40 protein-coding genes (1 of these 40 only partly in view) are annotated in these 57,671 nt (G+C 48.3%); 16 read left to right on the plus strand and 24 right to left on the minus strand.

The window, feature by feature from the left end:
• Positions 1-252: 252 nt before the first annotated feature.
• Positions 253-1,401, plus strand: a complete 1,149-nt coding sequence (locus ACW9SV_RS04475) for an HNH endonuclease (protein WP_479555536.1) — start codon at positions 253-255, stop codon at positions 1,399-1,401.
• 420 nt (positions 1,402-1,821) lie between these two features.
• Here ACW9SV_RS04475 and ACW9SV_RS04480 read toward each other — a convergent pair whose 3' ends face one another.
• Both ACW9SV_RS04480 and ACW9SV_RS04485 read right to left on the minus strand, forming a co-directional pair.
• Positions 1,822-2,565 (minus strand): hypothetical protein, encoded by a 744-nt coding sequence (locus ACW9SV_RS04480; protein WP_479555537.1) that lies wholly within the window; start codon positions 2,563-2,565, stop codon positions 1,822-1,824.
• Positions 2,566-2,838: 273 nt separating this feature from the next.
• Positions 2,839-4,068, minus strand: coding sequence for a phage integrase SAM-like domain-containing protein (locus ACW9SV_RS04485; protein WP_479555538.1), 1,230 nt, complete (start codon positions 4,066-4,068; stop codon positions 2,839-2,841).
• Positions 4,069-4,552: 484 nt separating this feature from the next.
• Here ACW9SV_RS04485 and ACW9SV_RS04490 point away from each other — a divergent pair, with 484 nt between their 5' ends.
• The 3 genes from ACW9SV_RS04490 to ACW9SV_RS04500 all read left to right on the plus strand — a co-directional run bounded on the left by ACW9SV_RS04490 (position 4,553) and on the right by ACW9SV_RS04500 (position 9,554).
• Complete coding sequence (locus ACW9SV_RS04490) at positions 4,553-6,976, plus strand: TonB-dependent receptor (protein WP_479555539.1); 2,424 nt, start codon at positions 4,553-4,555, stop codon at positions 6,974-6,976.
• A gap of 24 nt (positions 6,977-7,000) precedes the next feature.
• Positions 7,001-8,245 (plus strand): DUF4374 domain-containing protein, encoded by a 1,245-nt coding sequence (locus ACW9SV_RS04495; protein ID WP_479555540.1) that lies wholly within the window; start codon positions 7,001-7,003, stop codon positions 8,243-8,245.
• Between the two features lie 73 nt (positions 8,246-8,318).
• Positions 8,319-9,554, plus strand: coding sequence for a PepSY-associated TM helix domain-containing protein (locus tag ACW9SV_RS04500; RefSeq protein WP_479555541.1), 1,236 nt, complete (start codon positions 8,319-8,321; stop codon positions 9,552-9,554).
• A 209-nt stretch (positions 9,555-9,763) separates the two neighbouring features.
• Here the strand turns inward: ACW9SV_RS04500 and ACW9SV_RS04505 are convergent, their stop codons facing one another.
• Together ACW9SV_RS04505 and ACW9SV_RS04510 are read right to left on the minus strand one after the other, a co-directional pair.
• Positions 9,764-10,174 carry a nuclease A inhibitor family protein gene (locus tag ACW9SV_RS04505; protein ID WP_479555542.1) on the minus strand — a complete coding sequence of 137 codons (411 nt, stop codon included), beginning with the start codon at positions 10,172-10,174 and terminating at the stop codon, positions 9,764-9,766.
• Between the two features lie 49 nt (positions 10,175-10,223).
• Positions 10,224-11,093 (minus strand): DNA/RNA non-specific endonuclease, encoded by an 870-nt coding sequence (locus ACW9SV_RS04510; protein ID WP_479555543.1) that lies wholly within the window; start codon positions 11,091-11,093, stop codon positions 10,224-10,226.
• Between the two features lie 325 nt (positions 11,094-11,418).
• On the opposite strand from ACW9SV_RS04510, the gene ACW9SV_RS04515 reads away from it, so the two are divergent.
• The gene (locus tag ACW9SV_RS04515; protein WP_479555544.1) at positions 11,419-12,111 is read left to right on the plus strand and encodes a response regulator transcription factor; all 693 of its coding nucleotides are present in this window, start codon (positions 11,419-11,421) and stop codon (positions 12,109-12,111) included.
• A 24-nt stretch (positions 12,112-12,135) separates the two neighbouring features.
• Here the strand turns inward: ACW9SV_RS04515 and ACW9SV_RS04520 are convergent, their stop codons facing one another.
• From ACW9SV_RS04520 to ACW9SV_RS04570, 11 genes are all read right to left on the minus strand, one after another.
• Entirely contained in the window at positions 12,136-12,624 is a 489-nt protein-coding gene (locus ACW9SV_RS04520; RefSeq protein WP_479555545.1) for a DUF421 domain-containing protein, read from the minus strand.
• Positions 12,625-12,642: 18 nt separating this feature from the next.
• Positions 12,643-13,116, minus strand: a complete 474-nt coding sequence (locus ACW9SV_RS04525) for a hypothetical protein (RefSeq protein ID WP_479555546.1) — start codon at positions 13,114-13,116, stop codon at positions 12,643-12,645.
• 259 nt (positions 13,117-13,375) lie between these two features.
• Complete coding sequence (locus tag ACW9SV_RS04530; RefSeq protein ID WP_479555547.1) at positions 13,376-14,989, minus strand: family 43 glycosylhydrolase; 1,614 nt, start codon at positions 14,987-14,989, stop codon at positions 13,376-13,378.
• Between the two features lie 63 nt (positions 14,990-15,052).
• Positions 15,053-16,144 carry a glycoside hydrolase family 43 protein gene (locus ACW9SV_RS04535; protein ID WP_479555548.1) on the minus strand — a complete coding sequence of 364 codons (1,092 nt, stop codon included), beginning with the start codon at positions 16,142-16,144 and terminating at the stop codon, positions 15,053-15,055.
• A gap of 135 nt (positions 16,145-16,279) precedes the next feature.
• Positions 16,280-17,458 (minus strand): cellulase family glycosylhydrolase, encoded by a 1,179-nt coding sequence (locus ACW9SV_RS04540; RefSeq protein ID WP_479555549.1) that lies wholly within the window; start codon positions 17,456-17,458, stop codon positions 16,280-16,282.
• A 103-nt stretch (positions 17,459-17,561) separates the two neighbouring features.
• A complete protein-coding gene (locus ACW9SV_RS04545; RefSeq protein WP_479555550.1) occupies positions 17,562-18,713 on the minus strand; it encodes a glycoside hydrolase family 172 protein in 1,152 nt (383 codons plus the stop codon).
• 135 nt (positions 18,714-18,848) lie between these two features.
• A complete protein-coding gene (locus ACW9SV_RS04550; RefSeq protein WP_479555551.1) occupies positions 18,849-19,931 on the minus strand; it encodes a glycoside hydrolase family 43 protein in 1,083 nt (360 codons plus the stop codon).
• A 68-nt stretch (positions 19,932-19,999) separates the two neighbouring features.
• Positions 20,000-21,220 carry a sialidase family protein gene (locus tag ACW9SV_RS04555; protein ID WP_479555552.1) on the minus strand — a complete coding sequence of 407 codons (1,221 nt, stop codon included), beginning with the start codon at positions 21,218-21,220 and terminating at the stop codon, positions 20,000-20,002.
• Positions 21,221-21,574: 354 nt separating this feature from the next.
• On the minus strand, positions 21,575-23,380 hold the full coding sequence (locus ACW9SV_RS04560) for a T9SS type A sorting domain-containing protein (RefSeq protein ID WP_479555553.1): 1,806 nt from the start codon (positions 23,378-23,380) through the stop codon (positions 21,575-21,577).
• A 77-nt stretch (positions 23,381-23,457) separates the two neighbouring features.
• Positions 23,458-25,002 (minus strand): RagB/SusD family nutrient uptake outer membrane protein, encoded by a 1,545-nt coding sequence (locus tag ACW9SV_RS04565; RefSeq protein ID WP_479555554.1) that lies wholly within the window; start codon positions 25,000-25,002, stop codon positions 23,458-23,460.
• Between the two features lie 21 nt (positions 25,003-25,023).
• A complete protein-coding gene (locus ACW9SV_RS04570; RefSeq protein ID WP_479555555.1) occupies positions 25,024-28,167 on the minus strand; it encodes a SusC/RagA family TonB-linked outer membrane protein in 3,144 nt (1,047 codons plus the stop codon).
• A 345-nt stretch (positions 28,168-28,512) separates the two neighbouring features.
• Between ACW9SV_RS04570 and ACW9SV_RS04575 the strand changes: the two genes are divergently transcribed.
• The 5 genes from ACW9SV_RS04575 to ACW9SV_RS04595 all read left to right on the plus strand — a co-directional run bounded on the left by ACW9SV_RS04575 (position 28,513) and on the right by ACW9SV_RS04595 (position 35,513).
• Positions 28,513-29,556, plus strand: coding sequence for a LacI family DNA-binding transcriptional regulator (locus tag ACW9SV_RS04575; protein ID WP_479555556.1), 1,044 nt, complete (start codon positions 28,513-28,515; stop codon positions 29,554-29,556).
• 103 nt (positions 29,557-29,659) lie between these two features.
• Positions 29,660-31,297, plus strand: a complete 1,638-nt coding sequence (locus ACW9SV_RS04580) for a sodium/sugar symporter (protein WP_479555557.1) — start codon at positions 29,660-29,662, stop codon at positions 31,295-31,297.
• Between the two features lie 94 nt (positions 31,298-31,391).
• Complete coding sequence (locus tag ACW9SV_RS04585) at positions 31,392-32,564, plus strand: galactokinase (protein ID WP_479555558.1); 1,173 nt, start codon at positions 31,392-31,394, stop codon at positions 32,562-32,564.
• Between the two features lie 82 nt (positions 32,565-32,646).
• A complete protein-coding gene (locus ACW9SV_RS04590; RefSeq protein ID WP_479555559.1) occupies positions 32,647-33,669 on the plus strand; it encodes a UDP-glucose--hexose-1-phosphate uridylyltransferase in 1,023 nt (340 codons plus the stop codon).
• A gap of 476 nt (positions 33,670-34,145) precedes the next feature.
• A complete protein-coding gene (locus tag ACW9SV_RS04595) occupies positions 34,146-35,513 on the plus strand; it encodes an MBL fold metallo-hydrolase (RefSeq protein ID WP_479555560.1) in 1,368 nt (455 codons plus the stop codon).
• A gap of 169 nt (positions 35,514-35,682) precedes the next feature.
• Here the strand turns inward: ACW9SV_RS04595 and ACW9SV_RS04600 are convergent, their stop codons facing one another.
• The 4 genes from ACW9SV_RS04600 to ACW9SV_RS04615 form a co-directional block, all read right to left on the minus strand.
• Positions 35,683-37,224, minus strand: coding sequence for a SulP family inorganic anion transporter (locus ACW9SV_RS04600; protein WP_479555561.1), 1,542 nt, complete (start codon positions 37,222-37,224; stop codon positions 35,683-35,685).
• A gap of 425 nt (positions 37,225-37,649) precedes the next feature.
• Positions 37,650-40,070, minus strand: coding sequence for a YDG domain-containing protein (locus tag ACW9SV_RS04605; RefSeq protein WP_479555562.1), 2,421 nt, complete (start codon positions 40,068-40,070; stop codon positions 37,650-37,652).
• Between the two features lie 709 nt (positions 40,071-40,779).
• Entirely contained in the window at positions 40,780-42,789 is a 2,010-nt protein-coding gene (locus ACW9SV_RS04610) for a T9SS type A sorting domain-containing protein (protein WP_479555563.1), read from the minus strand.
• A 998-nt stretch (positions 42,790-43,787) separates the two neighbouring features.
• Complete coding sequence (locus ACW9SV_RS04615) at positions 43,788-46,637, minus strand: YDG domain-containing protein (protein ID WP_479555564.1); 2,850 nt, start codon at positions 46,635-46,637, stop codon at positions 43,788-43,790.
• Between the two features lie 1,224 nt (positions 46,638-47,861).
• Between ACW9SV_RS04615 and ACW9SV_RS04620 the strand changes: the two genes are divergently transcribed.
• Positions 47,862-49,031, plus strand: a complete 1,170-nt coding sequence (locus ACW9SV_RS04620; protein ID WP_479555565.1) for a S8 family serine peptidase — start codon at positions 47,862-47,864, stop codon at positions 49,029-49,031.
• Positions 49,032-49,496: 465 nt separating this feature from the next.
• Positions 49,497-49,685 (plus strand): hypothetical protein, encoded by a 189-nt coding sequence (locus tag ACW9SV_RS04625; protein ID WP_479555566.1) that lies wholly within the window; start codon positions 49,497-49,499, stop codon positions 49,683-49,685.
• A gap of 79 nt (positions 49,686-49,764) precedes the next feature.
• Here the strand turns inward: ACW9SV_RS04625 and ACW9SV_RS04630 are convergent, their stop codons facing one another.
• From ACW9SV_RS04630 to ACW9SV_RS04645, 4 genes are all read right to left on the minus strand, one after another.
• The gene (locus ACW9SV_RS04630) at positions 49,765-50,376 is read right to left on the minus strand and encodes a sterol desaturase family protein (protein ID WP_479555567.1); all 612 of its coding nucleotides are present in this window, start codon (positions 50,374-50,376) and stop codon (positions 49,765-49,767) included.
• A gap of 58 nt (positions 50,377-50,434) precedes the next feature.
• A complete protein-coding gene (locus ACW9SV_RS04635; RefSeq protein WP_479555568.1) occupies positions 50,435-51,010 on the minus strand; it encodes a shikimate kinase in 576 nt (191 codons plus the stop codon).
• 120 nt (positions 51,011-51,130) lie between these two features.
• Positions 51,131-52,246: a BT_3928 family protein gene (locus ACW9SV_RS04640; RefSeq protein WP_479555569.1), complete on the minus strand. Its 1,116-nt coding sequence runs from the start codon at positions 52,244-52,246 to the stop codon at positions 51,131-51,133.
• Positions 52,227-52,796 carry a DUF1599 domain-containing protein gene (locus tag ACW9SV_RS04645; protein WP_479555570.1) on the minus strand — a complete coding sequence of 190 codons (570 nt, stop codon included), beginning with the start codon at positions 52,794-52,796 and terminating at the stop codon, positions 52,227-52,229. Before ACW9SV_RS04645 ends, ACW9SV_RS04640 begins: the two co-directional genes overlap by 20 nt.
• Positions 52,797-52,893: 97 nt before the next feature.
• Between ACW9SV_RS04645 and folP the strand changes: the two genes are divergently transcribed.
• The 3 genes from folP (at position 52,894) to ACW9SV_RS04660 (ending at position 55,621) form a co-directional block, all read left to right on the plus strand.
• Complete coding sequence (gene folP / locus ACW9SV_RS04650) at positions 52,894-53,700, plus strand: dihydropteroate synthase (RefSeq protein ID WP_479555571.1); 807 nt, start codon at positions 52,894-52,896, stop codon at positions 53,698-53,700.
• Complete coding sequence (cdaA, locus tag ACW9SV_RS04655; protein ID WP_479555572.1) at positions 53,697-54,527, plus strand: diadenylate cyclase CdaA; 831 nt, start codon at positions 53,697-53,699, stop codon at positions 54,525-54,527. The genes folP and cdaA overlap by 4 nt, the downstream gene beginning before the upstream one ends.
• A gap of 161 nt (positions 54,528-54,688) precedes the next feature.
• A complete protein-coding gene (locus tag ACW9SV_RS04660) occupies positions 54,689-55,621 on the plus strand; it encodes a serine hydrolase (protein ID WP_479555573.1) in 933 nt (310 codons plus the stop codon).
• A gap of 274 nt (positions 55,622-55,895) precedes the next feature.
• Here the strand turns inward: ACW9SV_RS04660 and ACW9SV_RS04665 are convergent, their stop codons facing one another.
• Positions 55,896-57,341, minus strand: coding sequence for a phytoene desaturase family protein (locus ACW9SV_RS04665; RefSeq protein ID WP_479555574.1), 1,446 nt, complete (start codon positions 57,339-57,341; stop codon positions 55,896-55,898).
• Positions 57,342-57,479: 138 nt separating this feature from the next.
• Here ACW9SV_RS04665 and ACW9SV_RS04670 point away from each other — a divergent pair, with 138 nt between their 5' ends.
• On the plus strand, positions 57,480-57,671 hold the 5' end (the start) of the coding sequence (locus ACW9SV_RS04670) for a 3'-5' exonuclease (protein WP_479555575.1). Its footprint extends 486 nt past the window's final position; the window shows 192 of its 678 coding nt (coding positions 1-192); it begins with the start codon at positions 57,480-57,482; its stop codon lies beyond the right edge, outside the window.

Raw genomic sequence — 57,671 nt, forward strand, 5'->3', positions numbered from 1 at the left:
TTAAGCCTCTTTTACAAGATTAGGAAAACATGAAAATTAGGCCAAGCAAGCATTCAATCCCAGCTCTCAATCAATATTGCAGGTTAAGTTAGGCCATCCTGTTGTAAGTCATCGGAAGGCGGCAGTAGTAAGTACCCTTTTTTAAAAGACCGTTTATGTAAGTGAACATTTTTGAAATATCATAATATATATATTTATTATACCACCAGTATTGTGCCACCAACCTTCTCATAGCTCACCATTAAAACTGATATGAATACCTGCCTGTATTGTAATAAGGAAAAAAATGATAAGGACTTTTCAAAAGAGCATGTAATTCCAAAGTCCGCGGGTGGAGCTATTGAGCCCAAAAATCCATTTGCCCTATATGATGTGTGCCGTGGATGCAATAACCTTTTAGGTCGTGTTGTTGATGGGCCATTTATTAAGAATTATTTTTTAAAGGCTTTGAAAGGGTATAAAACAAATAAGTTTATAAGGTTTAAAAGTGACACTGCTATACCCTTTGAAGCTATAGGGATATTAAGAGATATAGCAATAGGTGATAAGGAGTGTGATTTTTTGATTGGGCCTAATCATAGCACTATATACCACTTTCATGAGCCATATCCAGCTCAGGAGATGCCTCCATTAGGTCCAAGGCAAAAGGATATAGTATTTATTTTTATCAGGACTAATAATCCTATATGGGAGGCTGTTGTTGTTAATTCTCTAAAGTTAGCTTTTAAAAACTCTCATTTTTATTTAGGGAATAGAACCCCTCCAAAGGGTAGTATATTTGAAAGGGTTCCCAAATCCTTATATAAGGTACATAAAGAGTTAGTAGAGATACAAAACAAAAGACACCGTTACTCAATTAAGATCTCACCGGAGTATTATTTTCCAGACCGATTTTATGCTAAGATTGCACTAGGAATAGGCTCTATTATACTCGGTTCTCAATACAAGGCGAGCAATTCTGCTGATAACTTAAGAAACTATATGTGGACACGGGATTTCTATGAGAGAAGAAAAACTCCCATAGTAAAGAGCCACGTTTATAATATTGGTGGAGCAGAGAACCATTTTCAGCTATGGCTCGAAAGGAAAGAGCGTTACAAATGGGAGGGTGGTCATGTAATAATTGTACAGCCAGAAGGTGACAGGCTCTTTCTCTATCTTAATTTTTATGAAGAAAGTAGTGGTACAGTGTTGTTGTGTGATGAAAACAAATATTGGGAAGGTATATTAACAGAAGGGATATGCTATGTTATTGTGCCCGGATTACAGGCAGCTGTTGGACCTATCTTGTTGCAGGATTTCCTAGAACATAAACACGGAGGTCCTCGAAAAAATGAGGAGTTAAGTGAGCTGGAGGCTTTGATGGACAAGTACAGTAAACTTCCTCCTTTTAAATTGTAATAAGAAGGCTCTTATATACTTTTGTCTTTATTGTTTTTGGGCTCGTGTCACTCTTTATGGGGTGTCTCTAATGAGACTCTAATAAAATGAGGTGTTTTTACTGGCTTTCTCTGTGTGTAGGGGTGGGTTTATACCTCGATTAGACTAGAATTTTGAATTATGAAAATTAATGCCACAATTAGGCTATAATTAACCAAACCTCTTTTTCTTATTAGTGGCTTATTAAACCTTTTTCCGCTCCCTATGCTTAGCGCTCTTACTGTAACCACTGTCAGTTCTGCCATATTGATACAGTTTCCACCAGCTCCTTTTTTTGGCTCCTCCACTTCCGGTCCTGGCGCAAAGGGGAGCTTGATACGTCCATTTTAAATCCTTTAGTATACTCCTCATGGCTTCCCTTATAGTAACCTTGAGGAGTTATCATAGCTTTACAAGAGTTGTCGTTTCAACTAGACCTTTATTTTTGTCATACACCTCAATAAAGCTTGCATTCTCGTTGAAAGTTATGCACCCACCTGTATTAGTGTTCTTGTACTGGAGTTTATTAGCAGCCTTTTTATCTAGAGGATATTTGTCAATATGATACTTTTTGCGAGACAGCTTATTGCGATAAAGACTAACCATTAAAAGGTTATTATCTACTTGGTAATAAACGGTTTTACGTTCTAGCACATCGTCAATGTAGCCCCCTAGATATATCTTACTCGGGATACTATCAAATGTTAATGCCTTCAAACTGTCGGCACCTGCTTTAGATAAGCCAATTCTTTTAAACTTTACTGCTTTGCCTTTAGAATCAGTATCTGTCTTACATTCTGGGCATCTTGGAAGATAGGACACAGAAGCCCACGCGGCAGGACTACTTTCTGAATCTTTTATTCGGAAAAAGCAAATAAACTTACCCCAAGCATCTCGCTCTGTCTTTTCTCTAAGCGCAATAGCAATAACTGAATCTTTCTCCATCCTTTCATTTAGGAGGATATCTAGTTTAGTATAGCCACCTGTTTTTTCCACTTTATTTACTTTATAAGGAATAGAGGCAGCATTTATAGAGTCTGAGCTGCACCCTAAAAACAGAGTTAATATTAAAATATTGAATAATTGAAAAGTAATATTTTTTAGCATGTAATGGTATTTAAATAACATAAAACTTACAATAATCATAATGATAAATTTTTGAATTTAAAAATGCCACCGCCTTTTCTTTTTTACTGGTTCTGACAGCTTCTGTTCCGCTATTCAATCTGCCATCACTGGCCTTTGTCTAGCTCAGGAGATTCTCTACCAAACCTTTACTGCCTTTATCCTACATAACTTTCTTAGTGTGAGTCTCTGGCAGGTAGCCCATCAAGGCATTATGTATATAAATATCATATAAGGGAAAGCTCTAAACATAGAGATTATGCTGGATAAGCGTGGCAGTCCTTCTGGTATAAATTATTTCTTTTTTGAGAAAGCTGTGAGAGCAGAAACATAATCCCGTTTTGCGTCATCTTCAAAGCTATCTAGGTAGCTTCTAGTAGTACGAATGTCGGTATGCCCCAGAGACTCACTTATAAATTCTATAGGGGCACCAGAGCGCTTTAATACGGTAGAGTAAGAGTGGCGTGCAGTATAAGTGGTAACCTCTTTCTCTATGCTCAGAGAGGAGGCTATGCGCTTCATGTAAGTATTGATAGACTTTGTGGCTTGCTTGATTTTGGCCAACTCCTTTTCTGGTGTAAGTCCTTCAGAAAGTATTGGAAAAACATAGCCGTTTGGCATAATTGGCTTTGTACCCCACCTTTTAATAATCTGCTCAGCGTCTGGCAATAGTGGTACAATTATAGTCTTAGTATTTTGGCGAGTAGTCTTTGCGGTCTTTGCTCGCACAAAGGTAATGGTAGCGGAGTCTATGTTCTTGTATTTGAGCAGTGCTATGTCTTTTACATTTATACCACTACACAAGTAGGAAAACAGCCATAAATCCCTAGCCCTCTCCTCAGTAGCGCTTAAGGGAGCATAAGTAAAAATTTTCTCAATATCTGCTAGAGTAAGTGCCTTTTTCACATTACGTCCAGCTGGTATCTGGTACTTTCTTTTACCAAAAGGATATTGCTCCTTCTCTACATCTCCAGTTTCTATTGCCTCATTAAACAATGCCCTTAGATAGCGCAGGTAAATACCCACTGTTGTAAGAGACTTGTTCTTACTGAGCATCCACTGCTCATAGCTTTTAAGATAATCAGGAGTTACGTTTACAAAAGGCAGTGTAGTTTTCCCACTGAAAGCCTTTAAGGAGCTTAGGGCAGACGTATAGCTTTCCGCTGTAGTTATGCTAGCCTCCTTTTTTAATTTATCTATATGCTGGGTGAAAGCTATATATACATCCCCTTTAGGAGAGGCATCTGCAAACTTATTCTCAAACAGTTCAAAGGTAAATACAGCCATATCCTTTATAACTGCTCTAGCCCTCCGCTCTATTTCCTGTAGCTCAATCTGGGCATTTTTATAAGCTCCTTTAGGTTTTGGGAGTATTACTTTCTGGTAATCCTCTTCTGTAAAGCTGTATGCTGTGGGGTAATACTTCTGCTTGCGGTTATGAGTTAGCCTTAGTTTGACAGGATAAGACCCATCTTTTAATGGCCTCCTAGTGTCAAGTATAATTTGGGTCAATACGTTAGCCACGCTGGTATAGAGTTTTAATTTGCATACAATTTGCATACATTTTATCAAAAAAACCAACTAATACCTATAACCAGACATAACTTCAAAAGGCCTTTATAGCCCATTTAGGCACTATTTACAACTATTCACAACCAACTATAACTACTATTAACATGACTGTTAATCATGGGGTCCTTGGTTCGAGCCCAAGAGGGGGAGCAAAAACAAAAAAGCCACTCACACGAGTGGCTTTTTTGTTTTAAGGCATTTCAAAGTCTTTTCCTCTGCCATTGACTCATGTCGGTATAAGGCTTAAAACGCCCCTTATGCTGGTATCAGAAACGTTTTAGGTTACTTATCTCCATCGTTTAGACCACTTCTTGCTCCTAGGTCCTACTTACTCTAGAATCATTCTAAATAAATTGGCTTTCTAAGATCTATGACTTAGTTTTGAGCATTATTTAGATTTAGTCTAGTTAACAAGTCTTAGGCTTGTTTAGAAAATATGAGAGCACTATTCCCATGGCCATCTGCAAAACTTGACACCTCCTTTATAAAAGGACTCCTACTCTTCTTTTTCTTACTTCTTGTCGGTCCTTTGACGGTGAAAGCACAGAATACAGGAACTGTTTCGGGGAAAGTGATGGACGGAAGTAGCAAGGCAATAGAATTCGCGAACGTCTCTATCCAAGGCACTGATGCTGTGGCGCAGACCAATGCCGACGGCTTCTTTTCCCTATCTGCTGCTGAGGGCGGCTATGACTTGATTATCTCGTTTGTGGGCTATTCTACCAAAACGAACAGAATACGCATTACGGCTGGTCGTACTACCAATTTGGGGCCCATCGTTTTATCGGGCAATCTGAACGTGGACGAGGTACTGGTCACCGGAAAAACGCAGAACACCGCCATCAAAGAAGAAGGCTTCAACGTGACGGTGCTGGATGCCAAGAAACTGTACAGCACCTCCGCCGATTTGAACCAGGCCTTGAACAGAACCACTGGGATCCGTATCCGGGAAGAAGGGGGCGTTGGTTCTAACTTCAGTTTCTCTTTGAACGGCTTTTCCGGAAAACAGGTCAAATTTTTCTTGGACGGTATTCCCATGGACAACTTCGGTTCTTCTTTAACGCTCAATAACCTGCCCGTGACCATGGCCGAACGGGTGGAAGTGTACAAGGGGGTGCTACCCAACCATCTGGGAGCCGACGCTTTGGGAGGTGCGGTGAACATCGTAACTCGGGCCGACCCAAACTTCCTGGATTTTTCTTACGGTTTTGGATCGTTTAACACGCACAAAGCCTCTGTGAACGGGGCCTTTACCAATCTTAAAAACGGCCTTACCTTCCGGGCCAACGCGTTCTACAACTACTCAGACAACAACTACAAGGTGGAGGTGCGCCCTATCAATCTCTCCACCGGACAAAGGGAAGAAGCCCGGGAAGTAGAGCGTTTCCATGACGCTTACAAATCCGGGACACTCCAATTGGAGACTGGCGTTACCGGAAAAAAGTATGCTGATCTTTTCTTAGTAGGATTGATTGCCTCGGGCAATGACAAAGAAATCCAGACGGGCGTGACCATGGAACAGGTATTTGGTGCCAGAACCACCCGCTCCTCTTCTGTAATCCCGACGGTGAAGTACCGCAAAGCAAACCTCTTTGTCCAAGGACTAGACCTCAGTTTGTACAGCGCCTATAACATGACGCAGAACCGGTTTGTGGATACCACCCGCCTGCAATACAACTGGAACCAGGAAACAAAAGAAACCAGCACGGCAGAATTTAACCGGACGCAGTTAAAGAACCGCGACCATGAAGGTTTGGTAACCGCTAACCTCAACTACGCGATTTTTCCTGACCACTCTCTTTCCTTTAACTATGTTTTGTCTGATTTCGGCAGGAAATCAAGCGACGTGGAAGATCCGCAAAACGTGACGTTCCAGTACCCCCAAACCTTGAACAAACAGGTAATGGGTCTTGCCTGGCAAGTAAACAAAAAACGGTTTAATGCTACGGCCTTCTCTAAGCTTTATCTGTTAGATGCTAGCTCTTTTGAACAGGTGTCAGATGGTACGGGTGAGCCTACCTATCAGCCCATCCAGACTAAAACCGATAACATTGGTTACGGAACCGCTATCGCTGGTTTCATTTTACCCCGGCTTCAGCTGAAAGCCTCCTATGAGCATACCTACCGGCTGCCTGAGGCAATTGAGTTATTGGGAGACGGCCTGTTTGTACGGAGGAACTCTGCTCTAAAGCCTGAGAACAGCGACAACGTGAACGCAGGGGCAATGTATTCCTTTAAACCCCACAAAGACCATCAATTCGCTCTGGAGGCAAACTATATCTACCGCAATTCAGATGACTACATCCGGCTGGACCAAAGGCAAGCCCAGCCAATTGACCGGCAGTACATCAATATGGGGAATGTGGTGACCCACGGTGTAGAAGGCGATGTCAGATACTCTTGGAAAAACAGGCTGCAAATGGGATTAAACCTCACCTACCAAAACATTGTGGACAAAGAGGAATTCCTGACCAGCACGAACCTCACAGGCACTACCGTCTACAAGAACTTTGGCTACAATTATCGCATCCCTAACATGCCGTATCTGTTCGGTAACGCAGAGGTAGGGTACTCCTTCAATGATTTAGGCACAAAAGACAACGTGCTTACCCTTAATTACAACCTTAACTACGTGGAGGAATACTACTTCACGCCGCAGCACCTGGGATCAAACAACAACGATGTCATCCCACGCCAAGTAGCCCACAATGCCATGATCAATTACACGCTGCACAGTGGGAAATACGGCATCTCCCTAGAGTGCCGGAACCTGACCGACAGCAACCTTTTTGACAACTATCTGCTTCAGAAACCAGGTCGTTCCTTCTTCTTAAGAGCCAGATACTTTATCAGTAAATAATATCACCAACCAATACCTATCTACATGAAGTCCACGATTAAACAACTCGCCAAATTCAGCTTTCTAGCAGGGGTAGTTTTTACCTCTTTTTCCTGCAGCGATAACGATAATAACGATCCCACTCCAGTTTCTGAGTCAGATAAAGTGTTTGCCCTAGGCGTGGGGGTTACCACTTCCACCGCTACTACCAACTACGTTGTGCAATCCAGCAACCTTATGAGCGGCACCATCTCCCTGACCGGAAACGGGCTTCTGCAGGAAGGCTACCGTGATTACGCGTTCGGTGGGGGCAATTTCTACAGCATCGGTGGGTTGGGCATTACGGATGTCAATACTATCAGCTTGAACTCTTCTAACCAGCTGACGACTAAGACCGGCCTTACGTTTGAGCAAGCCAATAATGACTTCATTGACCCTACGGGTGCCGGCACCACCATGGTAGGAGTTTCCATGCCTGCCAGCCCCACCGCCAGCCTGAACGCGAACTTCTATACGGTTGACATTGCTTCCAATAGCATTACCAACAGAGCGAATGTGCCTATGAACAACATTCACCCGAGCAACAGAGACTGGTTATTCCACACCGGTATGCAGGTGAGAGGCAACCAGCTGTTCCAGACATTCTATCCGGTAAACTATACCACCTACGCCACCGCCAACACAGATACTTGCTATGTGGCCATTTACAGCTACCCAGGCTTTGGGTTGCAGAAAGTAATCAAAGACACCCGTACTGGTCCGGCTGGGGCGTTTAACAACCGGTCAGGTATTTTCAAGACCGAGAACGGCGACATTTACACTGTTTCCAACAGCAGCTACTCCAATGGCTACAGCCAGTCTACCAAGCCCGCCGGTATCCTGCGTATCGCGGCTGGTTCTACAGAGTTTGACCAAAACTACTTCTTCAACACTGACACTGCCCCTAACGGCGGAAAAATCGCGCACGCCATTTATATAGGCAACAACAAGTTGTTTGCGGCCATCACGGTAGTGCCTCCTACCTTGGCAGACAGATGGTCTGACAAGAACCTTCGCCTGGCTATTGTAGACCTTTCCGCTAAAACCATCACCCGGGTAGCCAATGCACCCCAGTTCACGGGCAATGGCGGCAGAAGCTTCGCAGCGTTGCTGGATGAAGGAAAAGTATACACCGCCATTTCTACAGACGGCGTAGTAAATATATACCAAACCGATGTTGCTACCGCTACCGCTACCAAAGGCGCTGTGATTGAAGGCTCCTTCTTAGGCGGAATCGCAAGACTGAAATAACCTACTTACCGCCCGCCTCAGCGATACCCGTTGAGGCGGGCACTCCTTTTCATACTCATATTTCTAGTACAACATGAAAAGCAAGAAATCAAACAACCCAAGTATCCTCCGACGCGTGAACGATTGGCTCCACCTTTGGCTAGGCCTGGTTTCTGGCATTGTGGTGTTTATTGTGAGCATAACGGGTTGCTTTTACGCTTTTCAGCAGGAAATTAAGGATGCCCTGGAGCCCTGGCGTTTTGTGGAAGCCCAGGACAAAGCCTTTGTGCCACCCAGCCAATTGTTGGATACCGCTGTGGCGTACATGCCTGGCGTAAAGCCCACCGGCCTTACGTACAGCAACCGCGAGGAAGCTGCCGCCGTGGGTTTCAGCAGCTTTGAGAACGGGGAACGCAGCTTTACGGCCATTTTCATGAACCCGTACACCGGCGAGTTCCTGCAGAAACAAAAATCCATTGGAAAGGGCGAGTTCGACTTTTTCCGGTTCATTATTGACGGGCACCGGGCCCTATGGCTGCCGTACAACATTGGTCGCCCTATTGTGGGCGTGTGCACGCTCATCTTTCTGGTGCTGCTAGTTACCGGTTTGGTGATGTGGTGGCCCAAGCGCTGGAATAAATCTAACCGCGACAAAAGCTTTAAGATCAAATGGAACGGCAGCTTTAAGCGGGTCAATTACGATTTGCACAACGTGCTGGGCTTCTACAGCTTGCTTTTGGCTTTGGCCCTAGGAATTACGGGATTGGTGTGGAGTTTTAAATGGTTTGAAGAAGGCCTCTACTACGTCACTTCCGGCGGAAAAGAATTGCCGGAGCACCACCATCCACATTCCGATACCACTAAAGTCGGGTTGCTGGCCAATAACCCTGTTTCAGCACTAGACCAAGCTTGGTACAAAACCATTGCCGTTGAACCAAACGCGCAGGGCTTTTACATGACGCCCATTCTGGAAGACAAAGATGACGCCCTTGAGGTCATCGCCTACCAAGACCACGGCTCCTGGTACAACCGCAACGAGTACTACTATGACCAATACACGCTAGAGCTCTTCCGGGTACAAGGCGACCGCTACGAGGAAGCAAGCTTCGCCGATAAACTGTCCTTGCTCAACTACGATCTCCACATAGGAGCTGTCTGGGGTTTGCCTGGCAAGGTACTGGCATTCTGCATCAGCTTGATCTGCGCCAGCTTACCTATCACTGGGTTTCTGGTGTGGTGGAATAAAAAGAAGAAAGGCAAGAAGAAAAGTAGTGTTGCCAAAAGCCCTGAGAACATCAAGGCCAGGAATCCTGACGTGGCAAGGGTTTGATAGACTTTGATGGATAGCACTTCTAGTCGCTAAGTAATCAATCAGGATACAGAAATGCTTTTATAGTCTTTCAGACTTAGTAGTAGGCTGAAAGACGGGAAAGCAGACAGATTACTTATTCACTGCAAGCAGTTCCAGATTCAGATAGCAGCCCTACCTAAAGCAAGAGGCACTCCATGGAGTGCCTCTTGCTTTAGGTAGGGCTGCTATTAGGTTTCCACTAGAAAGGTTTTCAATCCGGTGTATTCACCCTCCGGCGTTTTGCCTAGAATAAGCGCATCTATACTTCTTTCTCCTACGCGGTAGACTTTAACCTCGGCAAGGCGCTGCTCCAGAAAAGCTTTCAACTCTTTGAAACGGCTCACCTGCTTCTTTTGCTCCTCACCAGCTTCCTCAGGTTCCTTGACTAGGTTACGGAAAAACCAGTCCAGTTCTGCCACTTCTACTTTTGCATCGGCGGGTTTTCCGGCCCAGGAAGCTACCTCTTGCGGAATAGGTGCGTTTTGGGTATTTGGGAAAGAAACTACCTCAAAAGGAGCATCGGTTTCGCTTTGGTACAAGAGGCCTTCAGAAAGGCTTCGCAGTGCATCCCGCACCTCTTGGTTGGGGTTGATATCCATGTTGTTTGTTGTCTACTTGATGAAAATGGCCAGAAAATGCCCAAAGGTTTTATTTTGGAAGGGCTCTACTGTCTTTCCGGGATTCCAATACCTGTTGTAGCTGCTTGGGTAAAGCCGAAAGCAGGTCATAGCCGGTGGATTGCTCAATAGCGTCTACCGTGGTCAGGTAGGTTTCCCAGTTGGTACTTACAGTGTTTTTGTTTGGCGTGTCAACGGCAATCACCCGGGTACTGGAGGAAATACGGGTTAGGTCATCCTCTCCCTGCGGCAAGACTACTATGACTTTCCAGATGCGGGCCGGAACGGAGACTCTTCCGTTGTCTATGGTTTTGAGGGTTCCGTTACTGCCGGTGCCTCCTTCTCCGTAGCTGCCCATGATCACGTAGGCTTCCATCCCTTCCTGCACCAACTCCCGGGTGTAGTCCTCCAGGTTGCCCCAGGTTTCCTGGTTATTTTTTGGCGCCTGCGGAATCATGTTGCTCATCAGAAAGGTGGCGGAGTTGTCTTGGGCGGTCTTGGTCCTGTCTGCCGAGGGAACATTGTGCCCCCGGTCAAAGCCACTGCCTGAGTAGCTGGAGGCCGTAACCCGGTACCAACCTTCGGGGAGGCTGGCGTCTGCCCTGAAATCATCTTGCCGGGGAGCGGTTCCTAGCCAATCCGGACTCACGTGCCAGCTTACCCAATTAGGGGTAGCCCGGGCCCGGCTGTAGGATAGCACATACTGAGATCGCGAAATAAGATAGTTATTCTCGTTGTTGGCATCTGCCGTGGCGCCGCTGGGGTTACCCAGAAGCAATTGTTCCTGATCCAGGGTGAGAGATCTTTTAGGTGCTACCACGGTCTCCTGGCAACTCATGACCACCAAGGAAAGCAATACAAAAGAGAGATAGCGCAACTTAGAAAGCAGGGAAATTGACATTGGAAAAAACTTGGTTGTACTTCCGAAACGAAGCCTAGTTGCTTAAACTTGTAGGCAGCATTTTTGTTTCAGCCCAACCTCTCTCCTCTTCAAACTCCTGTCTCCCCAAATATCTCTTAAATACAAAGTTCTTACAGGGTTGTCGTATGATAGAGGATCAACCCCTCCCTTTTGTCATGTTCTTTGCTTCTATAGCTTTCCTCGCACTCTACTTGATACTGTTCTTGATCAATTTTCTGCTTTTTCAGCCAAATAAAGCAGAAAAAGGCCTAAAAATTCCTTAAAAAATATAGTTTTACAGAAGGCTTTCACTTACAACTCAACCATGAACGTTACGTCTACCCCATACCTTAGGCAAGAGATAGAGGAGAGAATCTCAGAGGTTGCGTCTTTTGCCCATTTGATTCCAGGAGTGGTGGTCATCCACAACATCCAGAACAACCTGGCAGTGGAGTACATGTCACCCAGAGGCTTACAGCAGATTGGGGCCACGCTGGAGGAGTTGCAGCAAATGGGGCCAGAATTCCATACGCGGTTTTTCAACCCGGTAGAGTCTGCCGAGTACGTTCCCAAACTGATCAAAGGCCTGTTTGAGCGGAACGATGAACAGGAAGTCATCTCTTTTTTTCAGCAGGTACGGTTCCATGACACCGATGATTGGATGCTGCACCTGAGCGCCGTCAAGATCTTGATGAAAGACAATAAAGGCCTGCCATTACTAGCCATCACCACGGCTATCTGCGTGGATCCTACCCACCACATTACGGCCAAGGTCAAACGGATTATGGAGGAAAACACCTTCCTGCGTCAGCACTTTCACCAATACGCGCAGTTGGGCCCTCGTGAAAAGGAAGTCTTGAAACAGGTAGCCTTAGGCAAAAGCTCGCTTGAAATCTCACAGGATATGTGCATCTCAGAGAAAACAGTCAACACCCACCGCCGCAACATCAAATTGAAGCTGAACACCCACTCTTCCTTTGACATCTCGCAGTACGCCCGGGCTTTTGACCTGATTTAATTAAAAGCCTCCATTCCAGGTGAGTTAGGTTTCTTTAATGATGTCTGGTTTAATACCATTTTCATTTAAATGGAAGGGAATGATACTGATAGACCCATCTTTCTCCAGGACGGCGTACTTTATCTGGTCCATGTTTTCCAGACCCTGCGTTTTACGGGCGGCTTCCAGAATATCGTCTTCCTGCAGCCGGGCCTTGTTCATCCGGTCTAGCAAAGGTTTGCCGTTCTCCAGGATAATGAGCGGAATGCCGTTGACTAAGCTATCCAGAAACCTGAATTTGTTTGTGGCCAGCGAGACGATGACATCGGCAAACACCATGGTGAGGATGACCAGCATACTACCGGTGATGGATTTATCGTCGTCTACCAGGGCGTTCTGCACCGCCTCACTGATAATTAAAAGCAGCACCAGATCAAAAGCAGTCATCTCGCCCAGGGTACGTTTTCCTGCCATCCGGAGGATGAGGAACACTAACATGTAGACGATCAAGGCCCGTAAAATAATGGATTCCATAGCAGCAGGTTTAAGCTTTTAAAAATAAACGTATTGGTTAACGGTCATCCGCGCCTTGCCAACGGTGACTTCTAAGCGCTGAGCACCTGTTTTATAAGGCACCAGGTAAAAGGCAATAAGCCCGTTCTGGATGGAGCTGAAAGTGTAAATCAACTGATTGTCCTTTACCTCTACCGAGGCCGGCTCTGGAATAATCTGGTCAATCCGTACTTTTCTGATATAGTCATTGTTGAAACTGATTTTGGCAGAGGGCTCTAACCGGGCAACATGCACCAGCAGCTCGGTGCCTTTCTCTACCCGCATGAACTTGTTGTACTCCATCTGCACCCCATGGGCCTTAAAGGTTTTGTCACTGAGCAGCCCCTTTCCGAAAAGCCCCAAGGCAGCCGCCAGCAAAATCAGCCCCATCAGAATCCAGAAGACCCGGGCAACCCTCCATTCGTTTTTCTGGAACTCATAAAAGTCTTCGGTCAGTTTTATGTCCTTGTCCATACCTCAAAAAAGTAAGCAGCGCCAATCTTAAGTAGTACCCTGAACCTGACTTTTAGTTGCTTCTGCCTTGTTACCCTAAAACCAAACAACTTTAGGCTTTCAAGCCACTTTCAGGAAAACTGCTTTAGAACAGAGAAGCTGCTGTGCTAGCGCGACTAAAGAAAAAGAGCCGCTTCGGGCCTGTTTTCGTGTAAACAGGCCCGAAGCGGCTCTAAACTAGAGGTACTTATAGATTGCCCCTGGGTGGGTCTGATGAGCTTTAATGTACCAAGCGGTACCACTCATATACGGCGGTTGCGCCAACCGGGCCTTTTGCCGTCAAGCCTATGCGCACGCCCCGGTCCCAGGGTGGCAGGAAGTCTCCGTTGAGGGCTTTCCCTTCGTTCAAGTTATTCCAGCTGGTACCATCGGTGCTCCAGGCGAATTGCAGCTGGTCGCCTTTGGTGGCGGTAAGCTTGAACTGGAGCAGGTCTGCCTGCGGAGCGGCCACTTTTGCGTGTACGTCTTCCTTGTTTTCCTTCAACGTCCACAGCGAGATTTGCCCATTTTGCACCGAAACGCCAATAGCGTTCTGTGGATCACCTACCGCGGCCAACCCCGCTGATACCCCTGCCGCTAACTGACGCAGGTTGATGGCGGTAGTGGCGGTATAATCTGCTTCCACGGTTCGTTTGCTCAACACGCTGCCTACTTTTTCTGGGGAGGCTTGCAGCACCAGGCGGCCACCTTTTCCTGCCTGCACGGTGAACTTTGGTGTTTGCTCTACAAACCACTGCCAGGTGGGCGCTAATCTGGCGGCGGTGAACTCCTCCTGCACATCCACTACCTCCTTGGCGTTGGTGTTGTAAGGCGCCGCAGCCGTTAAAGACGGCGAACTGTTTTTGAAGGAAGGCCAGCCATCTGTACCCCAGATGATTTCATCCAGCAATCCTTGGCGGCCCGGGTACACCGTGCTGTTGGCGCTGTAGGCATGATACATGAAATAATCGCGGCCTTTTCCGTCAGAAACCACGGTACCATGGCCCGGGCAGGTCCAAGCCTCATTTTTCTTCATGATGGGGTTCCCGGCGTATTTCTCCCAAGGCCCCTGCAATCTTTTAGACCGGGCTACGCCCACGCCGTAGGTACACGCCCGACCACAGCAGGCATCACCGGCATAGAAGAGGTAATAGTAATCGTTTCGCTTGATCAGGGCCGGACCTTCTACCAGACCTCCCTCCCAGGTGCCTTTCTCGTTCCGGAACAGCTCAAACTTCTCTCCGGTGAGGGCGGTTCTTTCCTCGTTCATGCGCTGGCCCCAGAGCGGGGTGGGTTTGCCTACGCTGTTAGCGTCTTCCTTCCAGATCAAGTACAGCTCGCCTTTTTCGTCGCGCATAGGGAACCCGTCAATAGAGCCCACTTCCTGGCAGACCAATGGCCCTAAATCGGTGTACGGGCCGGTGGCTTTGGTGGCGCTGGCCACGCCTACGCACAGGTTGCCGCCTTTCTTTTTAGCGGTGTAATAGATGTAGTACTTGCCTTTGTCATAGGTAATCTCGGGGGCCCAAAAATGCGCCTCGGCCCAATCTGGCAGCTTATTAGGGAAGACGTGCCCCACGGTTTCCCAATCTACCAGGTTCTTTGAGTGCAAAATGGGGTACAAGGGAGCCCACTCAGAAGAAGTAGCAGTAGCCCAGTAGTCATCGCCTACGCGCACCACCGAGGGGTCTGCGTAGTCGCCGGGCAGTACGGGATTGCTATAAGTAACCGCCTGGGTGGTAGCCACCGGAGCTTTGGCGGTGCTTTTGGCATCTGGGCCCTGATTCACGTTGCAGGAAAAAGTCAGAAGACCCATTACCGCGGCTGACAAGGAGAGTATATGTTTATTCATCATAGAAAAAGAGAGTTGCTTCATCGTTAATTTTATCTGCACCCAAGGTTTGAAAGGGCTGAGTTCCTACTTCTCGCCGGAAGGCACCCGCAGAGGCACACCCGAAGAGACCGGTGCGCCGAAGACCGGATATCCATCAGAAGTCCAGGTGAATTTCTGCATCCGGATGTCGCGCTGCCACCCCGGCTTTTCAGATTTCTTCGCGTGGTACAGAATCCAATCTTCGGTGTTGTCTGGCGAGGTGGTGAAACTGCAGTGTCCTACCCCTAACACATCAGCTGTGCTCTGGAAAACCGGTCCGCTGGACTTTACCCAATTACTGGCCTGCATGGGATCGGCTAACGTATCGACTAAAGTCAACTGCCCCAGCCTATAGTCTTTCAACCAGGATTCGCGGCAGGAATAGATCAGGAAAGCCTTTTCGTTTTTCTTCAGCAGCTCGGGGCCTTCGTTCAGGTCCAGTTCCCCACCCGTTTCCCACGGTTCCGTGGGCGAAGAAATCTTAGACCGGTTAGAGGAAATAGTCCAAGGGTTGCTCATCTTGGCGATGTACAGATGCTGCTTGGTTCTATCAGTGGTGGCGTTCTGCTCCCAGCCCGACCAAACGGCGTACAGCTGCCCGTTCAGGTAAAACGGCGATACATCTATGGCCCACCTCACCGAGGCCGGATGCTGCAGGCTGTCTCCGGTGTACAGCATGCCTTTGTCTACGTACGGTCCAAACGGACTATCGGTGGTGGACTCAAGCACCCCCGATTTCTGGTGGATGAACGGCCCACCGGGCTCTTTTCCGGCCGCGTAATAAATGTACCATTTGCCTTGCAGGTGATGAATCTCAGGGGCCCAGATGTTGTGTGCATTCCAGCCAGTGGCAGGTGCTTTCCAGACCGGCACCCGTTCGCCCAGCTTGGTCAATTTCGAGGATTGCGAGACGTAGATAGTGCCAGAACCAGATGCACAGGAATAATAAATCCCGTCTTTTTTGATCACCCACGGGTCTGCCCCATCCCTTACCGGGTTGGTAAAGTACAGCGCGGCCTCTGCCGTACCGGTCTGGGTTTCTGCCGGCTTATCTAAGACGCCACTGGGTTTACACCCCAGCAACCATAGGGCCTGGCAGATTAAAAAAACGCTTATTCTACTCCAATACTGCTTCATTCTTCCATCAAAACGAGGTATCCTTACTGTATAGCCGAGAGCACCTGGCTTCTGGTTATGGCTTAAGTGCCCAGAGGTTAGCTCCTGTTTAAGGCCCGTTTTCTTTAAGACTGCCCTAAAACGGAACCCTCCTCTTTACTGCGTTGCGGTGTCTTTGGTCTTTGCTTTGGTCATGCTTTTAATTAGGTCTACTTCTTCTTGCCGGTAAGGGGTGCCGTCTGGCCTGAAAATGTCATGAAACCACAGGCTAGGTTCGGCGGTGTAGGTCTTTTCCCAGGAATCCCAAGGGTAGATGGTCTGCGTTTTTCCGGCCACGAAGCCCCAATTAATCATGCCTACGTTGTATTTCTTGGCAATGGGCAGAGAACTCTGAAAGGTACTGCCATTAGGACGGGCCATGTACTCGGTGCAGATCATCGGTTTGCCGTAGCGCTGTAGCCAAACAATGCGTTTCTCCAGTTCCTGCGGGTTGTCATAGTTGTGAAACGTAATGATGTCAGATTCATCAATCATCACTTTTTGAATAGGGCTTAGGCCTTCGTGGGTAGACCAATCTCCCGCCCAGACCGCTGCCGTTACGGGTTGTGAAGGATTCATAGACCGGGCCCAGACAAAGCTTTTCTTCAACAGGGGCAGCACATACGTCAACTTATTAGGTAACTCCTGTTTTCCGTAGGCGGCTCCTTCGTTGATGTTGTACGGTTCGTTCCAGATGTCCCAAGCCAAGACGCGCTTGTCTTTGGCAAACCGGCCAATCACTCCTTTCACATACCGCTCTAGGCGTGGATAGTGGGTAGAGTCCTGCAGGGCCGTGTACCCGGGGCTTTGCACCCAACCTGAGTTATGCACGTGCGGCCTTGGCTCCCGCTGTTTCCCTAATTTAGGATGCGGATCCCAAACCGAATCAAAGATCACCAGCATAGGTTTGATGTTATGCCGCGCCGATATCTCCAGAAAGGTATCCAACCGGTTCAGGAACCCAATGGAATCTTGCAGGTAGAGCAGGTCATGCAGGTACACCCGGGCCGTGTTCATGCCTATAGCCTGCGCCCAGCCCAGTTCCCGGTTGATGGTGGCAGTGTCAAAAGTCTCGGCTTGCCACATCTCCAGTTGGTTAATGGCAGTGCTGGGCGAGAAGTTGGGCCCAATAAGAAACCCTTGTTTGTCATACCAAGCGTGCGCCTGTTTTTTCGTCCAGACGGGGCGGGGTTTGGTAGCCGTTTCAGATGCCGAGCCTTTCCAGAAGCAGCCTTGGGTAAGCAGGCACAGCACCAAGGCCAGTAGGTAAAGTCTATTCTGTTTCATCGTGTCCATATTAGGTTGAATTTGCCCCACGCGCCTAGGCGTGAAACCAACCAATTTTTTATTCCTGCTTCTGAGCCGATTTCCTTAAAACAGCCCCAAAGGATTGAGGTCTTTAGTTTACCTCCAGCTCGTTTTTGGTAGGTAATTTAGGGAAGGGAGCGTGCGGCTCGATCTGGTACCAGTACACCACCGAACTGATATCTGACTGTTGGGGCAGGTACCGGTGTTCGCTGCGCCAGCCCAGATCCTGAATGGTGATGCGCAGGTCTTTGTCAAACCTCACCGGGTCCACAATGTGCCACCGGTACATGCCAAACCTCTGCTGAGCGTTGTACAACCCATCCGGACGGATGACCTGGTGCAGACCGGCATAGGCTGTGGAGTAAGGCTCGTACTGGCGGGTTTTCTTGTTCTCAAAGTTGTAAGAGCCGCAGAAGTAATCCTCAGTACCGGTGCCGTTGATGGTAGGGAAATCTTTATCACCGTCCATGTAGAACTTGATCTCGCCTTCGCCCCACCAACCGTTGTTGTTCACGCCCCAGGCCATGTAGGTGCCCACGTACTGGCCCTTGCCCTTGATGCCGTCTACCAACGTGTACAAAGAGCCTTTAGTAGGATTGCTGCGCCGGAACTGCGCGTGGAAATAAGCCGCATCATTAGGGATATCGGTGAGGGTGTAGTCTACCTGGTAAAACAGGTTCATGCGCTCAGAACTGGTGTTCTCCATGGTGATCCGGCACTTCTTCCGGAAGGGCATAACCCAATACGAGTTGAAGGCGCTGCCGGGGTTTACGGTAATAGCCAAGGAGTTCAGCGGCGCGTACTCGCCCCACCCCATCCCGAAGAAATCACCTACGGGCACTTCCACAGAGGGTTCCTTTTCATCATCCCAATACACCCTTAAGATGGAATAGCGCCAATTTCCGGTAGGCGTCATCCAGATGTGCTGAATGGCGCCCGAGCCGTTGATTTCCGCTAAGGTGATGGTTTTGCCGCCTTCAATCCACATAAAAGGGTTTACTTTCCAGCCAAGGCCCAGTTCCCGTGCCTGATGCCCGTGCACGCCTTTGTCCAGGGGAGTCATGCCGCCTTTGCCTTTCTCGCCGGTAATGTTTTCCGGGCTGATGGAGCGGGTCTCGGCGTTAGAGGTGCGGTACAGATTTCCCAAGTTCACCTCCAGGCCGTTAAAGCTCCCAGAGCGTTGAGCAAAGGCACCCGTGGCCAGGCAAATGACAGCTAAAAGAGTAAGTAGTTTTTTCTGCATTGGGGTAGTGTTTTTATGAAAACCGTCTTATTCTGATTTTAACCTTTGATCCCTTAGGGGCTATCTTTCCCTGTCAGCTACCACATCCTCCAACCCAATCCTCGACTCAAAATGGCCTGAAACCTAACCTCCAGGCTACTGCACTTCTCCAGACGGCCGTGGGATAGGGATATTGGTTTTAACTGGTTCGCCAAAGTTGGGGGTGCCGTCTGCGTTCCAGGTAAACTCCTGGATGCGCGGGTTCCGGGTGCCACCGCATCCTTGCCCCGCGACAGAATTGGCGTGGTAAATGATCCAATCCTCGGTATTGTCTGGTGATTTGAAGAAGCCGTTGTGCCCAGGTCCGAAGGCGTTGTTTTCGGCTTTCGTGGCCAGTACCGGAGTAGGAGACTTGATCCAGTCATCAGGGTTCAGCGGGTTTCCGTTGTCGCGCAGGGTCAGCCTTCCCAAGGAGTAGCTATCGGTCCAGCACCCGCTGGCGGAATAGACCACGAACAACTTGCCGTCTTTGTTTTTGAGGGCTTGCGGCCCTTCGTTCACCAGCCCGTTCATCTCCCAGTTAAAGGTAGGCCGCGTGATCATGACCCGCTCCCCTTCCAGGGTCCAGGGGTTGGTCATTTTGGCAATGTAAATCTGCTGGATGCCCGGGTCATTGTTTCCCTGCCAGCCAGACCACATAAAGTAGGTTTGCCCATTGTGCTCAAACACCGATCCGTCAATAGCCCACTTGTCTGAAGGCGTAGAAATTTTGCCTTTGAGCGTCCAGGCGCCGGTAGTGGGGTCTGCGGCGAGGTTCTCCAGCACGTACATCCGGTGGTTGGCATCGTTTCCGTCATCGGCGGCAAAATAGAGGTACCATTTTCCGTTGAGTTGATGCAGTTCTGGGGCCCAGATGTTTCTGGAATAACTTCCCGTACCAGGCGGGGTCCAGACAGTGGTGCTGCTGGCTTTGCTCAGCTGAGAAATATGCTGGACTTTGTATAAGACAATCCTATCACCCACGGTATGGGTATAGTAATAGTAGTTGCCACCCCTCACCACCCATGGATCTGGTCCACTGGCCAGGAGCGGGTTGGTAAACGTGGTGGGGTTGGTACTCGGCGGGTTGGGGTTGACCGGAGTAGGGTTAACGTTGTCAGACTCTTTCTTACAGCTTGCGACAAGCGTTGTAAAAAGAAGGAAACCATACAACAGCTTTTTGCTTTTACTCTTAAACATCTGAAAACGCTTTAGACTTTGCTTGTTAAACTTGATTTTCTCTGCACCCACTAGAGGGTAATGCTACATTATCTGGCAAGGCGGCCCTCTTTGAGATATACCTCGCTGTGACCATCGCTGAAGTTACGGGTAGTCACCAGCCACACGGTATTGGCATCTTTCAGAAACATGGAGGAATAATAGGCTCCCTCGTTGTTGGGCAAATTGGGCCATGGATACGTAATGTTGGTGAAGTTTTTGGCCACGCTATTCCCGGCCATCACCAGCATGGTGTTCTTTTTCCAGTCTGCGCCCACAGATCTTCCGCCGGCATCCTGGCAAGACAGCAGGGTCTCACCTGAGGGGAGTTGGATAAGGTAAGGCGCTCCGCCCCAAATGTTCTCTGCCGTAGCTAACCACCTCCGGCCATTGGCCGTGGTTCCGGTTCCCTGGTAATCCCAGCGGGCATCCATGGAAGACCACACCACCCAGGGCGACTTGGTATTGTTAACTGACTCAATGGGGAACACGATGCCTTTGTTGTCTTTCAGCACCACCGGAACGGGCATGCCGTCGCGCATGCCGCTGGTGTAGGCCACCCGCTTGGGGTTCTTCCAGGTGGCGCCGTTATCGGTGGAGCGCACCATTAAGATTTCCTGCTGCTGGGCCGTAGACCCCGGACCTGCCCACCAATTGGCCTCGCTGGAGTAAAAGAGCTGAATCTCTCCGTCTGGCAACTGCACCATGGCCGGCTCCCAGGACCTGCCGGTAGCGACAATCTGCGGCGGCCCGAAGGTCCAGCCGCGGTCGTTGCTAATCCGGATCTGGATGTTGGCGTGGGCATTGTCATCGGGGTTGCCGCGGCCGGTATAGGCCAGGATCACGCGCCCGTCTTGCAGCACCAGCATGTCTGGGTTGGAGAACCCGTAGTAGTTGGGGTTGTTGTCGGCCATCAAGGTTTCGTGCGCAGACCAGGTGGCACCCCCGTCAATGCTCCTTTTGATAGCGATGTTGTCCCACTCATTGCCGGGCGTGCCGAAATGGTAGGTAAACAGAAGCGTGTCTCCCTTCACCCGCCGGATGCGGCCGTACTCAGCAAAATACACTTCATGCGAAAGCTTGGTGGCAGTAGAGTTCCAGGCAATGCTTAATGACGGAAAACTGTTATCCGCTGCCGGATAATCATCGGCGTGGATTTCAGGATCGTTGGTCCCAGGCCCGGGGCCCGGATCTTCCTCGCTGCTTTTACAAGCGAAGGCAAAAAGCAGCCCAGCCAAAAGGCACCAACTTTTTATTCTGTGTAACTTCATTTGCTTACATGTTTTAAACCCATGGCCATTTCGCCCCACCTCATTCTTTTCCATTTCTGCGACTCACAAAGGCACTCTCCTTGTTTCCTTACACCATAGATTCCAGGAAGAGGATCGCCAATAGTACCAATAAGGTCAAAGCCTGTCTTTTTCGGTTTGGTTTGCTAAACCTCCGTTTCATATTGTTAAAGGTCAACGTGTGAAAACACCCAACTTCTATTTCATAAAACGCTCATTTTCCCTTGGCTTTTCAAGGGGAGGCAAAAGCAGTGTTTCAGGCCTGGTTTCTAAAAAACAGCCTAAAATCACCGCTTTTGTCTACTCACTCGAAAATTGGGTTTGGAGGCATAACGGCTATTGCACCACTATTTTGCGGGTTTCTACGCCACCTTTGGCATCGTTTACCTGCAGAATGTAAACACCAGGAGTTAAGGCCAGTTGCACACTGCCCACCGCCGATAGGCTTTTCACGGTACGGCCATCCAGGGTGCTTACCTGCAACTGGTATTTCTTTCCTTTCTCCAGCTTTACGTTTACCTTACCCGGGGCCGGATTTGGGTATACCTGCAGGTCTAAGTCAAACTTCTGATCAGCTATGCCCGTCAAGACGCCGTTAGAAATGGTAAAGCTGGTTTTCATGAAAGGAGACCCTACCAAACTGTTGTCAATGGCCTGCACGCCCCAACGGTATCTGCCTTGTGGCAAGTCTTTGATGGTCCAGGAGGTGCTCAACTGCACATTACCCATTTTCTGCACCATCAGCTTTCCGGAGGTGGTATCGGCTAGCGGGAAGATGTAGGACTTGCCGGTGTTATCTTGCAAGAAGATGTTGTAGCTTAAAGAGTTCTGGGCGGTGGTAGCATCGGTGGAAGGGGTCCAGCTAAACGTCACAGCTCCTCCGGTGCCCATGGTTGCCTGGATAGTGGCCGGCATGGTAGGAGCGGTATTGGCAGCCGTAGTTGGGTTCACCACTACTAAAGACACTTTATCATTGAGGCCACTGCCAGCTCCGTTGTATTCATTATTGGAAAACCCGGTCAGCATCAGGTCCAGATCGTTGTCCCCGTCTATGTCGGCTACTTCAATGGAGCTTTCTGAAACGCCAGGCAGACGGTCGTTGTTGGTCATGGCGGTGAAGGTGCCGGCGTTGTTCAGGTAAATGGCCGTGGCTTGGCGGGTTCCGTTCCAACCGGTCACGATCACGTCCAGGTCACCGTCATTGTCCCAATCGGCGAAACGCCCCCCGTCGCCTACCGCAATCTGCCGGAAGGTGCTGAACGTGGTGGCCTCCGCGAAAGCTCCGTTTGTATTGCGGTACAGACGGTAGATGTCATCGGCGGCCTCGCCGTTAGCGCCGCCGTCGCCGTTCAAAAGCAGATCCAGGTCACCGTCGGCATCATAATCGCCCCAGGTGCCTGAGCCAAACCCTTTCTGAATCAGGCCTAGATCTCTCACGGCAAACGTGCCGTTGGTGTTGACAAACATCTTTGAGAAGCGGCTGTTGCTCACCTGCTCAAACCCGTTCACAAACAGGTCCAGGTCACCGTCTTTGTCAAAGTCAACCGGGGAGATCTCCGGGTCTATGAACCTGAAATCGGCAAACTGGGCAGATTCTGTGAAACCCCCGTTTTTGTTGTTGAACAAGATCTTGGCCCGGTTGGCGTCATTAGGCTGGTTGTTGGCGTTCCCGAAAACGTAGATATCGGTGTAGCCGTCGTTGTTGAGGTCAGCGAAACCAGTTCCGGGGGTGACTTGTGGCAAGTTGGCTACGGTTTGCTGGGTGAAAACCCCGGCGGCGTTGGACTTAAACAAAGCCGTGAACGGGCCATTGGCACCAAAACCGGACTGCAGCACGTCTAATCGGCCGTCATTGTCCACATCGCCCCAGTCAATGGAGGCAAACGCCCCTGCCAAAAAGGGAGAAGCGGTTTTGGTGAAGTTGCCGCTGCCATCGTTCAGGAATAACTGGACCACTCGCTCGGTGCCCGATATTTCCCCCATGATGAGCAAATCCATGTCGCCGTCCCGGTCTATGTCTGCCGCAGACACATCGGCGTGCTGGGTTGCGAAGTTAAGGTTCTTCACTGTGAAGGCTTGAGCCAAGGCCTCTTGTTGGCTTAATAACCCCAAGCTCAACAGAAATGGTAGATATTTTTTCATAGGCTTTTAGATGGTGTTTTTAGAAAATGAGTAAAAAAAGGCCGTGAAGCAGTTTATTGCTCCACGGCTTTAGAATTTTACCAACCTGGGTTCTGCACCAGGTTAGGGTTGATGTCCAGATCTAGCTGCGGGATAGGCAGGAACTCATGCTTCCCTACTTGGAAATTAGCAAATGCCGGATCTCTTGGGGCTAACTGCGGCCCCAGGTCACCCCAGCGGGCCAGGTCATTCCAGCGGTGTCCTTCGCCAGAAAGCTCCGTGATGCGCTCGTGCTTCAGTTGGTTCAGGAACTGCTCCTGGGTTAGATTAGGCATGGCGGTTGACAACGGAGCCAAGCCGGCTCTTTGCCTTACCCGGTCTACATACTGGTAAGCGTTGGCAGGACCAGATGTGGCGTTGATGGCCTCGGCATACATCAGGAGCACATCGGCGTACCGGATAAAGCGCCAGTTGTTAGGCGAGCGGTAGCCTTCCACGTTTTTCCAGTGGTCGTTCTGGAACTTGCGGAAGAACACCCTGCTTCTATGCTCTGGGTTGTTACGGTAGCGGTCGGCCATGGTCTGCCCGTAGATCATGGAAAACGCGGGGCCCCGCTCATCTGTGGAGTCATACAGGAAGGAAGCCTCCAGCCTTGGGTCTCTGGCACCAGTGGTAGTTCTCTCTCTCAGGAACTCCCGAGGTACCCAGCGGTGCGCCTCCCCGTCGGTCCAGCCGATGCCCGGAGGGCCAAAGAACTGCGCAATGGAAGTGCCATAGTTCAGCTGGTCGGTGCGGGGGTCGGTGTCATCGTCGTGGTTTTCGGTGGGGTTCTCCGCAAACTGGATCTCAAACACAGACTCCTGGTTGTTTTCCCGGGTGATCAGGAAGTTGTCACGGTAGTTGGGCATGAGGCTGTAGATGTTTCTTCCTTCGTCTTCCACCAACCACCGCAAAGGAGTTAATGCTTCATTGTATTTCTTTTGTTGCATTAACGCCTTGGCCAGCAAAGCATACGCCGCCCCTTTGGTGGCCCGGCCCAAGTCAGCGCTGTTAGGATACACGGCTGGCAGCGCCGCGGCCGCCTCCGTCAAATCCTTCTGCACCTGAGCCCACACTTCCGCCTGCGAAGAGGTGGCCGGTACATCGGTGGGCTTAGGCGTCGCGAGCATCAACGGCACATTACCCCACAAACTGGCCAGATGGTAGTAATAGAAACCACGCAGGAACTTGGCTTCGCCAATCAGCCGCTGCTTTAGGCTTTCATCCATGGCAATGTTGGGCACGTTGTCCAAGACCTGGTTGGCGCGGTTGATCCCCACGTACATGTCTGACCAAACCTCCCGCACCTCGCCCAGGTTGTAATCTGGCTGGATAAACTTATCGGTGGCGTTGTTCAGGTTACCAGCCGGGCTGTTGCTCAACCCTTCATCTGACCGGATAATGGTCAGGAACGGCAGCCATCTAGACGGACCCGACCGGTGCAAGGTGCTGTATATGGCATTCACCCCCATCTGGGCATCGGTACTGGTTCTCCAGAAGGACTCTATGGTGGCTGAATTGGGGTTCTCTATCTCCAGGTTGTCTTGGCAGGAACTTGCCGCCAGACTCGCCGCTATCAATGAGCAAAAAAGTATCTTTCTCATTTTCTTCTATTAAACTTTAAACTAAAATCCGAATTGAATACCAAAAGAGAAAATGCGGTTAGACGGCCAGTTACCGGCATCAAATCCGCGCTCCTGAATTCTTAAGGAGCTGTTGTTTGGATCTTGGTTTCCAACCACGTCTGGGTCCAAGCCATCATAGTCTGTGATGGTGAGCAGGTTCTGGCCGCTTACAAAAACCCGGGCATTCTGCACATTCAGACGGCTTGAGAAAGCCTGAGGCAGGGCATACCCAATCTCAATGTTTCTGAGGCGCACGTAAGAACCATTGGAAAGCCAGCGGTCACTGCCAAACACGTTGTTCTGGGTTAAAGCCGGATCTCCCTCACTCACCCCAATCCTAGGATCGCTGGTGTTGGTGTTGTCTGGTCTCCAAGGGTTGATGTCGCTGCGGAAGTTGGTGTTCTGGTAGCTGTCCAGCACTTGTCTTACCCCGTTAAAGAGCTTGTTTCCGAAAACACCCACTAATTGGGCATTGAACGTTAGTCCTCTGTAAGAAGCGTTGAACTGGGCACCGGTTTGCAAGGTAGGCCAAGGAGAACCGGCGAAGTCTCTGTCTGCATCCGAGATCTGACCGTCTCCGTTGATGTCTTTAAACCGGATGTCACCTGGCTTGGCGTTTGGCTGGATCACATCCCCGGCGGCATTGGTGTAGGCGTCTACCTCTTCTTGGCTTTGGAAGAGACCATCTGTTCTGAGCACATACCACTCGCCAATAGAGCGACCTACCTGGGTACGGGTGATGCCCGTTTGGATGTAGTTTCTACCCTCGCCCTGGTTACCCACGCTTTCCACGGTATTATTAATAGTGGTGGCATTGGCAGAGACATCCCACTTGAAATCACGCTCGGTGCTGCGGTACGTAACCCCAATCTCAAAGCCGGTGTTTCTGATAGAACCAGCGTTTACCGCCGGGTTACCCCCTAAGTTACCCAAGTAATAGGCCAACGGAAGGTTAACCAGCAAGGCGTCCTTAGACAAGGAATTGTAGGCGTTCAACTCCAGACTGATGCGGTTGTTCAGGAAACTGGCATCCAAACCAATGTTTTTCACAATCCGGTTTTCCCACCGTATGTCTGGGTTGGTCAATCTGGCCTGGTATCCGCCTATCACCGGCGTTTGGCCCGGCCCGAAGACGGCCCTTGGGGCGGTGTTGGCAAAGCCCACAAACTCCCAGGAAGTTAAGAACGGCACAATACCCAACTCGCCGTAAGAAGCGTTGATCTTCAAATCATTTACCCAGTCGTTTTGGAAGAACTCTTCCTCGCTTATTCTCCAGGCGGCTGAGAAGGAAGGGAAGAAACCGGTTCTGTAGTCCTCGCCAAATCTGGAGTCCTGGTCTACCCTACCGGTGAAGGTGAAGAGATACCGGTCATTGTACACGTAGTTGATACGGCCCAGATACCCGTAGTTGCGGTATTCAAACGGGATACCTCCCCCGGCGCTAGACGTACCCGTGGCCGAACCGATAGTGGTAAAGTACTGGCCGTTGTACAAAGCCAGTGTATCACGACCCGCGATGGTTTCCTCTCTGGTGACATGCTGCGTGGTAAAACCAATCACCCCGTCCACGTGGTGCACACCCATGTCTTTGTTGAAGTTAACGGTATGGTCAAACTTGGTATTCAGGAACCTGGAACGGTTTTCCCCAATGCTGCTGGGCACGTCTGGCCGTTGGTATTGAATCCGGCCAATCTTGCGCAGGGTGGTGATGTGGTCAAAGCTTACCTCTAACCCTGCATCAAACTTATAGCTTACCCAATCGGCCAACTTCACATCCACAAACGCGTTGCCCACCATCTTAGCGAAATTGCTGTTGCGCTGCCACAGGTTATTCACCGCGACGGAGTTCCAGGCATAGGTGCGGGCTTCGTTTGTACCAATGGCCCAGCCTTCTGGGTTATAGATAGGGTCCACAAACTCGGAGCCCTGAACAGGCAGCACCGGAAGCATTTGCGGCAGGTCATAGAAAGGGTTTCCTTCTGCCGGAGCATCGTTATTGGTGTTGGTCAGCAGCAGGTTCTCGCCAAAGGTTAACCGGCCTCTTTTGCCGCGGGTGTTCACCCGAAAGCTTCCTCTGTTGAAATCATAGCCTTTCAAAACCCCTTTATTGGTGAAATAGCTACCTGACAATAGATAAGTGCCGCTCTCAGACCCTCCGGAAAGAGTGGCGTTGTAGTCTTGGGTATTCCCTATTCTCATCAGTTCATCTTGCCAGTCGGTGTCATACACCGGATTGACAATGCTGGCGGGAATGGGTTTACCTGAGTTCTCAAACTGCTGTCTCTGCATGGCCGCAAACTCACTGCTGTTCATCATGTCCCAGCGTTTCGGGATCTGTTGCACCCCAAAACGGGCAGTGAGGTTCAAGCGCGCGGGGCCTTCCTGGCCTTGTTTGGTGGTGATGATCACCACGCCATTGGCCGCCCGCGAACCGTAGATGGCCGCCGCCGAGGCGTCTTTCAAAATCTGGATAGACTCAATATCATTGGTGTTGATGGTGGAGTTCGCGTCTGACAGCATGCCGTCAATCACATACAGCGGGTTGGTGTCTGTAAAACTGGCGGCTCCCCTGATCTCAATCACGGCCCCTTGCCCGGGAGCTCCGCTGTTTCTTACCGTCACCCCTGGCGTTAACCCTTGGATAGATTCGGCCACGGAGTTGGCGACCACCCGGTTAGATTCTTCTGGGTTCACCACAGAAACGGCGCCGGTCAGGTCACGCTTCCTTACGGTTTGGTAACCAATCACCACCACCTCGTTCAGGGTCTGCTCATCTGGCTGCAGGGTGATGTTCAAGGTGGACTGACCGGAGATGGGCACTTCCTGCGATGTGAAACCTATATAAGACACGACAAGGGTTCCGTTTTCCTGGCCGCTTGCCAGGTTAAGCGAATAGTTGCCGTTGGCATCGGTGGAGGCGCCATTGCTGGTTCCTTTCACCAGAACGGTCACACCCGCCAACCCTTCTCCCTGGGCACTCACCACTCTGCCAGACACTGTTCTTCCCTGGGCACTTGCCTCAAAGGCAAAAGCGCTCATAAACAGACAAACCGATAGCACAAAAAGCCAACTACTGAGTTTCCACCGCCCCTGACGTTGGAATTCATAGACTAGCTGCATTTCATTGGGTAACTTTTTTTTCATGTAACGAGAGTTAAAAGTTGTAAAAGCAAACTACCTCAGACGAGAACCTATAAGATCTTTTAAAACAAACAGGCCGCAGGATGAAAATTTATCAATTCGTTAAAATAACGTAATCGATTACGTTGCATATTTACAAATTGCCAATTTAAATTCCTAGACAAACCCCTTCCCCTATCTGTTTTTATTTTAACTTTTTGCATTTTACATCCCGTTTATAGCCATATTTATTAAATTTTTACATGTAAAAACTACACTTATCTACCTTTTTGGCAAAAACATGCTTTAAACAGCTGTTTTGCGAAAATGTTAAACATTCTTCTATATTTACGTAATCGATTACGGAGCATGAGCAGGACCACTATCCATGATATTGCGAAGGAGCTGAACACCACGGCCGCCACGGTATCCCGCGCGCTGAACAACCATCCGTCTATCAGCGCGGCCACAAAGGAGAGTGTCAGAAAAGCGGCTCAGGAGTTAAACTACCAGCAGAACCGCGCGGCTTCCTCGCTCCGGTCTGGTAAAACCTTCGTGATTGGGGTCATCATCCCCAGTGCCGAGATAAGTTTCTTCGGCTCGGTCATCCACGGCATTGAGAAGATTGCCAAAAGTCAAGGGTATAGCGTGTTACTGTTCCAGACAAACGAATCGTATGAAGACGAGGCCCAAGGAATACAGACGCTGCTGCAGTCAAACGTAGATGGCATCATTGCCTCCATTGCAAAGGAAACCACCCGGTATGACCACTTTCTGGAGGTGAAAAAGCGAAAGATCCCCTTGATCTTGTTTGACCGGGCCATTGATGAGCTTGAGGTTCCCGCGGTGGTGATTGATGACTACAAAGGTGCGTACATGGCCACCGAGCACCTTATCCGGCAAGGGTACCAGCGCATTGCCCACATCTCGGGGCCCCAGCACATCCAGATATTCCATGAGCGCCTGAGAGGGTACGTAGATGCCCTGAAAGCCTATAGCCTGAAAGTAGACGGGGACCTGATCACGTACGGGAAAGTCTCCATCGATTCGGGCCGGGTTTGCGCAGAACAGCTCCTAAACCTACCCAACAGGCCTGACGCCATTTTTGCCGTGGAAGACTTTACCGCCCTGGGAGCCCTGCAGGCCATCAAAGAAACACAATGGAACAAGCCCGGGCAGATTGGGTTGGTGGGCTTCGCCAACGAAGCATTCAGCGCCTACATTACGCCCGGCCTAACCACCATTGACCAGCAAACAGCCCTTATGGGCCAGGAAGCGGCCAACATTTTCATGACCCTGAAGCAGGAGGAACAAAGCGTGTCTACCCCGCCCCGTAAAATTGTCCTGGACCCGGTATTGATTGTACGTCAGTCTTCTTTGCGGAGAAGAAACCCCGGAAACCGGAAAAAATAGAAATTTCTTATATTAAGATTACAAAACATACCCATTAAAAAGATATCTTCACCGAACTGTCTGAAAATTTATAAACAAACAAAACACCGTCACACTTCTTACTATGGGCTTACAAACCATTGACTACATTGTCTTCCTGGTCTACTTCTTTATCGTATCGGGGTATGGATACTGGATTTACCGGCAGAAAAAAGACGAAAAAATGGACTCCAAGGACTACTTCCTGGCCGAGGGTTCCCTTACCTGGTGGGCTATTGGAGCCTCCCTTATCGCTTCTAACATCTCTGCGGAGCAATTCATCGGGATGTCAGGTTCTGGTTTCGCCATGGGTCTGGCCATCTCTACTTACGAGTGGATGGCGGCAGCCACGCTGATTGTGGTAGCTGTGTTCTTTATTCCTATCTACCTCAAAAACAAAATCTACACCATGCCTCAGTTCCTCTCGCACCGGTACAACGATGCGGTGAGTACCATCATGGCGGTTTTCTGGCTTCTGGTGTACGTGTTTGTAAACCTTTCTTCTATCCTGTACCTGGGGGCTCTGGCCATTGAAACCATTACAGGCATTGACTTCTACTACTGTATGTATGGTTGCGCCATCTTCGCGATCTTCATCACCTTGGGTGGTATGAAAGTAATTGGCTACACAGACGTAATTCAGGTATTTGTATTGGTATTGGGCGGTTTGGCTACTACCTACCTTGCTCTTGACCTGGTATCTGATCAATTGGGCGGTACCGGTGCCTGGGACGGCTTAGGCTTCCTGCGCAAAGAGGCCGCTGACCACTTCAGTATGATTCTTTCCGAAGGCGAGATCATGATCCCTAACGGCGAAGGCGGAACCCGCGATGCCTACATGGACTTACCGGGCCTTTCTGTTCTGATTGGCGGTATGTGGATTGTGAACCTGAACTACTGGGGCTGTAACCAGTACATCACGCAGCGTGCCTTGGGTGCTGACCTGAACACGGCCCGTAGCGGTCTTTTGTTTGCTGCTTTCTTAAAACTGATGATGCCTGTGATTGTGGTATTGCCAGGTATTGCGGCGTATGTATTGCATAAGAATGGTTTGTTCCAGGCCGAGATGGCCAACGAATTAGGCCACGTTAAACCAGACCATGCGTACCCAGTATTGCTAAACCTGTTGCCAGTTGGTTTGAAAGGTTTGTCTTTTGCGGCCCTTACGGCTGCCATTGTGGCGTCTCTGGCGGGTAAAGCAAACAGTATCTCTACCATCTTCACCCTGGACATCTACCGCAAGTTCTTCAACAAGAACGCCTCCGAGTCAAGACTGGTAGGTTTTGGTAAAATCACCGTGGTGGTTTCCTTTATCATCGCCATCTTGGTGGCTCCTATCTTGCGTAACCTGGACCAGGCGTTCCAGTACATCCAGGAGTACACCGGCTTTATCTCTCCGGGTGTGTTTGCCATCTTCGCGCTGGGCTTCTTCTGGAAACGCACCACTTCTGCCGCGGCTCTAACCGCAGCGGTATTGACCATTCCACTTTCTACTTATTTGAAATTCCAGTTCCCAGAGATCCCGTTCCTGGACCGGATGGGTATTGTGTTTGTGGTGTGCGTGGTGTTAATGATTCTTATTACTTTATTTGATTCTAAGAGCAAGCACAATCCTAAAGGTTTGGAGATTGACTCTTCTATGTTCAAGACTACCACCACCTTCGCGGTACTATCCGTTTTGATTTGCGGTATTTTAGCGGCCCTTTACATCATCTTCTGGTAAAAGGCACTTAAATCAAAAGAAACTTAATTACGTTTACCTCTAAAGGCACAGCATTTACCAAAGTGCTGTGCCTTTAGACCTTAAAGCAGAAACTATGGTTGAAGACATTGTAGCCAAATTCAAGGAGCTATACAGAACAGAACCGGTAGTGGTCCGGTCTCCTGGCCGGGTGAACCTCATAGGCGAACACACGGACTACAACGAGGGCTTTGTGCTGCCTGCGGCCATCAACAAGGAAATCTTTTTCGCGGTAGCCCCTAACAACACCCAGACCATGCGGGCCTACGCTTTTGATTTAGATCAAAGCGCAGAGTTCTCGCTCACAGACGTGCAGCGCACCGAGATAGGCTGGGCCAATTACCTTCTGGGCGTGGTGGCGCAACTGCAGAAAGCCAACTACGAGGTAAAAGGCTTTGACCTGGTGTTCGGGGGCAACATTCCCATCGGGGCCGGGCTTTCCTCCTCCGCAGCCGTGGAATGCGGTTTAGCGTATGCGCTTAACTATCTCTACGCCTACGGCATTGAGCGTTTTGACATGGTGAAGATGGCCCAGAAAGCGGAGCATGAGTATGCACTAGTGATGTGCGGCATCATGGACCAGTTCGCCAGCATGTTCGGGAAGCACAACCACGTAGTGAAACTGGACTGCCGCTCATTGGAGTACCAGTATTATCCGTTCAACATCACAGATTACCGCATTGTACTCTGCGATACGCAGGTGAAACACTCCCTGGCTTCCAGTGAGTACAACACCCGCCGACAGGAGTGCGAAACCGGCGTAGCCCTGCTCCAGAAGCTTTATCCACAGGTGAACAGCCTGCGTGATGTGACTGAGCAGATGCTGGAGAGTCACAAAGATGAGTTTGACCCGGTGGTGTACCGCCGTTGTATGTACGTGGTGCAGGAGAATTTGCGCGTGGAAGACGCCTGCCTTGACCTAGAGCGCGGCGACCTGGAAGCGTTCGGTCAGAAGATGTTCGCCTCGCACCAAGGTCTGCAGCATGACTATGAGGTAAGCTGCCCCGAACTGGATTTCTTAGCCGACAAAGCCAGACAATCAGATGCCGTATTGGGCGCCCGCATGATGGGCGGTGGTTTTGGGGGCTGCACCATTAACTTGGTAAAGTTGGACAAACTGGACGAGTTTACCCGCCAGATGACCGAAGCCTACCAACAGCAATACAACATCGCTCTGAAAACGTACGTGGCCGAGATTGTGGACGGCAGCAGCCTGGTTCCGATTGATTTTTCCAAAACCACCCGCTAAACAGAGAGCAGCGAAAGCGACACTCTTAGCCTTATAGCGGATACCAGTTGCCTTCCTAACCACCCACTTACCACCTGAAACTATGAATACATTTGATATCACGGAGCACTCGCACCGGCGCTTCAACCCCCTGCTGGGCGAGTGGGTGCTGGTCTCGCCGCACCGCTCCAAGCGCCCCTGGCAGGGCCAGCAGGAGACCACCGAGAAGGACACCCGCCCGCAGTATGACCCTTCCTGCTACCTGTGCCCGGGCAACGTGCGCGCCAACGGTGAGAAAAACCCCGACTATCCTTCCACCTTCGTGTTCGTGAACGACTTCGCGGCTTTGCAGGCCGAAAGCCCCTCCGGCTCCTTCTCCAGCGGGATGCTGAGGGCAGAGAGCGAGCGGGGCATCTGCAAGGTGATCTGCTTCTCGCCCCGCCATGACCTCACCTTGTCTGACATGGAGACCACCGAGATCAAGAAAGTGGTGGACCTGTGGCAGGAACAGTACCGGGAACTGGGCGCCATGGAAGAGATCAGTTACGTGCAGATCTTCGAGAACAAAGGCTCGGTGATGGGCAGCAGCAACCCGCACCCGCACGGCCAGATCTGGGCCCAGAGCTCGGTGCCCGGCGAGCCCGCCAAGGAGACCGAGCAGCAGGAAGCTTATTTCCAACAAAACAGCCGCAGTCTGCTCTCCGACTACCTGGCCCAGGAGCTGGGGGAGAAAACCCGCATCGTAGTAGAGAACGAGCACTTTGTGGCCTTGGTGCCTTTTTGGGCCGTCTGGCCGTTCGAGACCATCCTCATCCCGCGCCGGCACTTCGGCCACGTGGGCCAGATCACGGAGGACGAGAAGCTCGGCTACGCCGGCATCATGAAGCGGCTCTCCTCGGTGTACGACAAGCTGTTCAACACCTCCTTCCCCTACTCGGCCGGCATCCACCAGGCGCCGACTGACGGTAAAGAGTACCCGGGCTGGCACCTGCACATGCACTTCTACCCGCCGCTGCTCAGATCGGCCACGGTCAAGAAGTTCATGGTGGGCTACGAGCTCATGGCCGACCCGCAGCGCGACATTACCCCCGAAAGTGCCGCTGAAAGGCTTAGAGGGTTGTTGTAACGTTTTATTTTGAACCCATTTTCCTGAGATCAGGCACTAAACAGCATCTCTTCATAATCAAAGCAGAAGCACCTGGATGATTGTAGTTCAGGTGCTTCTGCTTTTCAGCTTAATGGCAAGGGTAACCACAAGGCATTGCCCCTACCCTTGCTTTTGAAAGTGACCTCTGCGGACGCGAGCTTCCAGCTCGCGTCCGCAGAGGTCACTTTCAACTAACTGCATCCTCATCTATGTTGCACTGCAAAACAATCAAATAAAACCCTTTCCAGTTAGTCTAAAAGATCTTTCCAAGAGGACATCAGGTGCAGCAGAAGTGTGATTGAAGCAGATAGCAGGTCAAAAAGCAGTTATGCAGGAAAAGGGAGTCTCTCGTCATTTAAGCCCCATTTTCTAGAAATCAGCCTTAAAATTAAATTTTAAGACATCTGAAAAAGCTACTGCCCGTACAATCTCCACCTATTCAGACTTTCTTATCTATGACGATATCTTTTTACGGAGCGGCCCAAACCGTGACTGGCAGCAAGCACTTAGTTACTTTAGAGAACGGCAAACGCATTCTGTTAGACTGCGGCCTCACCCAAGGCATGGGTGATAAGACCGAAGAACGGAACCGTTCCTTTGACTTCGAGCCCGAGAACCTGACCTGCCTTATCTTGTCGCACGCGCATATTGACCACTCAGGTTTGATTCCTTTGCTGGTACGCGAGGGCTATACGGGTCCTATTTATTCTACCCCGCCTACGCTGGAACTCTGCAAGCTTTTACTCATGGACAGTGCCCGCATACAGAGCAACAACGGAAACGGCAGCACGGCTCCGCTCTACACAGAGGAGGATGCCGAGCAGGCCTTGCAGCAGTTTGTAACCGTGCCCTACGACGAGCCTTACCAAATTGACGACGACATTGAACTGCTCTTCACTGACACTGGCCACGTGCTGGGCAGCGCCGCCATCAACCTCAGACTGCAGGACGATGGCAAGGAGCGTACTATTTGTTTCAGCGGCGACATCGGACGGTTTGCCAACCGCATTTTGAATCCGCCGCAGGCATTTCCGCAGGCCGAGATCATCATCTGCGAGTCTACCTACGGCAACCGCGTGCACGACAGCCTAGAGAACACCGAGGAGCGTTTGCAGAAAATTGTGCAGGAAGTGTGCGTAGAACGCCAGGGCAAACTCTTGATCCCGGCGTTCAGCATTGGGCGTACACAGGAGTTGATTTATTCCTTAAACTACCTGGCAGAAGAAGGCCGCTTGCCCGACGTAAAAGTATTTGTAGACAGCCCGCTCTCAGTGTACGCCACAGACATCATGCGCGACAATCCGCAGTACTTCCGGGATTCTATGCAGGAATACATCAAGGATGATCCAGACCCGTTCGGGTTTCCGCAGTTGACCTACATCACCGATGTGGATGACTCCAAAGAGTTGAACAAGATAGACGAGCCTTGCGTCATTATTTCCTCCTCGGGCATGATGGAAGCCGGCCGCATCCAGCACCACCTCAAAACCAACTTATCTGACCCTAACAGCGCCGTGCTTATCACCGGTTACTGCGAGCCTTCCACTTTGGGAGGCAAACTGATGAACGGCGCGGAGAAAGTCTACATCATGGGCGATGAGGTGGAGGTGAAAGCCGAGATGATGATCATGAAGGAATACAGCGCCCACGCAGACTACGGCGATATTGCCAAGTTCCTGCACTGCCAGGACAAAGAGAAAATCCAGCGCATTTTCCTGGTACACGGTGAGAAATCGGTGATGAACCAGATGAAGGAAGACTTGATGGATTTGGGCTATCAGAAGATTGAAATCCCTGAATTCCGGCTGTCTTACGTGGTGTAAGTTTTGCTTAATTAGAATAGGAAAGCGTTTCGGGGCTGTTTTCGTTAAACACGCTCCGAAACGCTTTCCTGTTTTTTACCGTCTTTGAGCAGTTTAGAACTCGTTGGCGCGAGCTTGCAGCTTACTCAGAGGAAAACAGGCTAAAAAGACACTACTTTTCTCCAAGAAATTAGCTAAGCTTATCCGTCACGATGGCGTAGTGCGGGTCTTCCAAGATATTCACTTCTATGACGGCATCGGCATTCTTGAGCAAGAGACGACAATCTGGGCTTAGGTGCCGCAGGTGCAGCTTCTTGCCGGCTTTGTGGTAGCGCTCGGTTAATTTGTTCAGCGCTTCAATCCCAGACATATCTGCTACCCGGCTGTCTTTGAAGTCAATAATCACTTCTGCTGGATCACCGGACACGTCAAACTTCTCAGTAAAGGCGGCCACTGAGCCGAAGAACAGAGGCCCGTATAGTTCATAGTGCTTCACTCCGTTTGCATCCACGTATTTTCTGGCCCTGATGCGCTTGGCGCTTTCCCAGGCAAACACCAACGCCGAGATGATGACCCCAACTAAGACCGCCAATGCCAGGTTGTGTAGCCAGATGGTAATCACGGCTACCAGAATGCCCACAAAGACATCATGCCGCGGCATTTTGTTTATGATTCTAAAACTGATCCACTCAAAGGTACCAATAGACACCATAATCATCACACCCACAAGCGCCGCCATAGGCACCCGCTCAATAAAAGGAGCGCCTACCAAGATGATGACCAGAATAGTAAGCGCCGCAACAATACCCGCCAACCTGGCCCTTGCCCCAGCCGATAGGTTCACCAGCGTCTGCGCGATCATGGCGCAACCACCCATCCCGAAGAAGAAACCATTCAGAAGATTGGCACTGCCTTGCGCAATGCTCTCCCGGTTGCCATTCCCGCGGGTTCCGGTAATCTCGTCTACCAGGTTTAAGGTAAGCAAGCTCTCCGTGAGCCCCACACCAGTCATAATCAAGGCGTAAGGGAAAATCACTTCTAGGGTGTCTAGACTGAAAGGAATTTGGGGAATGTGAAAAGGAGGCAAACTACCGCTTACTGAGGCAATATCTTTTACCATTCTGGTTTCTACCTCAAAGCCCATTACAATACCAAACACTACTAATATGGCTACTAAGGAAGGAGGCACCGCTTTGGTGAACTTAGGCAACACCAGAATGATAGCGATGGTGAGTGCTACCAAACTAGCCATGATAAACAGCGGCGTACCCGACAGCCAGGTAGTTTCTCCGTTTACCACAGTCTTGAACTGCTCTACCTGCGACAAAAAAATAATGACTGCCAATCCGTTCACGAAACCAAACATCACCGGTTGAGGTACCAGCCTGATGAACTTCCCAAGCTTAAACAGCCCTACCAAGATCTGCAGGATGCCCGCCAAAGCCACCGCCGCAAATACGTACTCAAGGCCATGTGACTGCATCAAAGCGATGAGCACCACCGCCGTTGCCCCAGCCCCACCAGATACCATTCCCGGACGGCCGCCCAGCACGGCGGTCACCAGGCCCATGATGAAGGCGGCATACAAGCCCACCAACGGTGGGAACCCTGCTAAAATGGCAAAGGAAAGAGACTCAGGAATCATGGTCATGGCCACGGTGAGCCCAGCCAGGATTTCTTTTTTGTAATCCACCTTTTGACTGAAGTCAAAGAGGCGTAAGTAAAGCTTCATATTGAAAGGTTTAATTGGGGGAAATAGCTGCGCTCTAGCCACAAGGGCCCATAAGCGTTGCTACCTTCACTGAATTATATAGGAACTGCGGGAGTGTAACCAGTAATAGAAATTACCTGACAGGGATCTCACGGTGGAGTAAGCGCTATATATTGAAATGAATTTGCCATAGCGGGTGCAAAAGTACCATTTTTCACCTTAGGACTCGCAAATACAAACTAATAGGGAGAAGCTTCCATGAACCTGGCTCTCTCATAAACTTCCTTTTTTGGGCGCACTTCAAGAAATAGAGCTTGAAAACAGACACAGTTTTCTCAAAAAGATCTTTTATCTCTCAACAAACCTGATTTACAAAAGGGGCTAAAACAACAAAGGCCAACTCTGCAGAGGTGGCCTTTGTGTTACTTGGAGAATCGTCTGGTTACTTATTGCTTCACTACTCGGGTAGTTGATTTACTTGTACCTGTCTGCACTTGTACGTAATATACCCCTGCCGCTTGGCTAGCTAGATCAAGCGTGATAGGCTTACCCACCTCCATCTGCACCTGACGCTGCGACACTGCCCTACCGCTGCTATGGTACAGCGTCACCGTAGAAAGGCCACCACTAGTTGCAGAAGTCACATACACTTTATCCAGCGTTGGGTTGGGGTACACCTTCAAGGAAGTCTTGCTGAGGTGTTTTCCATCCGCCTCAACGGCTATCACTTTAGAGTACTCAAATTTGCCATCAAAGTCTACTTGCTTTAAGCGGTAGTAAACAACGCCGGCCGGAGCATTCCCATCGGTAAAAGCATACTCTTGTACCACGCTGGTTGTTCCGTTTCCTTTCACCTTGCCCATAGAGGTGAAGGCCTTGCCATCCTGGCTGCGCTCTACGGAGAAGTAGTCATTGTCTTTTTCTGAGGCGGTAGACCAGGTCAGATAAACAGAAGCGTTTTGGGTTTGTTTTCCTTCAAATGAGATGAAAGAAACAGGTAACGGTCCGGGCTCAATGTTGGCTGAGGTTGGAGCAACAGAAGTTAAGATGTAGTTACCTTTATCGTTTCCTTCAAGTGTTGCGCCTGTTAGAGTTACCGTCCAGGTTCCGACCTCAATATTAGCAAAGGTAGCTGTACCCCCAACAAGTGCTACATCATCTGTTACAATATGCCCCACCAGTATTCTAGAACCGCTTACTACTGTAGCACTATTTGTGCCGTCCCTCAACTTGTCTTCTGCTTCAAAAGCACCTGTAATCTTTAAAGCAAAAATCTCAGCGGTCAAGCCTATAGGTTGTTCAAGCCTATAGTTACTGAAATCATCTCCCTCAATAGTAAATCCAGTAACAGTCACTGGTTTATTGGCGCCCACGTTTTTGTCAGCGAATGCAGCATCTGCTAAGGAAGTATTCAGGGTCACTTTCTCCTCTACACCATCAATAGAAACAACTCCGCTTAGGCTTGGTGTACCGGTTAGTTTGGCAATGGTTGTACCATCATAATCCCTATTTAGAATGGACACCCCAATTACATTTACAGGTCTTAAAAGTATATTGGCGGTTGTTGATGAAGTTGTATTAAGAAGCTTGTAGTTAGGTGCATCTGCCCCCTCAATAGTAATACCACTGACATTTATAGCCCTTGGCCCTACATTCTTGTTTACAAAAGTTGCGGAAGTATATTTAGCCCCAATAATATCACCACTAATAGAATCTGACACAAACTTCACCGTAGCAACAGTTGTTCCATCATAGATTTTGTTATGCCCAATTGTTGTAACGGTAAGATCTCTTTGGGTGATATCTGCAACAAGATTAGAAGGCTGACTCAGGATGTAGTTGCTGGCAGCTGCCCCCTTTAAAGTGCTGATTGAAGTAACTGGGATATTTACTCCAACTTTTACACTTGAAAACACACCAATACCATCATAGGCAACTTGGTCATTACCTACTATACCTGTTAAGGCTCCAGTTATGGTTGCAATGTTAGTTTTGTCATAGACTTTACTGTTTGCCGCTGCGTTAGCTAGCGTGAGCACTTTCTGTGTAATTGTAAGAACTACTTCTGTTCTGGTAGGGCTAACGCAACCAGAACCATTCCGGGCTTCCGCGTAATATTTATAAGTGCCGGCTAGAGTGGTGTTTGGAGTATATGTGGCCAAATTAGTGGCCAGCAAGTTTCCGCCTGTTGCGGCACTATACCAATTGATAGTTTGCCCACTAGGCACGGTTGCGGTAAAGCTTGGAGTAGCGGTTCCATAAGTTATAGTTTTGCTGGTTTCAGCACTTGTAATAACCGGAGGATTGCTAGGAATAGGGTTAATGGTGATTGGCACTCCACTTGTTGTTGCAGAAGTTGGGTTGATCGAATTCATTGTAAGCGTAAAGTTTCCCGTTTTATTAGCCGGAATAGAGATTACCTGGGTTATTCCTATTGTTGTACTCTCCTTCTCATTCCCGCTCCCCGTTGCATAGACAGTATCTTTTGAGAAGGTGGCTATCGGATTAGCATCACCGCTCAGAAATACCCTATAGGTAGTACCTTTCGTAAATTTATTTGTTTGGCCTATACCTGGCCCATTCACAGTGTTGAAAGTGATTTTAATGGCAGATCCACCACAAATTGTTGCTTGTGACACCTTGACATTATCAATTCTGGCTTGGGATTGGGCATCGACTTCAAGGATGGCCACTAATGACGTAAAAGCGATCAAAAATATTGTTCGAACAAGGTTGTTCAGCGATCTTGCCTCCTTATTAAACTTTATACTAAAAGTTTTCTGTGACTCTGATTGCAACAGCAATTCGCTTTTTACTGTTGATCTTCTTTCAAATAATGAGTACAACTTTTCCATAAATTTCTTCAATAAAAACTACCGTAATCAACCAAACCATATTTTATCTTGTTTTTATTACAATAATTTAATCAAAAAAATTCATCATAAGCATACCTCTACTTTGTCCTACAATGCAAAGGCTAATTTTTAGTACAATTTTATTTCATAAGGTTTATTTAAATATTCATATACAAATCTTCTAATAACTACTTGAAAAACAGGCAGTACTTGAATATGTGAGAAGAGCAATAGGAATAGTTTAAACTGATGGCAGCAACTACACTAAAAAGGTTCTATTCTAAAGAAGGGAGGAGTTGAATTTTATTTAAAACGTTTTATGAAAAAGAGAATATATCCTATGCTTTTATATTAGCAAAAACCCTAAAAAGACCTTTAAATCAACAAACCACCGATACTTAGGCCTTGCATCAGCCATGCATTACAGCTTAACCATAAACAATTTTGCCTAAAATGAGCCTATAAAAACTCAGCAACTGTAGTTGGTTAGAAAAGAGATTGAGCAGCTACAAGATTAGTTATCATTACAAGATCTACTGTCTTTACAACTGCTAGGCTTAAAGCAACAAGAGCAACAGTAGTGTTTATTGCTGCAGAGTTGGGAAAGATTAACCGACACCAAACCTACCCTCCACCACACGCGCAAAAAACTAAGGCACAAAAGAGAGGCCGCCCATTTTTGAGCGGCCTCTCTTTTGTGCCCGAAAGCGATAACAATCCTCTACTGCTTCACAACTTTGGTTATTAGCTTTCCAGTCTCAGTCTCTAAACGCACGAAATAGATCCCTGCACTTTGCATACTCAGGTCTAATGGGGTAGATTGCCCAGGCTCTACCTGCACGGTTTGCTGAACCACCACCTTGCCACTACTATCATAGACAGTTATCGCCCCTTTTCCTGAAAGAATGCTAGAAACTACATTCACCTGACCAGTAGTTGGGTTAGGATATACCTCCAAAGTAGCTTTGGTTAATCCGTTTTCAACTGGTTTTACAACTACGGCTTCAGAGTATTCAGCTTTCCCCTCAAGGTCTACCTGTTTTAGCCGGAAGTAAAGGGGTTGATTTGAATTATCAGAAAGTGTAGTGGTGTAGGCCTGTGGAGTTACATCACCTTCCCCTCCTTCAATTTTCCCACCAACAACTTGAAAAGTCTTGCCATCCACACTTTGCTGAACCTCAAAGAAGCCTTTCTTATCTCCTAAATTAGAAATCCAGGACAGTTTCACTTCATCGCTTGCTCTCACAGCATCAAAACTAGTTATGGAGGCAGACTGGGTAGTTACGGCACTAACAGAACCAATCTTGTTCACTACTTTCTTGCCAATGTAGCTGCCCACTTTGAAAGCAGCATTACTGGCATCTCTGGTAATTCCTCTTTGCATGCGATAGTATAGAGACAAGACACTGGAGCTAGAATAAGAAGTGGACACTTTCAAATCCCAAATAGTCCCTTTGCCTATCGCTTCTACCACTGGCACCTCTACTCCGGCAGATTTAATGGTGAACCCTTCTTTTGTTAAGAGAACTGGTCTGTCAAACACCACTCTTACTTTATTGGTCTCGGTGATAGTTGCACTGGTGATTCTAGGGGGCAGAATATCTGAGGCAGGATTGGCAAAAGTAGTTTTCATCTTGAACAGGTTGATCAAACCTGTAGAGGAATTGAAGGTAACCTTATCCAGACTTCCGCTTTTGACAGTTACGGAGGCAACATTGGCACCTTTCAGCAACAGAGAAACATCTCTAAACCTGTTGTGCTCTGGTATTTTAGAATAATCAAGCGTCACGATGAATTTTTTATTGACGGCATCGTAGGTAGACGTCTTAACCAGCAACCTCTTTACTTCGAAGTACTCTATCAGTTCCTGTAAAGAAGGCACCCACACCCGGTCTTTGGAGGCCGTCTGTAAGTAGTTCATCAGATCTGCCCATTTTGCCAAGTCCGGACCATGGGTTCCCAATCTAAACATCTGAGGAGTGGCAGTGGTGGCCTTCAACAAAATCAGTCTGTCTATTTTCTCTTTAAAAGAATCTGTTGTGATCTGGTCCCATTTATCATTGAAAGACCTATGAGTGTACAGCATTTGGCTCCAGTCTGGTGACAAAGCTGCGTACCCACTGAACAAAGAAGCATCATCTCTCCGGGTCTGGGTAGTGAGCCCTATGTACCCAAGCTGCTTGGCCGTGGGCTGGTACCCCTCGTCATTAGTGGGCGTAACGGCCACCCGTATGCGGTAAGGCAGGCCTGCTGCGGCCATTTTAGAATAGAATACTTTGGTATTTTCATGTATGTTTTTGGCGATGTCTCCGTCAATGAGCGGGTTGCCAGCGCTATGGGCATACCCATGGTTCTCCAGGGTCCATTTGTTTCTGACAAGCAGATTCAGGCCCTCCTGGTTTATCTTCTTCCCAGAAGCGGTATATACAATCTGATCTTGGTTGAAGTTATTGAGCAGGTTCAAGGCAATGGCTCCTCTGTAATAGACTTTATTGCCACAGCCATCGGTATGAAATTTACCTGGGTAGGTCACTCCATTAGAGGCTGTTCCGCCATTCAGTATTTTAAATACATCTATCGCTTTTCCACTGTTGTCATCCATCTCAAAATTAAACACCCCTGCTTTGTTGTACTTCAGGTTTGCATACTCAGTAGTAGGCGCACTTGTCACATTACTAAGCCCTATTTCAATAACTACTTTGTCGGTGATGGTCTCTGTTGCTACCGCCATGGCAGCAGAGGTAGAATTTGTAATCAAGTCCCCTGTCCCCAAGGCATTCAGGCTACCTGCATTTACCGCAGGCTCTAACAACAGAGCGGAAAGAGTTTGTCTCCAAGGGAACGAGTAGAAGTTTTTACTTACGGCAACATTTTGTAAAAAGAACAAACAAAACAGCAAACACAACAGCTTCTTTGAAAAGCGCAATAAATACATAAAAAACACAGTTACTTTAAACAATTAGGATATTAAAAGGTTGAAAATTCTAACTATCCTTTAAAGTTGGGAATAAATGTGTTTTATTCAATGATTTAGGCCATCAACAGCAAAGTTTCAACAGGCTTTAAAATATTATATCCAGACATATTATAAATTAGAATAAAGAAGCTTAGTCTTACAAAAAGACAATTATCAAACCAGTAAATTCCTGCTTATACAACTTGTTTTAACCCCATCATTATCATCTTCTAAAGTTTAAACCTGCGTTTAGCTAAGCCTTTCAAATATTTATAAAAAAAGAATACACCTATTTAAATATAAGCAATCACCTATATTCCTACTTTCAAAAATCTTACCTCAAAAGAGGCATAGAAAAAATTAGAAGATTACAGAACTGCATTCATGCAAATACCGTAGCGCAATCCGCTTGCCTACTGACTTATTTCAACTTACAAGTACTTATAAAATTCAGGAAACCAGTTTGGCTTGAGCAGCAAAAGCAGAGCGAACGCAAATTTGCTGCATCAATACAGAGCTCACATAAGACAGACAAATAACTAGAATCTGGCTTTTAGAAATAACAACCGGCTCCTAGTCTCACTTCTCCCCCTTATTTTCTTTCCTTTACAAGAAAACGGCCTCAAAATAGCGCCTGCCTTTACCCTCTCATCCTAGTCCAAACCCATCTTGGCCATAAGCGCTAAGCAGACTTTTACGCCATCTAGCATAAAAGCCAAACGGCCACCTCTGTAGCAGAGATGGCCGTTTGGCTTTTATCAGGCAATAGATAACTACTGCTTCACTACCCGTGTAGTAATCTTTTCAGTGGCGGTTTGCACCTGCAAGTAATACACACCTGCAGTTTGATTTGCCAGATCAACGGCAACTGGCTGACCAGCCTCAAACGCAACTTGCTGCTGCATCACAACACGTCCGCTGCTATGGAACAAGGTCACTGTAGCCGATCCGTTTAACTCAGACGAAGCGATGTTTACTTTTCCTGAAGTAGGGTTAGGATATACTTCTACAGAAGCCTCTACACCAGGCTTCACTTCGGTTTGAACAGCAATCACTTTTGAATACTCAAATTTACCATTGAAGTCTACTTGCTTCAAGCGATAGTACACCGTGCCAGCTGGAGCAGAAGCATCAGCGAAGCTGTAACCCACCAGAACGTTGCTGTAACCACTTCCTTTCACCTTACCGACACTTGCAAAGGTTTTCCCATTTTGGCTACGCTCTACTTGGAAGTAGTCGTTGTTTTTCTCTGCCGCTGTTCTCCAAGTTAGATTGACTGCTGCATTTTTGCTTTGTTTTCCTTCAAAGGATACAAAAGTAACTGGCAGAGTGTTCTCTCTGATACTTGCAGTAGTAGGTGCCATGGAAGCCAAAGTGTAATTGTTGGCATCATTACCGGTCAAGGTGGCTCCACTCAAAGTCACACGCTTGTTGTTCCCTATTGCAGCATCATCAAATTTGGCCAAACCACCCGTATGGCTTACCTGATCAGTGGTTACATGACCTACCAAGCCTCTTGTTAGGACTTCAGCATTTGTGTTGCCATCAAACAATTTATCTTTTGCCGTAAATGTACCGGTGATTGTTCTAGGCGTAATAGCGGCAGACGGAGAAGAAATTGTATTTGAAAGAATATAGTTTAGCGCATCAGTTCCTTCGATTCTAACGTCTTCTACGGTCACAACTTTGTTTGTCCCAACGTTTTTATTTGCAAAGGTAGCGGAACCATACAAAGCATTCACCACATCACCAGACACCTTATCGGTTGTTAGGGTAACTGGCGCATTGATATTTCCATCGTAAATTTTATCCTGGCTAGTTGCTGTAACATTCAAAGTCCTTTGTGTGATGTTAGCAAAAGCAGTAGCAGAGGTATTAAAAGAGTAGTTGATCGCATCTGCTCCACTAAGGGTTATGCCATTTACGGTTACCGTTTTATTGGCAGCTACAACCTTTGTTCCAAATGAAGCAGAGGTATAAGCAGGATTCACTACATCATTTGTAAACTTATTTGTGCTCAGGAGAACTGTAGCTGTAGTGTTTCCATCATAGACCTTATCCTGGCCAGTTGCCGAAACAACAAGTGCTCTTTGAGTGATGGCAGCCGAAGCAGTTGCAGTAGTGTTAGAAAGCGTGTAGTTAGCAATACCACCACCGCTAATAGATATGCCACTCACATTGATTGTTCTAGTACCCACGTTCTTCTCTACAAAGGCCGCAGAAGTATAAGCAGACACCACATCATCTGACCCTAATTTATTAGTGGAAAGGCTAACTGTAGCAGCAGTCGTTCCATCATAAACTTTTCCCTGCCCAGTGGCAGTTACCGCAAGGGGCCTTTTTGAGATGCTTGCAGTCAACCCTGCGAGAGGAGTCAAGGTATAGTTTCCTCCATCTGCTCCTCCTAGAACACCTGTAGAAGTCACTGCAATACCATCTCCAGCATTCGCCGTTGCAAAAGTTCCACTATTGCTCCAAGTAACCATATCCGGTGAAATAACACCAGTCAACGTGCCTGAGATTGTTGTAGCAGTTGTTCCGTCATAAACTTTACCATTTGCAAAAGGAGAGGCAATAGTAAGTGTCGCAGAAGAAATGGATGCGGTTAAGGTAGATGGTTGAATTAAATTATAGTTTGCAATAGTGGCTCCTGTAACGGTGTACCCTGAAACTGTTACTAGCTTGTTTACACCTACCGTCTTTGAACCAAATGAAGCTGTAATTCCAGAAGTATTCAAAGTTAAAGTTTCACCAGCAACTACCCCGTTTAATACGGCAGTTCCTGTTAAAGAAGCTGTAGCGGTTGCATTGTAAACTCTACTTACCGCAGAAACACCTGAAATGGTAAGATCCTTTTTATTGATTGTTAAAGTCACAGGAGTTCTAGCAACACTTGCGCAGCCGGCTGAATTATAAAGTTCGGCATAATACGTGTAAGTGCCGGCACTTTTCTCTGTTGGCGTAAAGGTAGAAGAAGAAGATAGCGGCGCTCCATTAGTGGCGACATTATACCATCTCACTTGCAGCCCAGCGGGAGGAGTCACAGAAAAAGTAGGGTTAGCACCTCCATAAGTAAATGTTGTTGGTTGATTATTTACAACATTTATTACGGGAGTTTCAGGAAGACCCACTGAGAAACTCGTTGTAAACAAGTCTACATTTTGCCCCTGCCCTGGAATGGAACCTATATATCTTGGGCTGCCATTAGAAAGCGCAGTAAATCTAAAGACACTATCAACTTGAGTAGTACCGTTAGAGGTAGTGATACTTCCAAGCTCTTCCAACAAAGTAGCAGTTGAACTATTCCCATTATAAACACCTATCCTGAATACAGTTTTCCCATTCTTATTACTTTTCACTGATACCGTAACTTGACTACCAGGACAATAAGAACTAGCATTAACTGACAAAGTCTGAGCTGTTGCTTCATGCCCATTTACAAAGGATAACCCAGCAATCAGGAACATCAAAAAAGCAAATTTGGAAAGCAATGTGCTTTGAGACGAAAGAGAGGCCTCATAAGAAGCTGTGGATTTCTTCACTCCTACCAATTGTTCCCTTCGCATAAAATGCGAGAGCGTTTTTGTTAGAGCAACCTTACCAGACGAGTACAATTTTTTCATAAAGGGTGACTAGATATTGATTGATTATTGTATTACTTAGTTACTTCTTTGAACCAGTACTACAAATTTGGCAATCCCATCTATCAATTCACCACATTTATAATTATAACGATTTTTATAATCTAATATAATAAATAGAAATTTTGATCTAAAACCACATCAACAACTTACAATTAAATACTATTAACATCTTCCTCAATTCGGCTTAACATCAACTTTCACTTGAATTAGTCATACACTCCTCTAATATTTTCAATGTCAGTACATACAATTAGTTTCATTCTGCTAAATGAACAATTTTCCAAATTTTACCATAATTTTAATTATTATTTTAACATAACCTTTTAGCTAAATCTAAGTATAACAATAGTTTTAACCACATCAATTTAACAAAATAGTAATACTTTATGTTATGCATGCATACTTTATTAAATTTCATACCCTTGGGTTCATAAAGATTTTAATGTGCAGTAAACAGAAATCGAGAGTGAATTACAATCTATCTAAACACTTTTCAACTAAGGGATAGTTATATAAGAAGGGTCTTTTTACAAGTACAAGGGATGAATTAAAGGCTACATCTCTAATAGATTCTAAAGCTGGGATTTAAGCAGCAAATCACATAGGAGCAAACCCCTTCTCTAAGAAATGCTTCTTCAGAAAAACTACAAACATCAGGTAAGCCAAACACCAAAGAGAACAAGCAGAGCAGATAACACCAACGTGCTTACATTATAGTATATATATTAGAAATTTAATATTAGATTCTACTCAAGTTGAATACACTATACAGACTACAAAAGGCAAAGTTTACTTGCAGTTAACAATAGCTGGACGGGAAGCAAATAGTAGATACAAGTCAATATGCTTTCCTTAAAGCAAACCAGAAGTGCTTTATATGTAGAACCTCAAAAACACTGTGCAGAAAATTATTCTGATTGTTCCTGCCAAAAGCCACTTTGTATATGAATCAAAGAAAGCATTCGTTTAGCAGCAACATTTTAGCCATCTTATTTACAAATTGTTGAATTTGAGGCTAAAAACTGCTTTCTGAGTTTAACATTCCTAATTAACCATATAACATTTCAATGTTCATTGGACCCAAAAACGGGTCATTTAGACCGATTTTTTTGAAGCAAATGAACCATTAACAAGAGGGGCGGGTTACGAAAAAGCGCAACATTAGGTTACGTGCAGTTTGTCTTTAACTCAAAACAATTGACTATGCGATCAACTAATTTCAAAAAAGCGGTCTCTTTCTTTGCCTTGGCCTCCGTTTTCTCCATGGCTGGATGTCAGAAAGATGAGCTTTTAGAAGAAACGGCCCCTGTGCCGACGCCTCCTGCCACTTCCTCCAATACAGTAGAAGGCAAGTATATTGTAGTAATGAAGAATGGTAGCGCCGCTTCTAAGCAGGAACTTAGAGACCGTTTATTTCAGAGATTAGGCATCAACAAGAGTCGCGTAAGTGATGTTTTTGACGGGGTATCTGATGGCTTTACAGGCAACCTCAGCAAAGAAGAGGTACAGCAGTTAATGCAAGATGAAAACGTGGCGTACGTAGAACCAGAACAGGCTGTCATGCTGGGCAACGCTTCTACCTCCTCTACCCTAACCACCTCTACCACTACTTCTACCCAAACCATTCCGTGGGGCGTTTCCCGGGTGGGGTATGGTGATGGCACCGGTAAAACAGTATGGGTGATTGACTCAGGCGTTCAATCCACGCACCCCGACCTTAACATTGATAAAACCCGCAGCAAGTCTTTCATCTCTGGGGTAACTTCCTGGGAAGATGGTTACGGACACGGGACTGGTGTTGCTGGTATCATTGGAGCTAAAAACAATGGCGTGGGCGTAGTTGGGGTCGCTGCTAATGCAACCATCGTAGCACTACGTGTATTTGATAACGCAGGCGCTGGCACTCTAACCCGCATTTACTCTGCCTTAAACTATGCTTACACCAACGGGAAAGCCGGAGACGTGGTAAACATGAGCTTACGGGTAGATGCCTCTACCATGCTAGACGACCTGGTGAAGAAAGTTGCCGCAAAAGGCATGTTTGTAGTGGTTGCCGCTGGTAACAGCTACATTGACTGCAAGAACGATTCTCCTGCCCGCGTAGTGGCTCCAAATGTGTACGTGGTTTCTAATATGGACTCGTATGGCAAGTTCAGTCCTACCTCTAACTTTGGGGCATCGGTGAAATATGCAGCACCGGGCACCAACATCCAAACTACTTGGAAAGGCAGCGGATACGCTACCGGTAACGGCACCTCTTATGCCGCTCCGCACGTGGCTGGTATCTTAGCTCTCACCGGCGGAAGAGTAAACTCTCAAGGCTTGGTGACCAGCGACCCAGATGGTAAACCAGATCCTATCGCTTTAAAATAGAAGGACCCTTAACGGTTCAAACAAGAGAGGCCCATCATAATGATGGGCCTCTCTTGTTTCTATAAAGCTAAGTTTTCAAGATGAAGTAACTTCAACGAGCCTTCCTTTTAAGCACTCCTTTCTAAAAAGGCATTTCAGGTCTGTTTTCTGAATTTGAGCATAAAAAGAGACAAGGTAAACACATGTTTCTATCAAGCTTCAGGATCTGAAAATGAAATGAACAGGGTGTTTACTCTCTTTAATTTCATCACATGGCACAAACCGTTTAAAAGGATCTTCCCTTATTTACATTGCCCAAAACAGGTAATTACCAGCCACTTAATGTCATCAGGAGACAAATCCTAGCTTATTAAATATAGACTTATTTAGTGAGGCTTTAACCTTTTTGCACAAAAAGCAGTAATCTCATAACAGACGGTTTTTAATGAAAACCAAGCTTTTATAAACTGACTTAAAATCACTGATATGAGAAATTTACAAGCATACTTCTTTGCATTCATGCTGATCTTCACCATGACGCTTTCCAGCTGTGACGTCATCGGGGATATCTTTCAGGCGGGCATGTGGACGGCCGTCATCATTATTGTGATCGTGATTGCCTTGATCATGTGGCTCCTCCGCAAAATACGGGGAGGGGGAAGAAACCGGTTTTAGACTTTCTTCATTGTAACAGCATAAAAAAAGAGAAGGCCACCTATGACTAGGTGGCCTTCTCTTTTTTTATGCTAATAACTTACCTTTTACGCTGCTCAGGCATAGTTCCTAAAATCCAGTCCCAAAGCGGGGAAGAAACGCCGTACGCTCTTTCAGGATCTTTGTAGTGGTGGATACTGTGGTGAATCCAAAGCTGTTTCAAGAAGTTCTTGGGCGGCGCATACGCGTGTACCGCGTAATGCACGAAAAGGTACAGGGCATACCCAAACAGAAATCCAGCCACCAACCCAAACACCATTGACCCGAAGATCAGTTTAAACACGAAAAAGAAAAACGAGGCGATAAACAAGCTCACGATAGGGGGCATTGCCAACCGGGTTTTGTCTTTAGGATAGTCATGGTGGTTGCCATGAAACGTGTATTGAATGTTCTTCTTAAACTCATTGGTAGGCGCCATGTGGAAGATGTAGCGGTGCGCCATGTATTCTACCAAAGAGAAAATAAGCCAACCAGCCATAAACAACCCTACCGCCGATAATACATCCAGGAAGCCGTACGTGAAACCGTAAATCAGCAAACCTGTTGCAATGACTAAAAAGATAGTAATGGGAATGGCAATATGAGTGTGGGTAAGACGCTCCAGCACCGGATTCTTGAAAAGAGTCGCAGATCCTTTATGATTCGGTTTCATAGTAAGTGAAAATTAGATGAAACGTTTCTTGCTGTGAAACGTGCAAAAATAATCAAAATTATCTAGAACCGGTCCCTGATGCGAGATTAGAGGGGATTAAAAGCCTGCCAATTGCTTGTGCCACCTCCTTTGGAGGATTGTCACCCGCTGGCACCGTGTAAGTGGCTTGTTTGTAAAAAACCTCCCGTAAAGACAGAGTATCAGACAGATACTGCCTCAGCTCGGCCGGAGTTTTGTCTCGCAGCAAGGGCCGTGCTTGTAGATCCTGCGCCTTTAATCTGACCACTAAATTTTCTGGCGAAAGTTTAAGGTAAACCGGTATGCCCTCTGCTACCATGTAGTCCATGTTCCCGCAAAAGCAAGGCGCCCCGCCTCCGGTGGCCAGTACCATATTCCTGTGATTTGCTGTCGCTTGGCGTAAGGCCCGTGCCTCAGCTCCTCTGAAGTACTCCTGTCCTTGTTGCGCAAACACTTCTGGCACCGTTGCCCCTTCCTGCTCTTCAATCAAGGTATCCAGATCCAGGAACTGGTAGCCTAAAACCTTTGCCAGCACCTTCCCCACCGTAGACTTCCCACACCCCGGCATCCCGACGAGGAAAATCTTGGAGACATCTTTATGTTGAGAGTAAGACATGGCAATGGTAACTAATGAATGACGGCGTACATGAGGGCTTAAGTGAAGGAGAATGAGCTGAAAGTGCTTTAAGGTTGTTTTGCTTAAAACAGCCTTAAAGCACTTTGCCTATAACTATCTCTACTTCGCTTTTTCCTGCACGTCTTGTAAAGTGGGAATGTCGTTGTAATGCCACTTGCCTACTACCACCCCGTTCTTGAACAGCAGAAGACCCGGATTAGACCTGATCATGGTTTTAAGCACTGTTGCATCTGCGAAGAAATAAGGCGCCGAGAGGTTGACCTCGTGCCTGAAGACATCAAATTCCTGGCTGCTGCTGGAGGTGATGACCACCGGTACTACTTTAGGGTTCTGGTTTTTTTCCAACCCCGCTAACAAGGCATTGATCTCTTTGAAACTCTCCTGATCGGCTTTCTTAACATCCTTCACCAGAATCAAGAGGCGGTTCCCCAAGAACATTTCCTGGGTGAAATCGCCCTGATCGTTCCAGACGTTGAAATCAGTAATCTTAGGGCCGTCTTCGGGGTTAAGCGGCACCATTTTTTTGAACTTGTAAGTAGTGTCTGTGGGGTAGTTTTCAAAGGTTGACTCCTGCCCGTTTTTCTCCATCACGTATTGGTACCGCAGGGGGGCCGAGGGCTTCATCAGTTTAGGGATGTTGGCCCCTACTCGGTACGCCCTGAAATCAATAAACGGTTCGTGTTGATAGGCATACACGCTCACGCCCAGAGAAAAGAGCAAGGACACCAGCACAATTGCCCCAGTTACACCTCTGTTTATTTGGCCAAGTGACATTAAATGCCGCTGGGTGAAAAGCAGCACCAGAATTAGCACCAACAAGATAATGTCCTTAGTGAACGACTGCCAAGGCGTGAGTTTGATGGCGTCACCGAAACAGCCGCAATCGGTTACTTTGTTGTAGAAGGCTGAGTAAAACGTGAGGAACGTAAAAAACAGAATCAAAAAGAAAAGCAGCCATAAAACTGTTTTCAAGCGCCAGCGCACCAGCAAGGCCACTCCCAAGACCACTTCCAGAGTACTCAAGAAGATAGAGAAGTACAGCGCAAACGGTTTAAGCGAGAGAAAGACCGAGGAGAAATCTGCGGAGAACACCTCAAAGTACTCCTCCAGTTTGATAGCGGTGCCCACCGGATCATTCAACTTGATCAGGCCCGAGAAGATAAACAACCCGCCCACCACTATCCAGGCAAATCTACTAAGCAGTCTGAGCGCCATGGTTTGGATAATTTAGTTTGATCAGGCAGAAAACAGCATAGTTGAGCATGTCGCGGTAATTGGCCTCCACGCCCTCAGACACCAGCGTATGGCCGGCATTGTCTTCTATCTGTTTGGTGCGGTATATCTTCATCAATATCAGATCGGTCATAGACTCCACGCGCATGCTGCGCCAGGCCTCACCGTAGTCATGGTTCTTATCTTCCTGCAAGGCCTGCGTTTTCCTGATTTCCTCTTGGTACAACTCCCGCACCCGCTCCACCGGCAAGGCCTGCTCGGTTTCGCCCTGTGCCAACAACTGCTCCTGCATCAAGGCAATCACGCAGTAGTTCACGATGGCCACAAACTCAGACGCGATATCGTCCTGGATTTTCTGCGTGCCTTTCTCCTGGATAGAACGGATGCGTTGCGCCTTGATGAAAATCTGGTCGGTGATGGACGGCAGACGAAGAATTCGCCAGGCGGTGCCGTAGTCCTGGGTTTTCTGCAAAAACAGGCGCTGGCAAGCCTCTATCACACGGTTGTACTCCTGGGCGGTTTGGTGAATCAAGTTTTTCGTTTTACTTTTATAGGAAATGGGAATAGGCCAATTGAACGCGAAAGATACACTTTTTTGCAAAAAAACCACCCTAAACTGCGGTGGTAGGTTGGTCTTCTTGCAGCACCCGGTGGTGATGGGCATCTTGAACGCCACCCCAGATTCGTTCTACTCGGGCAGTCGCCTGCAGGGAACGGAACAAGCGCTGACCCAAGCGGAGAAGATGCTCAGCGATGGGGCCACTTTCCTGGACATAGGCGGCTATTCTACGCGCCCCGGCGCCCCCGAGGTGACGGAACAGGAAGAGCTAAATCGCGTATTACCCATTATAGAGGCCATCTCCAAGGCATTCCCTGAGGCACTGCTGTCTGTTGATACCTTTAGGGCCCGGGTAGCCAAAGAAGCGGTAAGGTACGGAGCCCACCTCATCAATGATGTCTCCGGCGGCACCTTAGACGAGGCGATGTTTACCACCGCCGGAAAGTTGGGCGTACCGTACATTCTCATGCACATGCGCGGCACGCCGCAGAACATGGCTACCCTGAACCAGTACGAACAAGGGCTGATGGAAGAGGTGTTCGCCTTTTTTGCCGAGCGGGTGGCGTTGCTGCGGGCGGCAGGCGTGAAAGACATTCTGCTAGATCCTGGTTTTGGCTTCGCAAAAAATGTAGACCAAAATTACCAGCTGCTGCGTCGGCTTAAAGAACTGGAGGCTTTTGAGTTACCGCTTTTAGTAGGGCTCTCCCGCAAGTCAATGACCTACAAACCGCTGCACGTAGGCCCCGAGGAGGTCCTTACAGGCACAATTGTTGCTAACACCGTGGCGTTACTGAACGGGGCAGACATTCTGCGGGTGCATGACGTGAAGGAGGCGGTACATTCTATTGAAATTGTAAAAAAGATGTTGACGTCGTGATTTTAGGGTTTTCCATAGGGTTTTTAGAGATAGAATGGCTGGACATTATTGATGTCTTGCTGGTGACGGTACTCTTGTACCAGCTCTACAAACTCCTGACCGGAAGCGTAGCCCTCAAGATCTTTTTAGGCCTCTTGTCTATCTATCTGCTATACCTAGTGGTGAAAGCCGCCGGCATGGAACTGCTCACCATCATCTTGGGGCAGTTCATGGGCGTAGGCGTTTTAGCGGCCATTATCGTATTTCAGCCCGAAATCAGGCGATTCCTGCTCATGATCGGGAAAACGACCAGCCTGAACAACGAGCGTCTGTTCAAAGGCTTTCCGTGGCGCCGCACCGAAACCGCCGATAAACTTTCCATCACTCCTTTTATTGAAGCCGCCAAATCCCTGGCCGGCAAGAACACCGGGGCTCTGATTGTCTTTGCCCGAAGTTCTGAGCTGCGCTACTTTGCTGAATCAGGCGACTCCATTGATGCCGTGGTGAGCAAACGCCTGCTGATCTCCATCTTCAACAAAAACAGTCCCCTGCACGACGGAGCCGTGATTATTCAGGGGAACCGCATCAAAGCCGCCCGCTGTATTTTGCCGGTGACCGAGAGCAACGACGTGCCTGCCTCCATGGGTCTCCGGCACCGGGCCGCTATCGGTTTATCCGAAGTCACCGACAGCGTGGTTTTGGTTGTCTCCGAAGAAACCGGGCAAATTTCCTTAGTCCGCAACGGGGAGGTGTACCGAAACCTTTCTGCCGCCGATCTACGCTCTAAACTCAACCACTTCCTTTTTGACATCGAGCCCAAAGTAGTGGAGAAAGTAGCCGCTGCGTAATTAGTTGGTGGTTGTTCATGGATGATTGACCTCTAGCTATACCAAAGCCAGCCCCGTTTGTAGCCTACTTCTCCAAAATAACTTCCAAAACTCTCGACCGAGCTGCTGAACAGAAAAGCAGTTAGCTAACTAGAAATGTTTATCTTTTGGGCATCAACCAGATGACCATGCGACTCCCTCAACTCCTAGTATTCCTTCTCCTGCTTTCCTTTACTTTTCCTGTTTCCGGGCAGAAAACAGCCAAAGAAAAAACAGATGCCAAACTCACCCAAAAACTGGAGGCCCTTACCAAAGGCTTCCAAGGCGAAGTAGGTATTTATGTAAAGAATCTGAAGACGGGCAAAACCGTGGCCATTAACGCCGATACCCTCTTCCCTACCGCCAGCATGATCAAGGTTCCTATAATGGTGGCCATGTTTGACAAGATTGAGAAAGGGCAAATAAATCCTAAAACCACCCTGCGCTACCGCGACTCTCTGTATTATGCCGGAGAAGACCTTGTAGGGAACTTCAAAGACAGCAGCACCGTAGCGTTGGGCAAGATCCAGATGCTGAGCATCACCACCTCAGACAACACCGCCAGCCTTTGGTTGCAACAATTGGCGGGCACCGGTACCGCCATTAACTCCTGGTTAGAGCAAAGTGGGTTTACGTACACCCGTATGAACTCCCGCACCCCTGGACGCCGCCCCAATTGGGAGAAATACGGCTGGGGCCAGACCACGCCACGAGAGATGGCCAACCTGTTCACCATGATCAGGGAAGGACGCGCTGTGAGCCCCGCTGCCAGTGAGCGCATGTACCGCAACCTGGGTCGCATTTATGTAGATGACGTAGCTCTTTCCCAGATTCCTCCATACGTGCACACCGCCTCCAAGCAAGGAGCCGTCAACCAATCTCGCTCTGAGGTGGTGCTGGTAAACGCCCCCCACGGCGACTATGTGTTCTGCATCATCACCAAGAACCAGAAAGATGAGAGTTGGGAATATAACAACGCCGGTTATGCCCTCATCAGGGCCGTGTCTAAAACCCTATGGCAGCACTTTGAGCCAAACTCTGACTGGCAGCCGGCAAAAGGTGTGGAGAAATATTAAAGGCTAAAAAACCTTTTCAAAAGGAGTTCAGAGTTAAGCTGGGTTCGTTTCTGACCTCTTTTTCTCCAAAGAAGCAGAAAACCAAAGCCTCTCCCCGGAAGCAGACCAACCGTATCCTCAACCATTTCAGCTTGTTTTCTAAAAAGCGGTCTAAGAACGGCTTTAAAAGAACAAAGCCCACCATCCGCACTAGGTGCTTCAGGTGGACTTTTTCCCTTCATGAGATAGTAAGACCGCTATATATGCCTGTACCCCTATCCTGTTTCTAAATTTCTTATTTTAATTTCGGAGCTGTCAGGTGGAATACATCTTTGAGCGCCCGACGCGCCGCATGAAAACCGCACATCCCGTGCACTCCCCCGCCCGGAGGCGTAGACGAGGAGCAGAGATAGATTCCCTTCGCCGAGGTCTGGTACGGAGACAAGGTCACCACCGGACGCGTGTACAGCTGCCCCAAGTCAATGATGCCGCCGTTGATGTCACCGCCAATGTAGTTGGGGTTATGTGCCTGCATTTGGGCAGTGTTCATGGTGTGCCGGGCTAAAATCAAATCTCTGAAACCGGGCGCGAAACGCTCTACCTGCCGTTCAATGGCTTCAGTCATGTCTACGGTAGAGCCGTTGGGCACGTGGCAGTACGCCCAAGCCGTGTGTTTCCCGCCAGGAGCCCGGGTGTTGTCAAAAAGGCTTTGCTGGGCCAGGAGCACAAACGGTTTCTCGGGGTGCCTTCCGCTCGCCGATTCCCTTTCAGAGGCGGCTATTTCTTCCAGCGTGTTGCCCAGATGAATGGTTCCCGCCTGCCGGCACTCTGGGGCGGTAAACGGGATAGGCCCGTCCAAGGCCCAATCAATCTTGAATACGCCCATTCCGTAGCGGTACCGTTTTAGCTGTCCCCGGTAGAAAGAGGACAACTGGTCGCCCGCTATCTCCAGTAGTTGTTTGGGGGTAACATCCAGCAGCAGGGCTTTATGGGAAGGCAGCTGTTTAAGCGAGGTCACGTACCTGCCCGTCTCAATTTTCCCGCCCAGGCTGACAAAGTAAGAAGCCAGCGCGTTCGCGATCTGCTGCGATCCTCCCTTTGGTATGGGCCAGCCCTGCAAATGCCCCACCGCCATGAGCACCAACCCGATGGCCGAGGTAGTAAGGTTAGACAAAGGCTGGATGGAATGCGCGGCCATGCCTGCCCACAAGCCGCGGGCCTCCTGCGTCTTGAACCGGTTAGCCAGAAACGTAGCCGAGGTCAGGGCATTCAGCCCGAAAGCGGCCATGTCAATGGGGTGATTGGGGATGCGCAAGGGGCCTAACACATCTGGCGCCAAGGCCGGCCAACTCTTCACCAGCGGCTGCATGAGGTTCAGGTATGACTGCTGGTCTTTCCCCAAGCTCTGGGCAGTTTCCTGCAACGACAAGAAGAGTGCGGCGGCCCTCCCATTGTCAAACGGATGCGCGGCCGAAACTTTGGGGTACACAAATTCAAGCCCGTGTTCTTTCAGCGGAAGGGTTTTGAAAAAAGGCGACCCGGCTGCCAATGGATGGATCGCCGAGCACACATCATGCACAAAGCCCGGCAAGGTTAGTTCCTGCGAGCGTAATCCGCCGCCAATCTGATCTTTCCCCTCTATCAACAACACCTCTAGTCCCGCTTGCTGCAACAGGATAGCGGCCGACAATCCGTTTGGCCCCGATCCTACTACCACTGCGTCATATTGAGTAGTACCCACGCTTGCTTGTATTAAGTGTACTGAATGATTCTTACCCCCTACGTAAAGGGCCCCTATTTTGAACCTGATTTTTGAAAACAGGCTCTGAAACAGAATTTTGTTCTTGCGTATACGTGCTACAAGCTACTCATTTTTTTCATGTCAGACGCTCCTTTTCTCCCGCTTTTTCCGCACCTCACGCCTATCCTCAGCAACGTGACGGCCCTTGATTTTGAAACAACCGGGGTAAGCGGAAGCAAAGGAAGGGTCATTGAAATTGCCGCCGTGAAAAGTGCCTATGGAGAGATCACGGGCAGGTTTCACACGCTGGTAAAGCTGAAAGGAGAGTTG

It is taken from the genome of Rufibacter sp. JT20002 (assembly GCF_056491185.1).

Excerpts from the sequence above, each read along its gene's own strand:
- ACW9SV_RS04580 (WP_479555557.1), top strand. The coding sequence starts at position 29,660 with ATGGGCTTACAAACCATTGACTACATTGTCTTCCTGGTCTACTTCTTT.
- ACW9SV_RS04490 (WP_479555539.1), top strand. The coding sequence starts at position 4,553 with ATGAGAGCACTATTCCCATGGCCATCTGCAAAACTTGACACCTCCTTT.
- ACW9SV_RS04600 (WP_479555561.1), bottom strand. The coding sequence starts at position 37,224 with ATGAAGCTTTACTTACGCCTCTTTGACTTCAGTCAAAAGGTGGATTAC.
- ACW9SV_RS04500 (WP_479555541.1), top strand. The coding sequence starts at position 8,319 with ATGAAAAGCAAGAAATCAAACAACCCAAGTATCCTCCGACGCGTGAAC.
- ACW9SV_RS04630 (WP_479555567.1), bottom strand. The coding sequence starts at position 50,376 with ATGAAACCGAATCATAAAGGATCTGCGACTCTTTTCAAGAATCCGGTG.
- ACW9SV_RS04555 (WP_479555552.1), bottom strand. The coding sequence starts at position 21,220 with ATGAAGTTACACAGAATAAAAAGTTGGTGCCTTTTGGCTGGGCTGCTT.
- ACW9SV_RS04565 (WP_479555554.1), bottom strand. The coding sequence starts at position 25,002 with ATGAGAAAGATACTTTTTTGCTCATTGATAGCGGCGAGTCTGGCGGCA.
- ACW9SV_RS04585 (WP_479555558.1), top strand. The coding sequence starts at position 31,392 with ATGGTTGAAGACATTGTAGCCAAATTCAAGGAGCTATACAGAACAGAA.
- ACW9SV_RS04505 (WP_479555542.1), bottom strand. The coding sequence starts at position 10,174 with ATGGATATCAACCCCAACCAAGAGGTGCGGGATGCACTGCGAAGCCTT.
- ACW9SV_RS04640 (WP_479555569.1), bottom strand. The coding sequence starts at position 52,246 with ATGGCGCTCAGACTGCTTAGTAGATTTGCCTGGATAGTGGTGGGCGGG.
- ACW9SV_RS04550 (WP_479555551.1), bottom strand. The coding sequence starts at position 19,931 with ATGTTTAAGAGTAAAAGCAAAAAGCTGTTGTATGGTTTCCTTCTTTTT.
- ACW9SV_RS04595 (WP_479555560.1), top strand. The coding sequence starts at position 34,146 with ATGACGATATCTTTTTACGGAGCGGCCCAAACCGTGACTGGCAGCAAG.
- ACW9SV_RS04660 (WP_479555573.1), top strand. The coding sequence starts at position 54,689 with ATGACCATGCGACTCCCTCAACTCCTAGTATTCCTTCTCCTGCTTTCC.
- ACW9SV_RS04510 (WP_479555543.1), bottom strand. The coding sequence starts at position 11,093 with ATGTCAATTTCCCTGCTTTCTAAGTTGCGCTATCTCTCTTTTGTATTG.
- ACW9SV_RS04610 (WP_479555563.1), bottom strand. The coding sequence starts at position 42,789 with ATGGCGGTAGCAACAGAGACCATCACCGACAAAGTAGTTATTGAAATA.
- ACW9SV_RS04495 (WP_479555540.1), top strand. The coding sequence starts at position 7,001 with ATGAAGTCCACGATTAAACAACTCGCCAAATTCAGCTTTCTAGCAGGG.
- ACW9SV_RS04540 (WP_479555549.1), bottom strand. The coding sequence starts at position 17,458 with ATGGACACGATGAAACAGAATAGACTTTACCTACTGGCCTTGGTGCTG.
- ACW9SV_RS04530 (WP_479555547.1), bottom strand. The coding sequence starts at position 14,989 with ATGATGAATAAACATATACTCTCCTTGTCAGCCGCGGTAATGGGTCTT.
- ACW9SV_RS04620 (WP_479555565.1), top strand. The coding sequence starts at position 47,862 with ATGCGATCAACTAATTTCAAAAAAGCGGTCTCTTTCTTTGCCTTGGCC.
- ACW9SV_RS04535 (WP_479555548.1), bottom strand. The coding sequence starts at position 16,144 with ATGAAGCAGTATTGGAGTAGAATAAGCGTTTTTTTAATCTGCCAGGCC.
- ACW9SV_RS04520 (WP_479555545.1), bottom strand. The coding sequence starts at position 12,624 with ATGGAATCCATTATTTTACGGGCCTTGATCGTCTACATGTTAGTGTTC.
- ACW9SV_RS04475 (WP_479555536.1), top strand. The coding sequence starts at position 253 with ATGAATACCTGCCTGTATTGTAATAAGGAAAAAAATGATAAGGACTTT.
- ACW9SV_RS04570 (WP_479555555.1), bottom strand. The coding sequence starts at position 28,167 with ATGAAAAAAAAGTTACCCAATGAAATGCAGCTAGTCTATGAATTCCAA.
- ACW9SV_RS04515 (WP_479555544.1), top strand. The coding sequence starts at position 11,419 with ATGAACGTTACGTCTACCCCATACCTTAGGCAAGAGATAGAGGAGAGA.
- ACW9SV_RS04560 (WP_479555553.1), bottom strand. The coding sequence starts at position 23,380 with ATGAAAAAATATCTACCATTTCTGTTGAGCTTGGGGTTATTAAGCCAA.
- ACW9SV_RS04545 (WP_479555550.1), bottom strand. The coding sequence starts at position 18,713 with ATGCAGAAAAAACTACTTACTCTTTTAGCTGTCATTTGCCTGGCCACG.
- ACW9SV_RS04635 (WP_479555568.1), bottom strand. The coding sequence starts at position 51,010 with ATGTCTTACTCTCAACATAAAGATGTCTCCAAGATTTTCCTCGTCGGG.
- ACW9SV_RS04480 (WP_479555537.1), bottom strand. The coding sequence starts at position 2,565 with ATGATTATTGTAAGTTTTATGTTATTTAAATACCATTACATGCTAAAA.
- ACW9SV_RS04525 (WP_479555546.1), bottom strand. The coding sequence starts at position 13,116 with ATGGACAAGGACATAAAACTGACCGAAGACTTTTATGAGTTCCAGAAA.
- ACW9SV_RS04575 (WP_479555556.1), top strand. The coding sequence starts at position 28,513 with ATGAGCAGGACCACTATCCATGATATTGCGAAGGAGCTGAACACCACG.
- ACW9SV_RS04625 (WP_479555566.1), top strand. The coding sequence starts at position 49,497 with ATGAGAAATTTACAAGCATACTTCTTTGCATTCATGCTGATCTTCACC.
- ACW9SV_RS04615 (WP_479555564.1), bottom strand. The coding sequence starts at position 46,637 with ATGAAAAAATTGTACTCGTCTGGTAAGGTTGCTCTAACAAAAACGCTC.
- ACW9SV_RS04590 (WP_479555559.1), top strand. The coding sequence starts at position 32,647 with ATGAATACATTTGATATCACGGAGCACTCGCACCGGCGCTTCAACCCC.